General features: G+C 73.6%; 48 protein-coding genes and 2 riboswitches (2 of these 50 cut by a window edge). Of the genes, 23 read left to right on the top strand and 25 right to left on the bottom strand.

Translation table 11 applies throughout. The features are described from left to right. A protein-coding gene (locus tag ACN26Y_RS10185) for a S8 family serine peptidase (protein WP_422734645.1) crosses the window boundary here: on the top strand, positions 1 to 3,902 show its 3' portion. The gene continues 469 nt to the left of window position 1, outside the view; 3,902 of the gene's 4,371 nt are visible here — the last part of the coding sequence; its start codon lies off the left edge, out of view; its stop codon occupies positions 3,900 to 3,902. A gap of 494 nt (positions 3,903 to 4,396) precedes the next feature. Here the strand turns inward: ACN26Y_RS10185 and ACN26Y_RS10180 are convergent, their stop codons facing one another. The 5 genes from ACN26Y_RS10180 to ACN26Y_RS10160 form a co-directional block, all read right to left on the bottom strand. Further along, positions 4,397 to 4,720 (bottom strand): DUF1416 domain-containing protein, encoded by a 324-nt coding sequence (locus ACN26Y_RS10180; protein ID WP_366598127.1) that lies wholly within the window; start codon positions 4,718 to 4,720, stop codon positions 4,397 to 4,399. 3 nt (positions 4,721 to 4,723) lie between these two features. Next, entirely contained in the window at positions 4,724 to 5,572 is an 849-nt protein-coding gene (locus ACN26Y_RS10175; RefSeq protein ID WP_155330058.1) for a sulfurtransferase, read from the bottom strand. Between the two features lie 204 nt (positions 5,573 to 5,776). Further along, positions 5,777 to 5,854: an Ms5788A family Cys-rich leader peptide gene (locus ACN26Y_RS10170; protein WP_311202345.1), complete on the bottom strand. Its 78-nt coding sequence runs from the start codon at positions 5,852 to 5,854 to the stop codon at positions 5,777 to 5,779. Positions 5,855 to 5,925: 71 nt separating this feature from the next. After that, positions 5,926 to 6,711, bottom strand: a complete 786-nt coding sequence (locus ACN26Y_RS10165) for a DUF2993 domain-containing protein (RefSeq protein WP_422734644.1) — start codon at positions 6,709 to 6,711, stop codon at positions 5,926 to 5,928. A gap of 78 nt (positions 6,712 to 6,789) precedes the next feature. Continuing rightward, positions 6,790 to 7,809: a hypothetical protein gene (locus ACN26Y_RS10160; protein WP_155330056.1), complete on the bottom strand. Its 1,020-nt coding sequence runs from the start codon at positions 7,807 to 7,809 to the stop codon at positions 6,790 to 6,792. 243 nt (positions 7,810 to 8,052) lie between these two features. Between ACN26Y_RS10160 and ACN26Y_RS10155 the strand changes: the two genes are divergently transcribed. The 8 genes from ACN26Y_RS10155 (at position 8,053) to pstB (ending at position 16,359) form a co-directional block, all read left to right on the top strand. Continuing rightward, complete coding sequence (locus ACN26Y_RS10155) at positions 8,053 to 8,772, top strand: winged helix-turn-helix transcriptional regulator (protein ID WP_196255832.1); 720 nt, start codon at positions 8,053 to 8,055, stop codon at positions 8,770 to 8,772. Between the two features lie 133 nt (positions 8,773 to 8,905). Further along, on the top strand, positions 8,906 to 9,763 hold the full coding sequence (locus tag ACN26Y_RS10150) for a polysaccharide deacetylase family protein (protein WP_422734642.1): 858 nt from the start codon (positions 8,906 to 8,908) through the stop codon (positions 9,761 to 9,763). Positions 9,764 to 9,897: 134 nt separating this feature from the next. After that, positions 9,898 to 10,824 carry a mycothiol synthase gene (mshD, locus tag ACN26Y_RS10145; protein WP_155330054.1) on the top strand — a complete coding sequence of 309 codons (927 nt, stop codon included), beginning with the start codon at positions 9,898 to 9,900 and terminating at the stop codon, positions 10,822 to 10,824. 3 nt (positions 10,825 to 10,827) lie between these two features. Further along, positions 10,828 to 11,958, top strand: a complete 1,131-nt coding sequence (gene pstS / locus ACN26Y_RS10140) for a phosphate ABC transporter substrate-binding protein PstS (protein WP_155330053.1) — start codon at positions 10,828 to 10,830, stop codon at positions 11,956 to 11,958. A 294-nt stretch (positions 11,959 to 12,252) separates the two neighbouring features. Then, complete coding sequence (gene pstS / locus ACN26Y_RS10135; RefSeq protein WP_155330052.1) at positions 12,253 to 13,356, top strand: phosphate ABC transporter substrate-binding protein PstS; 1,104 nt, start codon at positions 12,253 to 12,255, stop codon at positions 13,354 to 13,356. Between the two features lie 44 nt (positions 13,357 to 13,400). Further along, positions 13,401 to 14,474 carry a phosphate ABC transporter permease subunit PstC gene (pstC, locus tag ACN26Y_RS10130; protein WP_155330051.1) on the top strand — a complete coding sequence of 358 codons (1,074 nt, stop codon included), beginning with the start codon at positions 13,401 to 13,403 and terminating at the stop codon, positions 14,472 to 14,474. Next, positions 14,471 to 15,562: a phosphate ABC transporter permease PstA gene (gene pstA, locus ACN26Y_RS10125; protein ID WP_155330050.1), complete on the top strand. Its 1,092-nt coding sequence runs from the start codon at positions 14,471 to 14,473 to the stop codon at positions 15,560 to 15,562. Before pstC ends, pstA begins: the two co-directional genes overlap by 4 nt. Before the next feature lie 20 nt (positions 15,563 to 15,582). Continuing rightward, the gene (gene pstB / locus ACN26Y_RS10120; protein ID WP_155334021.1) at positions 15,583 to 16,359 is read left to right on the top strand and encodes a phosphate ABC transporter ATP-binding protein PstB; all 777 of its coding nucleotides are present in this window, start codon (positions 15,583 to 15,585) and stop codon (positions 16,357 to 16,359) included. 95 nt (positions 16,360 to 16,454) lie between these two features. Here the strand turns inward: pstB and ACN26Y_RS10115 are convergent, their stop codons facing one another. Then, positions 16,455 to 17,288, bottom strand: a complete 834-nt coding sequence (locus tag ACN26Y_RS10115) for an NUDIX hydrolase (protein WP_155330049.1) — start codon at positions 17,286 to 17,288, stop codon at positions 16,455 to 16,457. Positions 17,289 to 17,434: 146 nt separating this feature from the next. Between ACN26Y_RS10115 and ACN26Y_RS10110 the strand changes: the two genes are divergently transcribed. Beyond that, positions 17,435 to 18,403 carry a Gfo/Idh/MocA family protein gene (locus ACN26Y_RS10110; RefSeq protein WP_155330048.1) on the top strand — a complete coding sequence of 323 codons (969 nt, stop codon included), beginning with the start codon at positions 17,435 to 17,437 and terminating at the stop codon, positions 18,401 to 18,403. Between the two features lie 61 nt (positions 18,404 to 18,464). Here ACN26Y_RS10110 and ACN26Y_RS10105 read toward each other — a convergent pair whose 3' ends face one another. The 3 genes from ACN26Y_RS10105 to ACN26Y_RS10095 all read right to left on the bottom strand — a co-directional run bounded on the left by ACN26Y_RS10105 (position 18,465) and on the right by ACN26Y_RS10095 (position 21,213). Next, a complete protein-coding gene (locus ACN26Y_RS10105; protein ID WP_155330047.1) occupies positions 18,465 to 19,469 on the bottom strand; it encodes an inorganic phosphate transporter in 1,005 nt (334 codons plus the stop codon). A gap of 4 nt (positions 19,470 to 19,473) precedes the next feature. Next, entirely contained in the window at positions 19,474 to 20,100 is a 627-nt protein-coding gene (locus ACN26Y_RS10100) for a DUF47 domain-containing protein (protein WP_155330046.1), read from the bottom strand. A gap of 117 nt (positions 20,101 to 20,217) precedes the next feature. After that, a complete protein-coding gene (locus ACN26Y_RS10095) occupies positions 20,218 to 21,213 on the bottom strand; it encodes a PPK2 family polyphosphate kinase (RefSeq protein WP_230688945.1) in 996 nt (331 codons plus the stop codon). Positions 21,214 to 21,346: 133 nt separating this feature from the next. Here ACN26Y_RS10095 and sigJ point away from each other — a divergent pair, with 133 nt between their 5' ends. After that, a complete protein-coding gene (gene sigJ / locus ACN26Y_RS10090; protein WP_155330045.1) occupies positions 21,347 to 22,312 on the top strand; it encodes an RNA polymerase sigma factor SigJ in 966 nt (321 codons plus the stop codon). 52 nt (positions 22,313 to 22,364) lie between these two features. Here the strand turns inward: sigJ and ACN26Y_RS10085 are convergent, their stop codons facing one another. After that, on the bottom strand, positions 22,365 to 22,871 hold the full coding sequence (locus ACN26Y_RS10085; RefSeq protein WP_155330044.1) for a DUF402 domain-containing protein: 507 nt from the start codon (positions 22,869 to 22,871) through the stop codon (positions 22,365 to 22,367). Positions 22,872 to 22,998: 127 nt separating this feature from the next. Here ACN26Y_RS10085 and ACN26Y_RS10080 point away from each other — a divergent pair, with 127 nt between their 5' ends. Next, the gene (locus tag ACN26Y_RS10080) at positions 22,999 to 25,110 is read left to right on the top strand and encodes an ATP-dependent DNA helicase (protein WP_155330043.1); all 2,112 of its coding nucleotides are present in this window, start codon (positions 22,999 to 23,001) and stop codon (positions 25,108 to 25,110) included. Between the two features lie 16 nt (positions 25,111 to 25,126). Here ACN26Y_RS10080 and ACN26Y_RS10075 read toward each other — a convergent pair whose 3' ends face one another. Beyond that, positions 25,127 to 26,422 (bottom strand): AI-2E family transporter, encoded by a 1,296-nt coding sequence (locus ACN26Y_RS10075; RefSeq protein ID WP_230689046.1) that lies wholly within the window; start codon positions 26,420 to 26,422, stop codon positions 25,127 to 25,129. Between the two features lie 178 nt (positions 26,423 to 26,600). Here ACN26Y_RS10075 and ACN26Y_RS10070 point away from each other — a divergent pair, with 178 nt between their 5' ends. Together ACN26Y_RS10070 and ACN26Y_RS10065 are read left to right on the top strand one after the other, a co-directional pair. Next, positions 26,601 to 26,939 (top strand): GroES family chaperonin, encoded by a 339-nt coding sequence (locus tag ACN26Y_RS10070; RefSeq protein ID WP_155330041.1) that lies wholly within the window; start codon positions 26,601 to 26,603, stop codon positions 26,937 to 26,939. A gap of 126 nt (positions 26,940 to 27,065) precedes the next feature. Further along, complete coding sequence (locus ACN26Y_RS10065) at positions 27,066 to 27,233, top strand: hypothetical protein (protein ID WP_196255831.1); 168 nt, start codon at positions 27,066 to 27,068, stop codon at positions 27,231 to 27,233. A 25-nt stretch (positions 27,234 to 27,258) separates the two neighbouring features. On the opposite strand, the gene ACN26Y_RS10060 is transcribed toward ACN26Y_RS10065, so the two are convergent. Then, positions 27,259 to 28,707, bottom strand: coding sequence for a PrsW family intramembrane metalloprotease (locus tag ACN26Y_RS10060; RefSeq protein WP_155330040.1), 1,449 nt, complete (start codon positions 28,705 to 28,707; stop codon positions 27,259 to 27,261). A 164-nt stretch (positions 28,708 to 28,871) separates the two neighbouring features. Beyond that, positions 28,872 to 28,993, top strand: a riboswitch (SAM riboswitch). 44 nt (positions 28,994 to 29,037) lie between these two features. On the opposite strand from ACN26Y_RS10060, the gene ACN26Y_RS10055 reads away from it, so the two are divergent. Beyond that, a complete protein-coding gene (locus tag ACN26Y_RS10055) occupies positions 29,038 to 30,300 on the top strand; it encodes an aminotransferase class V-fold PLP-dependent enzyme (RefSeq protein ID WP_422734641.1) in 1,263 nt (420 codons plus the stop codon). Positions 30,301 to 30,309: 9 nt separating this feature from the next. On the opposite strand, the gene ACN26Y_RS10050 is transcribed toward ACN26Y_RS10055, so the two are convergent. Then, on the bottom strand, positions 30,310 to 31,515 hold the full coding sequence (locus ACN26Y_RS10050; protein WP_196255896.1) for an FUSC family protein: 1,206 nt from the start codon (positions 31,513 to 31,515) through the stop codon (positions 30,310 to 30,312). A 261-nt stretch (positions 31,516 to 31,776) separates the two neighbouring features. On the opposite strand from ACN26Y_RS10050, the gene ACN26Y_RS10045 reads away from it, so the two are divergent. Further along, positions 31,777 to 33,171 carry an FAD-binding oxidoreductase gene (locus ACN26Y_RS10045; protein ID WP_155330037.1) on the top strand — a complete coding sequence of 465 codons (1,395 nt, stop codon included), beginning with the start codon at positions 31,777 to 31,779 and terminating at the stop codon, positions 33,169 to 33,171. A gap of 52 nt (positions 33,172 to 33,223) precedes the next feature. On the opposite strand, the gene ACN26Y_RS10040 is transcribed toward ACN26Y_RS10045, so the two are convergent. Further along, the gene (locus tag ACN26Y_RS10040; RefSeq protein ID WP_155330036.1) at positions 33,224 to 33,745 is read right to left on the bottom strand and encodes a hypothetical protein; all 522 of its coding nucleotides are present in this window, start codon (positions 33,743 to 33,745) and stop codon (positions 33,224 to 33,226) included. An 86-nt stretch (positions 33,746 to 33,831) separates the two neighbouring features. Further along, on the bottom strand, positions 33,832 to 35,664 hold the full coding sequence (locus ACN26Y_RS10035; RefSeq protein WP_155330035.1) for a glycerol-3-phosphate dehydrogenase/oxidase: 1,833 nt from the start codon (positions 35,662 to 35,664) through the stop codon (positions 33,832 to 33,834). Between the two features lie 272 nt (positions 35,665 to 35,936). On the opposite strand from ACN26Y_RS10035, the gene ACN26Y_RS10030 reads away from it, so the two are divergent. From ACN26Y_RS10030 to ACN26Y_RS10020, 3 genes are all read left to right on the top strand, one after another. Next, positions 35,937 to 38,405 carry a S8 family serine peptidase gene (locus tag ACN26Y_RS10030; protein ID WP_422734917.1) on the top strand — a complete coding sequence of 823 codons (2,469 nt, stop codon included), beginning with the start codon at positions 35,937 to 35,939 and terminating at the stop codon, positions 38,403 to 38,405. An 82-nt stretch (positions 38,406 to 38,487) separates the two neighbouring features. After that, entirely contained in the window at positions 38,488 to 39,417 is a 930-nt protein-coding gene (locus tag ACN26Y_RS10025; protein ID WP_155330034.1) for a GNAT family N-acetyltransferase, read from the top strand. Positions 39,418 to 39,502: 85 nt separating this feature from the next. Continuing rightward, positions 39,503 to 39,703 (top strand): hypothetical protein, encoded by a 201-nt coding sequence (locus ACN26Y_RS10020; RefSeq protein ID WP_155330033.1) that lies wholly within the window; start codon positions 39,503 to 39,505, stop codon positions 39,701 to 39,703. A 57-nt stretch (positions 39,704 to 39,760) separates the two neighbouring features. On the opposite strand, the gene groL is transcribed toward ACN26Y_RS10020, so the two are convergent. The 3 genes from groL to ACN26Y_RS10005 form a co-directional block, all read right to left on the bottom strand. Beyond that, positions 39,761 to 41,383 carry a chaperonin GroEL gene (gene groL, locus ACN26Y_RS10015; protein ID WP_155330032.1) on the bottom strand — a complete coding sequence of 541 codons (1,623 nt, stop codon included), beginning with the start codon at positions 41,381 to 41,383 and terminating at the stop codon, positions 39,761 to 39,763. A 276-nt stretch (positions 41,384 to 41,659) separates the two neighbouring features. Beyond that, a complete protein-coding gene (locus ACN26Y_RS10010; protein WP_422734640.1) occupies positions 41,660 to 42,538 on the bottom strand; it encodes a hypothetical protein in 879 nt (292 codons plus the stop codon). Between the two features lie 437 nt (positions 42,539 to 42,975). Continuing rightward, a complete protein-coding gene (locus ACN26Y_RS10005; RefSeq protein ID WP_067305333.1) occupies positions 42,976 to 43,179 on the bottom strand; it encodes a cold-shock protein in 204 nt (67 codons plus the stop codon). A 212-nt stretch (positions 43,180 to 43,391) separates the two neighbouring features. Between ACN26Y_RS10005 and ACN26Y_RS10000 the strand changes: the two genes are divergently transcribed. After that, positions 43,392 to 43,937, top strand: coding sequence for a GNAT family N-acetyltransferase (locus ACN26Y_RS10000; RefSeq protein WP_155330030.1), 546 nt, complete (start codon positions 43,392 to 43,394; stop codon positions 43,935 to 43,937). 65 nt (positions 43,938 to 44,002) lie between these two features. Here the strand turns inward: ACN26Y_RS10000 and paaN are convergent, their stop codons facing one another. The 4 genes from paaN to ACN26Y_RS09980 form a co-directional block, all read right to left on the bottom strand. After that, positions 44,003 to 45,676, bottom strand: a complete 1,674-nt coding sequence (gene paaN, locus ACN26Y_RS09995) for a phenylacetic acid degradation protein PaaN (RefSeq protein ID WP_196255830.1) — start codon at positions 45,674 to 45,676, stop codon at positions 44,003 to 44,005. Positions 45,677 to 45,728: 52 nt separating this feature from the next. Beyond that, positions 45,729 to 46,748: a GNAT family N-acetyltransferase gene (locus tag ACN26Y_RS09990; protein ID WP_155330028.1), complete on the bottom strand. Its 1,020-nt coding sequence runs from the start codon at positions 46,746 to 46,748 to the stop codon at positions 45,729 to 45,731. A 283-nt stretch (positions 46,749 to 47,031) separates the two neighbouring features. Further along, a complete protein-coding gene (gene thrC, locus ACN26Y_RS09985; RefSeq protein WP_155330027.1) occupies positions 47,032 to 48,318 on the bottom strand; it encodes a threonine synthase in 1,287 nt (428 codons plus the stop codon). 10 nt (positions 48,319 to 48,328) lie between these two features. After that, a riboswitch (SAM riboswitch) is annotated at positions 48,329 to 48,464 on the bottom strand. Between the two features lie 152 nt (positions 48,465 to 48,616). Continuing rightward, a complete protein-coding gene (locus ACN26Y_RS09980) occupies positions 48,617 to 48,844 on the bottom strand; it encodes a winged helix-turn-helix domain-containing protein (protein ID WP_155330026.1) in 228 nt (75 codons plus the stop codon). Positions 48,845 to 49,151: 307 nt separating this feature from the next. On the opposite strand from ACN26Y_RS09980, the gene ACN26Y_RS09975 reads away from it, so the two are divergent. Next, on the top strand, positions 49,152 to 49,397 hold the full coding sequence (locus ACN26Y_RS09975; protein ID WP_155330025.1) for a hypothetical protein: 246 nt from the start codon (positions 49,152 to 49,154) through the stop codon (positions 49,395 to 49,397). 124 nt (positions 49,398 to 49,521) lie between these two features. On the opposite strand, the gene ACN26Y_RS09970 is transcribed toward ACN26Y_RS09975, so the two are convergent. From ACN26Y_RS09970 to ACN26Y_RS09960, 3 genes are read right to left on the bottom strand one after another with little or no spacing between them, the layout of a single operon-like run. Further along, entirely contained in the window at positions 49,522 to 49,899 is a 378-nt protein-coding gene (locus tag ACN26Y_RS09970) for a hypothetical protein (protein ID WP_422734639.1), read from the bottom strand. Positions 49,900 to 49,945: 46 nt separating this feature from the next. Then, positions 49,946 to 50,839 carry an ABC transporter permease gene (locus tag ACN26Y_RS09965; RefSeq protein WP_155330023.1) on the bottom strand — a complete coding sequence of 298 codons (894 nt, stop codon included), beginning with the start codon at positions 50,837 to 50,839 and terminating at the stop codon, positions 49,946 to 49,948. Further along, positions 50,839 to 53,706 carry an alpha/beta fold hydrolase gene (locus ACN26Y_RS09960; RefSeq protein WP_155330022.1) on the bottom strand — a complete coding sequence of 956 codons (2,868 nt, stop codon included), beginning with the start codon at positions 53,704 to 53,706 and terminating at the stop codon, positions 50,839 to 50,841. Before ACN26Y_RS09960 ends, ACN26Y_RS09965 begins: the two co-directional genes overlap by 1 nt. A gap of 375 nt (positions 53,707 to 54,081) precedes the next feature. Here ACN26Y_RS09960 and ACN26Y_RS09955 point away from each other — a divergent pair, with 375 nt between their 5' ends. Together ACN26Y_RS09955 and ACN26Y_RS09950 are read left to right on the top strand one after the other, a co-directional pair. Further along, a complete protein-coding gene (locus ACN26Y_RS09955) occupies positions 54,082 to 55,248 on the top strand; it encodes a hypothetical protein (protein ID WP_422734638.1) in 1,167 nt (388 codons plus the stop codon). After that, a protein-coding gene (locus ACN26Y_RS09950; RefSeq protein ID WP_422734637.1) for a nitrate- and nitrite sensing domain-containing protein crosses the window boundary here: on the top strand, positions 55,235 to 56,919 show its 5' portion. The gene runs 1,045 nt beyond the window's last position; the window shows 1,685 of its 2,730 coding nt (coding positions 1-1,685); its start codon is at positions 55,235 to 55,237; its stop codon lies off the right edge, out of view. Before ACN26Y_RS09955 ends, ACN26Y_RS09950 begins: the two co-directional genes overlap by 14 nt.

The following is a 56,919-nucleotide window of genomic DNA, read 5'->3' as shown; positions in this document are numbered from 1 at the left end:
CGGTCGGCCGCGCCCGGACCGCCGCCGTCGAGTGGGGTCTCACCGACATCGGCGCGCCGCGGGTGTGGGACGAGTTCGGCGACCGCGGCGAGGGCGTCGTGGTGGCGAACATCGACAGCGGCGTGCAGTACGACCATCCCGCCCTGGTGCGTTCCTACCGGGGCAACCTCGGCGGCAGCTTCGACCACGCCTACAACTGGTACGACCCGACCGGGGTGTGCCCCGGCCCGGCGCCCTGCGACAACAACGACCACGGCACCCACGTGATGGGCACGATGGTCGGCGACGACGGGGCGGGCAACCAGATCGGCGTCGCCCCGGGCGCGCGGTGGATGGCCGCGAAGGGATGCGAGGCGAACACGTGTTCGGACGCCTCGCTGCTCGCCGCCGGCCAGTGGATCCTCGCCCCGACCGACCCGGACGGGCAGAACCCGCGACCTGACCTGCGTCCGGACATCGTGAACAACTCGTGGGGCGGCGACGGGGGCGATCCCTGGTACCAGCAGACCGTCGCCGCCTGGCGGGCCGCCGGCATCTTCCCGGTCTTCTCCGCCGGCAACGACGGTCCGGCCTGTGGCAGCGCCGGCTCGCCCGGCGACCACCCGACCGCGTACGCCGTCGGGGCGTACGCGTCGAACGGCGCCATCGCCGACTTCTCCGGTCGCGGCTCCGGCACCGACCCGCTGAAGCCGAACGTCGCCGCCCCCGGGGTGGCCGTCCGCTCCAGCGTGCCCGGCGGCGGTTACGCGGCCTTCAACGGCACGTCGATGGCGGCACCGCACGTCGCCGGAGCGGCGGCCCTGGTCTGGTCGGCCGCCCCCGGCCTGCGCGGGGACGTCGCCGCCACCGAGGCGTTGCTGGACCGCACCGCCCGGGACGTCGACGCCACCACCTGCGGCGGGTCCGCCGCCGACAACAACGTTTTCGGTGAAGGGCGCCTCGACGCGTACGAGGCGGTGCGCGGCGCCCCGCGCGGGGCGGTCGGCCGGATCACCGGCACGGTGACCTCGGCCGCTGACGGGGATCCGGTTGCCGGGGCGACCGTCGGCGACGGCACCCGCACCGTCACCACCGGCCCCGACGGCCGGTACGCCCTGACCGTGCCGGCCGGCGAGACGACCGTGACGGTCTCCGCGTACGGCTTCGCCACGCAGTCGGCCACGGTCACGGTCGCCGAGGGCGCTGCGGCCACCCGGGACTTCGCGCTGGCGGCGAGCCCGACAGTCACCCTGGGCGGCCGGGTCACCGACGGTTCCGGGCACGGCTGGCCGCTCTACGCTCGCGTCGACGTGGCCGGCCGTCCGGGCGGCCCGGTCTTCACCGACCCGGCGACCGGCCGCTGGTCGGCCACCGTGGCCGGGAACACCGGGTACCGGATCACCGTCACGGCCCGGTACCCGGGCTACCGCACCGTGACGCGGGACGTGCCGGTCGGCTACGGCTCCGCCACGGCGGACATCGCGCTGCCGGTCGACCCGGCCTGCACCGCCGCCGGCTACACCGGCAACTTCGGCCCGTCGCTGCTCACGCAGGGCTTCGACGGCACGACCGCACCGCAGGGGTGGTCGGTGGCCAACCGCACCGACAAGGGCGGCTGGGTCTTCGACGACCCCGGGGCTCGCGGCAACCTCACCGGCGGCAGCGGTGGCTTCGCGATCGTCGACAGTGACACGCTGGGCTCCGGCAACACCCAGGACACCGACCTGGTGACCCCGCCGGTGGACCTGTCCGGCGCGCCCGCGCCCGTCCTGCGCTTCCGCAGCGACTGGCGCGCGGTGGGGGTGAACGACGCCGCCGACGTGGACGTCTCCACCGACGGCGGCGCCAACTGGACCAACGTCTGGCACCAGACGTCCAGCCGGCGCGGGCCCCGCATCGAGGAGGTGCCGCTGACCGGGGCCGGGGGCGCGTCCGACGTCCGCGTGCGGTTCCGCTTCACGGGCACGTTCGCCTGGTGGTGGCAGGTCGACGACGTCACCCTCGTCAACCGGGACTGCACGCCGGTGCCCGGCGGCCTGGTGGTCGGCAGGACGACCGACCGCAACTCCGGCACGCCGGTGAACGGGGTCTCCGTGACCAGCGTGGACCGCCCCGCCGACCGGGGCGACTCGGCCGCCACACCCGAGGACCCGACCCAGCCGGACGGCTTCTACTGGCTCTTCTCCGGCCGCACCGGGACCCACCCTCTCACCGCGACGCTGAGGCCGTACGCACCGGCCACCCGCGACGTCACGGTCGTCGCCGGCGACGTGCGGCGGGTCGACTTCGCGCTGGCCGCCGGCCGACTCACGGTCACCCCGGGGCAGGTGGAGTCCCACCAGCGGTACGGCAGCACCCGGAGCACCCGGCTCACGGTGACGAACACCGGCACCGCCCCGGCGACGGTGGAGATGCTGGAGCGGGCCGGACGGTTCGACCTGCTCAACCGGGCGGGAGCCCCGCTGCGCGAGGTCACGGTGAAGGGGATCAGCAAGGCACGCACCGGGACCGCGTACGGCGGCGCGGCGCCGGAGGTCACCCCGTCGGCGGACGAAGCCTGGACCCGGATCGCCGACCTGCCGGCGGCGGTCTTCGACAACGCGGCCGCGTGGCTCGACGGACGGGTCTACTCGGTCGGCGGTGGCAGCGGAACCGGGACCGAGCGCCTGGCCTGGGCGTACGACCCGGGCACGGCGGCCTGGACGGCGCTGCCCGACCTGCCGACCGCCCGCGCCAAGCCGGCCGTCGCGGCGGTCGGCGGCAAACTCTACGTGTTCGGTGGCTGGGGTGCCGACGAGAACACCGTCGCGTCGGTCGACGTGTTCGATCCGGGCACCGGCACCTGGAGCACGCTGGCCGGGGCGGCCAACCCGACACCGGTCGCCGCCGCCGGGACGGCGGTCGCGGGCGGCAAGGTCTACCTCGTGGGCGGCTGCACGGACGGGGCGTGCGCCGAGACCGACCGGCTGCTGGCGTTCGACCCGAAGACCGGAACCTTCACCACCGGCGCACCCTACCCGCACCCGGTCGCCTGGCTGAGCTGCGGCGGAATCGGCGCCCAGGTGTACTGCGCCGGGGGCACCGGCAGTACCGAGTACACCGACGCGTACCGGTACGACCCGGCCTCGGACGGCTGGACCCGGATCGCCGACCTGCCGCTGGAGATGTGGGCCTCGCAGTACGCGGCGGCCGGCGGGATGCTCGTGCTGGCCGGCGGCGTGACCAGCGGGTCCAGCGTGGTGACGAACCGGACGGTCGGCTACGACCCGGCGACGGGCAGCTGGCGGGACCTGCCGAACACCGGGTTCGCCCGGTACCGGGGCGCCGCCGCGTGCGGGGCGTACCGGATCGGCGGCTCGCCCACCTCGTTCGTCGGGTCGGTGCAGAGCGAGCGGCTGGGTGGCCTGGAGCTGTGCGCGGAGGAGGCGGACCTGCCCTGGCTCGGCACTTCGCCCACCAGCTTCACGCTGGCGCCGGGAGCGTCCCGCACGGTGACCGTCACGCTCACCGCGACGGCCGCCGCCGGAGTCGCGCAGCCCGGACGGTACGCGGGTGAGCTGGCGTTCGCGGCCGACGTGCCGTACCCGGTGCCACCGGTGACGGTCGAGATGAACGTGTCGCCGCCGGCGAGCTGGGGCAAGCTCCTGGGCACGGTCACCGGGGTGACCTGCGGTGGCGTGACGGTCGGCGTACCGGCGACGGTCCGGGTGAACCTGGTCGGCGGCAGCGCCGGCTACACCCTGACCGCGGACGCGTCCGGCCGGTACGCGTGGTGGCTGCCCAAGGGCCGCTACGACGTGATCGTCGCCAAGGACGGCTGGGTCCCCGAGGTACGGCGCACCCGGGTCCGGGCCGGCTTCGTCGGCACGCTCGACTTCGCCCTCGATCCCTCCTCGCCCTGCACGAGAGCGACCGGCATCTGAGGTGAGCGCCTCGTTGTACCGAGGCTCCGGCCGACCCCAGCCGGAAGAACCACTCCGGTCGCTCCTTTGGAGCTGATGCCGTCAATGCATCAACTTCGGTGCCCCGTCGACCGTCTGCTGCTTGACGACACAGGTGGATCAGCTCCAAAGGGATCCAGGCGTGAGCCATGTCCTTCGAGGTGACGGTGCGTTGCGACCGACGGCCCGCGGCTACCGGTTCCAGTCGCTGACGCTGCGTCGCCCGCCCCCGACGGCGAGTGAGCCCCTCAGGGCTTTCGGAGCCACGTCTTCGGATCGGTCACAAGACGCCCTTGCCGTGGTGACGATCGGTCACCTCGGTCAAGCGGGCGCTGCGCGACTGGCGGTCCCGGCGCTTTGTCGTCCGCCTGACCCTCCGGGCGGCCGACTCGGCTGCGGCCCACGTTCTCGCAGGAACGGCTGCGGCCCGCCGCCCCGTACGGGGTGGCGGGCCGCGAGTCGATGCAGAGCGTGGGTCAGTTGGCGACCGTGACGGCCACCTCGTTGATGCCCCGGGCGGCGGTCACGGCGGTGTCGCCGTTGCCGTGACGGGAGAGCGCCCGCAGCGTCCACGTGCCGGGGGCGGCGAAGAAGCGGAACTGCCCGGCCGGTGAGGTGACCACCTCGGCGGTGAACTCACCGGTGGAGTCGAGCAGCCGGACGTACGCGCCCGGCACCGATTCGCCCTCGGTGGAGCGGACGACGCCGGTGATGACGGTCTCCTTCTCCAGGTCGAGGCTGGCGGGCAGCGGTGCGGCCTGGTCCGGTGCGGCGCAACCGGCGGCGGTGGGTGCGGTCATGACTCAGGCCTCCCCCGGCTCGTCACCGAGCGCGACCGGCACGCCGACCAGCGAGCCGTACTCGGTCCAGGAACCGTCGTAGTTCTTCACGTTGCGGTGGCCGAGCAGCTCCTGGAGCACGAACCAGGTGTGCGAGGAGCGCTCGCCGATCCGGCAGTACGCGATGGTCTCCCTGCTGTCGTCCAGCCCGGCCTCGGCGTAGATCCTGCGCAGCTCGTCGTCGGACTTGAAGGTGCCGTCCTCGTTGGCCGCCTTCGACCACGGAACGCTGATCGCGGTCGGGACGTGGCCGGCGCGCTGCGCCTGCTCCTGCGGCAGGTGCGCGGGGGCGAGGAGACGGCCCGCGTACTCGTCGGGGCTGCGCACGTCGACCAGGTTCTTGGCGCCGATGGCGGCGACCACCTCGTCGCGGAAGGCCCGGATGCTGTTGTCCGGCTCCTGGGCCGCGTACTGGGTCGCCGGACGGGTCACCGCGTCCTTGACCAGCGGGCGGGCGTCCAGCTCCCACTTCTTGCGGCCGCCGTCGAGCAGCTTGACGTCCCCGTGGCCGTAGAGCTTGAAGTACCAGTACGCGTACGCGGCGAACCAGTTGTTGTTGCCGCCGTAGAGGATGACGGTGTCGTCGTTGGCGATGCCCCGCTCCGAGAGGAGCGCCTCGAACTGGGACCTGTTGACGAAGTCCCGGCGGACCGGGTCCTGCAGGTCGGTCTTCCAGTCGAGCTTGATCGCGCCGGGCAGGTGGCCGGTGTCGTAGGCCGAGGTGTCCTCGTCGACCTCGACGAAGACGACGCCCGGGGCGTCGAGGTTCTTCTCGGCCCAGTCGGCCGAGACGAGTGCGGTGTCGCGACTCATCAGATCACTCCCTGGTGAAGATGGACGGTGAACCAGCACGAGGCATCGAAAGATGTGAGGATCGCACCGCGCGCGGAATCCACCGTATGGACGGATCACGGGTTCGTGCGACGGCGCCGCTGCCGGGCGTTGAAAGTGAGCACGGGAGAAGAAAGAAGCTCCTGCGTGCCGTTGGCCGCTAGGCAGCCGAGGACAGCCCCGCCGTCAGATGACGGGGCGACACAGGCAGGTGGCCACGCGGCACAGGTCGACCGCGCGCCGTTTGGTGAGGAGCGTCCCCATGGCCAGGGAGCCTACCAGCGATCCCCGGTGACGCCAGCGGACGGACCAGCATCCGGGACGCGCCCGGACGGTCAGCCCACCGCGTTGATCGGCACGTTGCTCGCGTCCGCGGTCACCTGGAGCCCCTCGGGCAGCGGACGGACCTCGCGGACCGCGAGCTGGAACGGCAACTCCGGCAGGGGCACGTCGATCGAGATGCTCTGCGCGTAGTTGTTGAGCAGCGTGCGCGCCAACGGCACGTTGGGCAGCCCCTCGGCGGTCAGGTTGTTGAACCGCAGGGCCACCGCTCCCTGCTCGCTGACCGTGATGTCGGCGGTGCCGGTGACGGTCAGCCGCTGCCCGAGGATGTCCACCGGGGCGGTCACCGCGAGCCGGCCGCCCTGCTCGCCCAGCCGCAGCCCGTCACGGTCGAGCAGCGCCGTCAGGCTGTCGTAGCTGATGATGCCGGTGCCGTTGACGGTCTCGGCGACCACGTCACCCTGCCCGGACCGGATAGTGTCCAGCGAGGCGGCCACGTTGCGGGCGTCCACGTCGAGCGTCGGCAGCGCGACCGCGTCGCCCTGCACCGAGCCGCGCACCTCGCGCAGCCCGATGGAGATGCGTTCGTACCGGCCGTCGAGCACCTGGGTGAGGAACGGGAAGCCGCCGATCTCGACCTCCGGCGGGGACGACTGGGCGTCCTGCTTGGCGATCTCCTGCCGCACCTGGTCGGCGATCGCGCGCTCGGCCACCCCGGCCGCCACCCGGTCGGCCACGACCAGCAGGCCGGCCAGGACCAGCAGCAGGACGAGGAGGACGACGAGTGCGCGGCGCCCCCGCCGCCGGGGCCGCTCCTGGTACGCGTACTCGTCGGTCACGCCGCCTCCTGTCGTCCTCACCGTTGCCGCGTCGCGGCGCCCCGGTGGTACCCGAACGGTCGAATTCTCAATCTCCGGTCAGAGCACGAGCTTGCACAGGGCGTACGCGGCCGGGGCGGCGAGGGCGAAGCCGGCGAGGGGGCCCTGCATGTGCCGGGCCACCCACATGGTGGGCTGCTCGCCGGCCATCAGGCGGCCCGCCTCCGCGTACCCGACCGCCAGGTCGGCGAGGACGGCCGCGACGGCCGCGACCAGGCCCATGATCGCGGCCCGGGTCGGGGTGAACGGGGTCACCAGGTAGCTGCCGAGGAGCGCGCTGACGAGCGTGCCGACCATGGCGCCGCCGACCACGCCGGCCGCGCCCCGGGGGACCTGGGGGGCCAGTCGGGGCCAGGCGGCGAACGCGTCGGTGGCCCGGGCGACGGTGAGCGCGACGCCGGCGGCGGTGAGGCAGACCGTGATGGCCTGGGTCCCCGCCGGGATCCGGCTGAGCACGATCAGCGTGCCGAACGCCACAACGCCGGCCACGATCAGCGCGGTACCCCGGAGCGAGTCGGTGACCCGCACCCGGTCGACACGGCGGACGAGCTGGCCGAGTACGGCGGCCACCAGCCCCGCCAGGAGGATCTGCACCAGGGGCATGAGCCGGGCGACGTCGGTCCGCACGGCAACCGTGTCGGCCGCGACCGCCGCGACGGCGCTGACCGCGGCGACCACCGCCAGCGCGGGCGGCCGCGCCGCCATCGTCCAGGCCAGCACCGAGAGCAGTTGGACGCTGAGGACGACGATCGTGAACGGCAGCCGGTGACCGGGCCCCGAGGTCTGCGCCGCCAGCACCAGACCGGCTCCGAGCAGGGCGGCGAAGCCGGCGACGCTCAGCGCGAGCGGCCGCCGCACCTCGACGGGCGGGGTGACCTCCTCGGCCTTCTCGTCCCCTGGTTCGATGGCGGGTCGGCGCGCCGGCTCCCCGTCGCGCCGGGCCCGGCGGGGGCCACCGCGTTCCGCCCGCTCCTGGTCGTCGCCCGCGCGCGGCGGGCCGCCCGGGGGCTGGTCGGGCCACGGGTCACGGCCGGTGTCCGGCGTGCTGGAGGGAAACACCCACCGATCGTGCCAGACCCGGCCCCGGCCACGGGGGTCACGGTTTCGGCGAGGTTAAAAGCTGTGGCGCGATCAAGGGCACATCGGGCAAACGGGAAATGGCGCGGAGGTCCAGCCGGGGCGATCGGTTACGCTCAAGCCGTTACCCCGCCCGTCAGCGACGCCGGGACCACGCAAGTTCTCAGCGCCACCCGCGAGGAGTGTGCCGCTGGTCGCGCGCGGCCGAGGGCCGCCGGGACGGAGGTGATCGTGGAGATCCTGCTGCTGGTGACCGCGCGAGCAGGCGAACCGTCCGCTGTGCTGCCGGCGCTCGACCTGCTGCCCCACTCGGTCCGCACCGCGCCGCGCGACGTCCGCACGCTGGTCGCCGGCCCCAGCCCCGACGCGGTGCTGGTCGACGCCCGCTCCGAGCTGAGCGAGGCCCGCGCCACCTGCCGGATGCTGCACGCCACCGGGCTCGGCGTGCCACTGGTCGCCGTGGTCACCGAGGCCGGGCTGATCGCCCTCAACGCGGACTGGGGCGTCGACGACGTCATCCTCGCCGCGGCGGGTCCGGCCGAGGTCGAGGCCCGGCTGCGCCTGGCGGTGGGCCGGCTGAGCAACGCGACCGCCGGCGCCGGTGGCTCGATCCGGGCGGGCGAGCTCACGATCGACCCCGACACGTACGCCGCGAAGCTGAAGGGCCGGCCGCTCGACCTCACGTACAAGGAGTTCGAGCTGCTGAAGTTCCTGGCGCAGCACCCGGGCCGGGTCTTCACGCGCGACCAGCTGCTGCGCGAGGTCTGGGGCTACGACTACTTCGGCGGCACCCGCACGGTGGACGTGCACGTCCGTCGGCTGCGGGCCAAGCTCGGCTCGGAGTACGAGTCGATGATCGGCACGGTCCGCCAGGTCGGTTACAAGTTCGTCGTCCCGCCGTCGCGGTCGCTGCCGGAGAGCGAGCACGCGCCACTGCCGGTCTGAGCCCCATTCGAGTATTCGCCCCTTTTGCGCGGATAGCTCACTTTATTCTGACTGCCAGGTTTGGCCAGTCAGAGGGGGCGGCGGTGCGCGAATTGACCACGGGGGCGACGGTTCGTCACAGGCGGGCTGACTGATGCGGCTCTCCCCGGCCGCCCGCAGCCTCGGCATCGTGCTGCTGGTGCTGACCGCGCTGCTCGGTTCGGCGTACGCGATCGCCCGCAGCCTCGTGCCGGACGGACTGCGATCCGGCGTCACCACCAGCGCCACCGGTCCGCACTACGGCGACCAGCCGCCCCCGTCCGGGGAGACCGGCACCCGCCCGTCGCGGTCGGGTGACCCCGCCGGCCCGCGGAAGGACACCGGCGAACCGGAGATCGTCGACGGCATCCGCACGTACGGCGCCCGCAGCACGACCGGCACGTCCACGGTGGCGCTGACCTTCGACGACGGGCCGGACCCCCGCTACACCCCGCAGGTCCTCGCGATCCTGCGGGACTTCAACGTCACCGCGACGTTCTGCGTGGTCGGCGAGAACGCAGGCAACCACCCCGACCTGATCCAGGCGATCGTGGCCGACGGCCACACGCTGTGCAACCACACCTGGAACCACGACGTCACGCTCGGTGCCCGGTCGCCGGATCGGATCCGGGCCGACCTGCTCCGGACGACCGAGGCGATCCGGGCGGCGGCGCCGGACGCGCCGATCGCCTACTACCGGCAGCCCGGCGGCGCCTGGACGTACCCGGTGGTCTCGGTGGCACAGGAACTCGGCATGATCCCGCTGCACTGGACGGTCGACCCGGCCGACTGGCGCGTGCCCGGCGCGGGCCACATCGCGTCGACGGTGACCACCGGCGTGGAGCCGGGTGCGGTCGTGCTGCTGCACGACGCCGGCGGCGACCGGCAGGGCACAGTGGACGCGCTGTACCGGATCCTGCCGGACCTCACCAGCCGGTTCCAGGTGGCGGCCCTGCCCCCCGACCCGACATGACGATGCTGCCCACGAGCGCGGGCGACGGTGCCGGGACCGCGTGGCCGGAATCGGCGGCCACCCCGGCGGCGCGACGGCTGCGGATGCCGCCCGGTCCACCGGAGCCGGCCCGGGGGACGGGCTACGGTGACCCGGTGAGCAGCCCCGAACCCGCCCGCGACCGGGTGTACCGGACCGACCGACTCGACCCGACGGAGATCGCCGACGTGCTGGCCCTCGCCCGCGCCGCCGGGGACGCCGACGGCGCGGACCCGCTCGACGAGCACGTCCTGCTCCGGCTCCGGGACGGGCGGGCGCCGGCCGCGCACCTCACGGCCCGCGCCGACGACGGCACCATCACCGGGTACGCACACCTGGACATCACCGACCCGGCGGCGGGCATCGGCGTGGAGATGGTGGTCCATCCCGCCCACCGCCGGCGTGGCACCGGACGTGCCCTGGCCCGCGGCGTGGTGACGGCGGCGACCGGGCCGCTGCGCGCCTGGGCGCACGGCGACCACCCCTCGGCCGCCGCCCTCGCGGTAGATCTGGGCTTCGCACGGGCCCGGGTGCTGTGGCAACTGCGCCGGCCGCTCACCGCCCCGGTTCCCGAGCCGCGCCTGCCCGACGGGGTGACGCTGCGCGCGTACCGGCCGGGCGCCGACGACGACGCCTGGCTGGCGCTCAACGCGCGGGCCTTCGCCGACCACCCCGAGCAGGGCCGTTGGACCGCCGCCGACCTGCGGGTACGCCTCGACGAGCCGTGGTTCGACCCGGCCGGTTTCCTGCTCGCCGTGGCCGAGCCGACGGGTGAGTTGCTCGGCTTCCACTGGACGAAGGTCCACGAGCGGCCCGGCTCGGCCCCGATCGGCGAGGTGTACGTGCTGGGTGTCGACCCGGGCGCCCACGGCGGCGGGCTCGGCAAGGCGCTGACCGCGGCCGGCCTCGCGTACCTGCGGGACCGGCGCGGCCTGGACCGGGTGATGCTCTACGTCGACGAGTCCAACACCGCGGCGGTGGCCCTGTACGAGCGGCTCGGCTTCGCCCGCTGGTCCGCGCACGTCAACTACCACCTGGGCTGAGTCGTGGGCGGCCGGCGGGCGAGTGGCTCCGGGGGCCGTCCGTCCACCGGCCGCCGACGCCGGTGGCGCCCGGCCCCGGCCGCAGCGGCCCTGGCCCAGGCCGGGGCGTGCCTCGCGCTGCTGCTCGCCGGGTGCGCGCCGGCCCGGCCGGACGGCCCGGTGCCCGAGGTGTTCTGCGCCGCCGGCACCCTCGACGCCCAGGGCTCCTCCGCGCAGCGCAACGCCATGGAGCGGTGGATCCGCGCGTACCAGCGGTCGTGTCCCGGCTCGACCATCAACTACGAGCCGTCCGGCTCGGGCGCGGGCATCAAGGCACTGGTCGCCGGCATGGCGGACTTCGCCGGCAGCGAGTCGTTGCTCGACGCGAAGGAGCAGGTCCAGGCCGACGCACAGTGTTCGGGCGGTCGGGTGGTCAGCCTGCCGATGGTGATCGGCCCGGTGGCCGTCGCCTACCGGGTCGGCGGCCTACCGGAGCTGCGGCTGAGTCCGGCTCTCCTCGCCCGGATCTTCGCGGGCGGGATCGAGCGGTGGGACGATCCGGCGATCCGCGCGGACAACCCGGGAGTGCAACTGCCCCCGACTCCGGTCCACGCCGTCCACCGGGCGGACGAGTCCGGCACCACGGAGACGTTCACCGCCTTCCTGTCGGAGGCGGCTCCGGCGGAGTGGACGCTCGGCTCCGACCGGGAGTGGCCGGCGTCGGGCGGTGTCGGCGCCGAGGGGTCGGAGCGGCTGGCCGAGGCGGTCCAGGACACCGACGGCGCGATCGGCTACCTGGAGTTGTCGTACGCCCGGACGGAGGGCCTGGCGGTGGCGCGGATCCGCAACGCGTCCGGCGGGTTCGTAGCCCCGTCGGCGCAGGCCGCCGTGCAGGCCGTCCCCGAGCCGGCCGGCGACCTGCGGGTCGACGTCGACACCGGAACGCGGGCCGCCGGGGCGTACCCGATCGTGCTGGTGACGTACGAGTTCGTCTGCGACCGCGGGCTGGCCGCCGACGAGGTGCCGCTGGTGCGTGGCTTCCTGGGGTGGGCGGCCAGCGCGGAGGGGCAGCGGCTCATCACGGAGCTGGGCTACGCGGCGCTGCCGGAGCCGCTGCGCCGACGGGTGGCCGCCGAGGTGGCCCGGATCTCGTGACCCGGGCCGTCACCCCGCATCACCGCCGGATAACGGCCACGACTCCGCGCGGTAACGGACTGCCGGAAAAATGCTCATACTTCCGACAGTGGCAGCCCAGTTCACTAAACGGACAACTCACCCTCAGCGACCGGCCACCACGAGGGTCGCACGTGTTCACCTTCCGTTCACTTGTGACCGGCGAACCAGTCACCTGGCACTCCTAGCTTTTGGGCCATGCCGGTCAGCGTGCCGGCTCCCCGGCCCCCAACCCGGGGCCGCCAAGCCAGTCAGACGTGAAGGGAAACCCCTCAGGTGAAGCTCCAGCGGCACGGCACTCTCGCCTGCCTCGCTCTTACCGCGACGCTCGCTCTCAGTGCATGCGGCTCGGACAACAACGAGCCTGCCAACCCGTCGGCCTCCGGGTCGTCCGCCGCGGCCGACTGCGCCACCGGCACGCTGAACGCCCAGGGCTCCTCGGCGCAGAAGAACGCCGTGTCCGAGTGGATCAAGGCGTACCAGCAGAAGTGCCAGGGCACCACGATCAACTACGAGCCCTCCGGCTCCGGCGCCGGGATCGAGGCCTTCATCGCCGGCACCGCCGACTTCGCCGGCTCGGACTCGGCGTTGAAGGAGGACCAGCAGCCCAAGGCCGACGCCCGCTGCGCCACCGGCAAGGCGATCAACCTGCCGATGGTGATCGGCCCGGTCGCCGTCGCCCACAACGTCAGCGGTGTGGACAACCTCCAGCTGAAGCCGGCCACCCTGGCCAAGATCTTCGCTGGCAAGATCACCAAGTGGGACGACGCGGCCATCAAGGCGGACAACCCGGACGCCAAGCTGCCGGCCACCACCATCCAGACCGTGCACCGGTCGGACTCGTCCGGCACCACCGACAACTTCACCGACTTCCTCTCCAAGACCGCCGAGGCCGACTGGACCTTCGGCAAGGCCAAGGAGTGGAAGGCCCCGGGCGGCACCGGCGCCAAGGGCTCGGACGGCGTGGCCAGCGCGGTCAAGCAGGCCGACGGCGCCATCGGCTACATGGAGTGGTCGTTCGCCGAGAACGCCAGCCTGGGCATCGCCAAGATCGGTAACGGCGCCGGCGAGTTCGCCGAGCTGACCGCGGAGGCGGCCGGCAAGACCATCCAGGGCGCCGCGGTCGAGGGCCAGGGCAACGACCTCAAGATGAAGATCGACTACAACACCAAGGAGGCCGGGGCGTACCCGATCGTCCTGGTGACGTACGAGATCGTCTGCGAGAAGGGCCACGCCGCCGACAAGCTCCCGCTGATCAAGGGCTTCCTCGGCTACGCGGCCAGCACCGAGGGCCAGTCGGAGCTGACCGAGCTGGGCTACGCCCCGCTGCCGGACAGCGTCCGCACCAAGGTCGAGACCGCGGTCAAGAGCCTCTCCTGACCTGACCGACACCACCACGTATCTCAATCGGAGCGAGCGAGCTGATGGGTGACATCCCTCCCCGCTCGGCCAACGCCGGCACCGGCGGAACCACTCACGGGTGGTCCGCCGGTGCCTCGGCGCGTGTGGCCGAGGCACCACTTCGCACCCCGGACGGGCCGGGGCTGGGTGGCGGCGGCGCCTTGCCGCGTGCCCGCAGGTTCGGCGCCGAGCGGGCCTTCCGCGGTCTCACCGTGGCCGCCGGGACCGCCGTGCTCGTCATCATCGCGGCGATCGCGGTCTTCCTGATCGCCAAGGCCGTGCCGGCCCTGCAGGCGAACACCGAGAACTTCTGGACGTTCGAGGGCTGGTTCCCCAACGACCCCGAGCCGAAGTTCGGCATCGGCGCGCTCGCCTTCGGCACCGTGCTCAGCTCCGCACTCGCACTGCTCATCGCGGTGCCGATCGCCCTGGGCATCGCGCTCTACCTCTCGCACTACGCGCCGCGCCGGGTGGGCACCACCCTCGGCTTCCTGATCGACCTGCTGGCGGCCGTGCCCAGCGTCGTCTTCGGCCTCTGGGGTCGCGAGGTGTTCATCAACCCGGTTCGCGACTTCTCGGTCTGGCTGAACGAATACTTCAGCTGGATCCCGCTCTTCGGGGGCGACGGGCCGTTCGGGCGGTCGATCCTGCTCGGCGCCCTGGTGCTGGCCATCATGGTGTTGCCGATCATCACGTCGCTCTCGCGCGAGGTGTTCCTTCAGACGCCGACGGCCAACGAGGAGGCCGCCCTCGCGCTGGGCGCCACCCGCTGGGAGATGCTGCGCACCGCAGTGCTCCCCTACGGCCGCCCCGGCATCATCGCCGCGGTGATGCTCGGCCTCGGCCGCGCGCTGGGCGAGACGATCGCCCTCGCGTTGACCCTCGGCATCACCTTCGGCATCTCGTTCAACCTGATCGAGAACGGCGGCAACACGATCGCCGCCAACATCGCCAACGCGTTCGGCGAGGCGAACGAGACGGGTCGGGGCGCGCTGATCGCCTCCGGTCTGGTCCTCTTCGCCATCACGCTGATCGTCAACATCACCGCGCGGGCGATCATCTACCGCCGCCGGGAGTTCACGGAGTCGGCCGCATGACCACCACCGTCACCTCGCACCGCACCCGCCCGCCGGCCCAGCCGCCGACGCTGCGCGCCCGCCGGCTGCCGAAGTACGCGGCACCGGTCATCGCACTCGCCGCGCTGCTGGTCTCGGCCGCGCTCGTGTACGGCACCGGCATCGGCGGCCCGGTCCTCGTGGTCGTGGTCGGCGCGCTGCTGTACCTGGCCGGGCTCTTCGCCGCGGCGAACGCCGTCGAGGGTCGCCGGTCGGCCCGCAACCGCGCCTGGAGCGCCCTGATCCACTCGGCGTTCGTGCTGGCGGTGCTGCCGCTGGCCTCGGTGGTCTGGACGCTGGTCAGCAAGGGTCTGGAGCGGTTCGACGCCAACTTCTTCCTCACCTCGATGAACAACATCGGGGCGCGGGACCCGGAGGGCGGCGCGTACCACGCCATCGTCGGCACCCTGATCCAGGTCGGTATCGCCACCCTGATCACCGTGCCGCTCGGCATCCTCTGCGCGATCTACGTGGTCGAGTACGGCCGTGGCAAGTTCGCCTTCGCGATCCGGTTCTTCGTCGACGTCATGACCGGCATCCCGTCCATCGTCGCCGGCCTGTTCATCCTGGCGTTCTGGGTGCTGATCGTCTCGCCGTACTTCAGCTCCACCGGGCGGCCGGGATTCTCCGGCTTCGCCGCCGCGCTGGCACTGAGCGTGCTGATGCTGCCGACCGTGGTCCGCTCCACGGAGGAGATGCTGCGCCTGGTCCCCGCGCCGCTGCGCGAGGGCGCGTACGCCCTGGGCGTACCGAAGTGGAAGACGATCCTGCGGATCGTCCTGCCGACCGCGCTGCCGGGCATCGTCACCGGCGTCATGCTCGCCATCGCCCGCGCGGCCGGCGAGACGGCCCCGGTGCTGCTCGTCGCCGGCGGCGGCGCGGCGATCAACTTCAACCCGTTCGAGAACAACCAGTCGTCGCTGGCCCTCTTCGTCTACCAGCAGGCCGGTGACGCGTCCCGGTACGCGCCGGCACGGGCGTGGACCGCGGCACTCACCCTGGTCGCCCTCGTGCTGATCCTGACGATCGCGGCGAAGTTGCTGGCCCGCCGTAACCGGCTCAGCCGATGAACCCCGGAGGTACCACCACCATGGCGAAGCGCATCGAAGCCTCGAAGGTCACCGCGTACTACGGCGGTTTCAAGGCGATCGAGGACATCAGCCTGACCGTCGAGCCGAAGACGGTCACCGCCCTCATCGGGCCGTCCGGCTGCGGCAAGTCCACCTTCCTGCGGTCCATCAACCGGATGCACGAGGTGCTCCCCGGCGCCCGCGTCGAGGGCAGCCTGACCATCGACGGCCAGGACGTCTACGACCGCGACGTGGACGTCACCGCCGTCCGCCGCATGATCGGCATGGTCTTCCAGCGCCCCAACCCGTTCCCGACCATGAGCATCTACGAGAACGTCGTGGCCGGCCTGCGCCTCAACGGCGTGCGCCGCAAGTCGATCCTGGACGAGGCGGCCGAGAGGGCGCTCCGCTCGGCGAACCTGTGGGACGAAGTGAAGGACCGGCTCGGCAAGCCCGGCGCCGGCCTCTCCGGCGGTCAGCAGCAGCGGCTCTGCATCGCCCGCACCATCGCGGTCGAGCCGCAGGTCGTGCTGATGGACGAGCCCTGCTCCGCGCTCGACCCGATCTCGACGCTGGCCATCGAGGACCTGATGTTCCAGCTCAAGGACAAGTTCACGATCATCATCGTCACGCACAACATGCAGCAGGCCGCGCGGGTGTCGGACCGGACCGCGTTCTTCTCCATCGAGAAGACCGGTGACCCGGGCCGCCTCATCGAGTACGACAACACGCAGAAGATCTTCAGCAATCCGAGCGTGAAGAAGACCGAGGACTACATCACCGGCCGCTTCGGCTGAGCCGCACTGCCGGTCACCACGACCCGCACGCAGATCCACGGAAAGAGTGGCCGTTCCCGCGAGGAACGGCCACTCTTTCGCCGTTCGAGGCCCGCTCAGCCGAGAACGAAGCGGGCCTCGCCGTCGGGGCGGACGTCGAGGTGGGGAGTGACCGGGGTGGCGGGGTCGCGGGTGGCCGAGGCCGCCACGACGCCGTCGAGGTCCCCGCACGCCGCGACCTGGCCGAGGGTGACCAGCGTGGGCGGGAGCATCGTCAACTCGCCGTCCCCGGCCCGGTCGCAGGCGTCCGCCGGTCGGATCCACAGCGTCCGGTCGGCCTCCCCGGAGACGTGCCGCGTCCGCTGCCCCGTTGGGAGCAGGGCGACGAAGAAGTACGTGTCGAAGCGGCGCGGCTCGAACTCGGGTGTGATCCACCGGCTCCACGGCAGCAGCAGGTCCGACCGGAGGGTGAGCCCGCGTTCGGCGAGCAGGTCGGCGAAGCCCACCTGCCGCCCCTCCAGGGCGACCCGGGCCGCCTCCCAGTCGTCCCCCGAGACGTCACCCACCACGGTGTCGCCGTCGGGGCCGGCGAGCAGGACGCCCGCCTCCTCGAAGACCTCCCGGGCGGCGGCGCACACCACCGCCTGCGCGGCCTCCGGGCTCAGGCCGAGCCGGGCTCCCCACTCGGCCGGGGCCGGCCCGGCCCAGCCCACGTGGGCCTGCGAGTCCGAGGGGTCGACCCCGCCGCCGGGGAAGGCGTACATGCCGCCGAAGGCCATCGCGGCGACCCGGCGGATCAGGTACACCTCGAAGCCGGCTGCGGCCGGCCGGAGCAGCAGCACGGTGGCCGCCACCCTGGGCACCGCCGGGGTGCCGCCCTCCGCGTGGAACCGGCGGGCGTGCTCCACGAGCGCCGGCGGTGCGGGGAAGCCGTCGGGGTCGATCGTCATGCGGCGAGCCTAGGGCATGTCCCGGAAGCGCTCACCGGCCTGCGTCGGGCCCGCCCGGCAGGGCCGGCACCGCCCCGGCACGACCTGGTTCCCGGCTGCCGGAACGGCCGTCAGCCGCTCGGCGGGTCTTCGCTAGCGTGGCCGCCATGACTCGATGGGGCATCCTCGCCACCGGCCACATCGCCGGGCGCTTCGCCGAAGACCTCCGGCTGGTACCGGGCGCCGAACTGGTCGCGGTCGGTTCACGGACGGCCGAGAGCGCGGAGCGGTTCGCGCGCCGGCACGGCGTACCCCGGGCGTACGCCTCCTGGTCGGAACTGGCGGCGGACCCCGACCTGGACGTGGTCTACGTGGCCACCCCCCACGCCGCCCACCACGAGGCCGCCCTGACCTGCCTGCGGGCCGGGCGCGCGGTGCTGCTGGAGAAGCCGTTCACGCTCGACCTGGCCACCAGCCGCGAGCTGGTGGAGACGGCGCGCGCGGCCGGTGTCTTCCTGATGGAGGCCATGTGGATGCGGACGAACCCGCTGATCCGGCGGGTGTGCGAGCTGGTCGCCGACGGGGCGATCGGCACGGTCACGAGCGTGCGGGCCGACTTCGGGGTGGGCGGCCCGTTCCCGCCGGAGCACCGGATGCGGGCCCGCGCCCTCGGCGGCGGCGCGCTGCTGGACCTCGGGGTGTACCCGATCAGCCTGGCCCACCTGCTGCTCGGTGTGCCGGACCACGTCCACGCCTGGGCGAAGATCAGCCCGGAAGGTGTGGACGAGAACACCGGGATCGTCCTCGGGTACGAGTCGGGGGCGGTCGCCACGCTCAGCTGCGGCATGGTCGGCGTGACGCCGCTGACCGCCTCGATCACCGGTACCGGCGGCCGGATGGACCTCCCGGAGCCGTTCTACCGGCCGGGGTTCGTGACCGTGCACCGGGCCGGCGCCGAACCGGAGACGATCGGCGCGGAGCTGGTGGGCAACGGCTACCAGGACGAGGCGGCCGAGGTGCAGCGCTGCCTCGCGGAGGGCCTGCTGGAGAGCCCGCTGGTCCCGCACTCGACGACGCTCGAGGTCATGGCCCTGCTGGACGGCATCCGCGCCCGGATCGGCGTCGAGTACGTGTGAACGTGTTAGGAAGGGCCCCTTGCACAACGCGAGGCGTTAACAAGGGGCCCTTCCTAACACCTCAGCTGAAGAGGGGGCGGGCCAGGAAGTACATCAGGGCGCCGATGGAGCCGGCGGCGGGGAAGGTCAGGACCCACGCGCCGATGATGTTGCCGGCGACGCCCCACCGGACGGCGGAGAGCCGCTTGGTGGCGCCCACACCCATGATCGCCGAGGTGATCGTGTGGGTGGTGGAGATCGGCGCGCCGAGCACCAGCGCGTTGAAGTACAGCACCGAGCTGGCGACGGTCTCCGCGGCGAAGCCCTCCGGCGGGCGCAGGTCGATGATCTTCCGCCCCAGCGTCCGGATGATCCGCCAGCCACCGGCGTACGTGCCGGCGGCGAGGACGGCGGCCGAGGTCCAGAACGCCCACTCCGGGATGAAGGTGGCGTCGTCCTGGTAGCCGCCGACGTAGAGGGCGAGCACCACGATGCCGATGGTCTTCGCGGCGTCCTGCATGCCGTGGCCGACGGACATGGCGGCGGCCGAGGCGGTCTGCGCCCAGCGGAAGCCCCGGTTGAGCTTGCCCGGGTGCCCCTTCCGGAAGATCCACTGCACGGCGATCATCACGATGTAGCCGAGCAGGAAGCCGACCATCGGCGACAGGATCATCGGGATGATGACGCTCTCGCCGATGCCGGTCCACAGCACCGTGCCGGACGCGGCGATGGTCGAGCCGACCAGGCCGCCGATGAGGGCGTGCGAGGAGGACGACGGCAGGCCGAAGTACCAGGTGATCAGGTTCCAGACGATGGCGCCGATCACACCGGCGAACACGATGCCGAGGCTGGCCTGGCCGGTGGGTAGCTTGACCAGCCCGCTGCCGACGGTCTTGGCCACCTCGGCGCCGAAGTGGGCGCCGATGAAGTTGCCGACCGCCGCCATGGCCAGGGCCACCCGGGGTGTCAGCGCCCGGGTGGAGATGCTGGTCGCGATCGCGTTGGCGGCGTCGTGGAAGCCGTTGGTGTAGTCGAACACCAGCGCCACCGCGATCACCGCCAGCACGGCGATGAGTTCGGGACTCACAGGATCAGGACTCCTTGACCGCGATGGTCTCGACGGTGTTCGCCACGTGCTCGAAGGCGTCGCAGGCGGCCTCCAGCTCGTCGGCGACCTCCTTCATCTTCAGCACGGTCAGCGCGTCGTACTCGCCGGAGAAGAGGCGGACCAGCAGCATCCGGTACGCCTGGTCGCCGTCGTTCTCGAGTCGGTTGCACTCGATCCAGTAGTCCTCGAGGGCCTTCATGGTCTTCAGCCGGGGCATCGCCTCGGCGGTCAGCTTCGCCTGCTGGTCGAGGACGTTGACCAGCTCGTGCATCTCCCGCGGCAGCGAGGGGAGCTTGGTCAGGCCGTAGAGGTAGAGCAGGTTGCCGACCGCCTCCAGGTGGTCCATCACGTCGTCCAGCTGGGAGCCCAACCGGTAGATGTCCTCCCGGTCGAACGGGGTGATGAAGGTGGAGTTGATCTTCTTGAACAGCTCGTGGGTGATCTGGTCGCTGTCGTGCTCGACCTCGGTCAGCCGCTCGCTCACCGACTGCACCTCCACACCGGGGAGAGCCAGCTCGTTGAGGAGCTCGGTGCCCCGCACCAGGTTGTGCGCGGCCCTGGTGAAGAGCTCGTAGAAGGCGCCCTCGTTCGGGCGGAAGGAAAACTTCACAGCCGGGACCTCGTCGTGTCGGTGGAAGGGTGGTGGCCGCCCCGGGGGCGCCCGCCTGGGAATGCTAGGTGTCCCCGGATCAAGGAATTCGCCGGCCTACCACTGGCCAGGCGGCATTCACTGCTCGTTCACCTTCCGTTCACCTTCATTCGTTTCCTCAAACCCCAACAGCCGCTCCCGTTCCCGCTGGACGTCGAAATCGGCAGCCGGATACCCGAGAGCGAGAGTGTCGAACGTCTCACGCAACAGGTGCGCGACCGCCCAGTCCCGGTACCACTTCCGGTCAGCGGGCACCACGTACCAGGGCGCCGCGTCCGTGCCGCACCGGCTCAGCGCCTCCGCGTACGCGCTCTGGTAGTCGTCCCAGCGGGCCCGGGCGTCGATGTCGGACGGGTCGTACTTCCAGTGCTTGCGGGGGTCGTCCAGGCGTTGCAGCAGCCGCCGGCCCTGTTCGTCGTACGAGATGTGCAGCAGCACCTTGACCAGGGCCATCCCGGCGCCGACCAGTTCCCGCTCGAAGGCGTTGATCTCGTCGTACCGGGCCCGCCAGGTCGCCTCCGGCACCAGCGACTCGACCCGGGCGACCAGCACGTCCTCGTAGTGCGACCGGTTGAAGACGCCCACGTACCCCGGCGGCGGCAGCGCCCGCCGGATGCGCCACAGGAAGTCGTGCCGCAGTTCCTCGGGCGTGGGCGGGCCGAACGACCGGATGTGGAGGCCGAGCGGGTTCATCGCGCCGGCCACCCGCTTCACCGTGCCGTCCTTGCCACCGCAGTCCATCGCCTGGAGCACGAGCAGCACCCGGGGCGCACCCGCCGCCCCGGCACTCGCACCCGCCACGGCCTCCGTACCACCCGAAGCTGCGGCCGCCGCGCCGGCCCGGGCCTTCGCGGTGGCGAACAGCATCTCCTGCCGGCGGGCCAGATCGTCACCGAGCAGCCGGACCTGCGCCCGGGCCCAGCCCTTGCGGTCCTCGCCCGTCACCGCACGCCCCGGCAGCCCGGGCGTCGACCCCGGATCGACCGCGCCCAGACCATCCGGGCCGACCCGCAGGAGGTCCCGCATCGGCCCGTCCACGGGCGGCACCACGTCGACCTCGTCGATCCCACTCATCCCCGGATCATCACCCAGCTCACCCCGGAGCGCTCGACGAGCGTTCCGCTCGGCGGAACACGTGTCACGATCGGGTCGGCCGGATCGTCCTGGGGGCGGGAGAATCGATGTCCGCGGGGAGAGAGGCGGGCGCGTGACGGATCTGGTGACCGAGTTCGAGGCCGAGCGGGGGCGACTGACCGCGGTCGCGTACCGGATGCTCGGCAGCCGCAGCGAGGCCGAGGACGCGGTGCAGGAGACCTGGCTCCGGTACGCGGCCGTCCTCGCCGACCCGGCGGCCCGCGCCGAGATCCGCCAGCTCGGCGCCTGGCTGACCACCACCTGCGCGCGGATCTGCCTCGACGTGCTGCGCTCCGCCCGGGTACGCCGGGAGGCGTACCCCGGTCAGTGGTTGCCGGAGCCGGTGGTGACGCCGCTCGACGCGCCTCCCCGCAGCGACGGATTCGCCCCCGACCCGGCCGAGCGGGCGGTCCGCACCGACCAGGTCGGCACCGCCCTGATGGTCGTACTGGAACGGCTCAGCCCCGAGCAGCGGGTCGCGTTCGTGCTGCACGACGTCTTCGCCGTCCCGTTCGCCCGGGTCGCCGAGGTGCTCGGCACCACGGACGCCGCCGCCCGCCAGTTGGCGTCCCGGGCCCGCCGGGCCGTCAGCGCTCCCGAGGCGCCCCGGCAGACCGCGGACGCGGCCGAGCAGCGCCGCGTCGTCGAGGCGTTCGCCGCCGCCGCCGAGTCCGGGAAGCTGGACGCGCTGCTGAAGGTCCTCGCGCCGGACGTGGTGCTGATCGGCGACGGCGGCGGGCACTTCCCGGCCGGCACCAGGCCCGTGTACGGCGCCGACAAGGTCGGCCGCTTCGTCCTGGGCGTGTTCGGCCAGGCCGGCCGTTACGGCGCCACCCTGCGGACCCGTCCGGTGCTGGTCGACGGGGTGCTCGGGCTCCAGTCGGAGACCGTCTTCCGGGACGGGCGACCGCTGCGCATCGTCAGTGCCCTCGCCGTGGAGGACGGCCGGGTCACCGGCATCTTCAACCAGCTCAACCCGGACAAGCTCCGCGACCTGGCGCCGCTCGGGCCCGAGGACACCTGGCCGCCACGCTGGTGACGCCGCCGCGGGCCGGCACGGTCCTGGCCGGCCGGCACCCGCCCCGGCCGGCTCACACGACCAGGGCGAGCCACTTCCGGTACGAGGTGGCGAACGGCTCGGTGCCGTCGCCGAGCGCGCCGAACAGCCAGCGGGCCGCCGCCTGCGCCTCGACGACCACCTCGTCCGGGTAGCCGAACCGCTCGCGGTGCTCGGCGAACTCGTCCTCGTCCCGCAACTCGACCAGGCCGGTGCCGCGCCGACGCACCACGTCGAGGTCGAGGTCGATCAGGTGGACGGTGTCGTCGTCCTCCCAGCGGGCCGGGCTGGCGATGTCGCAGTAGACCTCACTGGTGCGCGGCGGCGGGTTGAACATGCCCGTCCACCAGGCGTGGTGCGGCACCAGGAGCACGAACGGGATCTGCTCGACGGAGGGGCGGCCGTGGTAGACCGAGGGGGTGCCGGCCGTCACCCCGAGCCAGACGCCGAGGTCGTCCTCGGTCAGCCGGCGGGCCGGGTAGTCACGGTGAGCGCTGCCGTCGTACTTGCGGTAGATCACGCGGACCACGTCGCTCGGCATGTCTGGCACCCTAGCCGATTCGGCTCAACGGACGCGGGAGGGAAGTAACCGGGCACGGCCGTACCGTGACGACGCCACGCCGCCCCGGCGGACGCCGCCTGTCGGCGGCGACGGGTACCGTCGCACGGTGACCCCGCCCCGCACCGCCACCGGCCCCGCCAGCCCCTCGTCCCGTTCCGGTGGCCGGCGGTCGGGTGCCCGGGCGACCGCTGCGGAGCTGCTCGCGGCGGCGGTCGGCGCGGTCCCCGGCGGCGCCGCGCGACCCGGCCAGCAGGAGATGACCACGGCGATCGAGGCGGCCGTGGCGGCCCGCGAGCACCTCCTGGTGCAGGCCGGCACCGGCACCGGCAAGTCGCTGGCGTACCTGGCGCCCGCGCTGACGGTCGACGGCCCGGTGGTCATCTCGACCGCGACCCTGGCGCTCCAGTCCCAACTCGTCGACCACGACCTGCCCCGGCTGGCCGACGCGGTCGAGCCGCTGCTGGGCCGGCGCCCCACCTTCGCCGTGCTGAAGGGGCGCCACCACTACCTCTGCCTGGCCCGCCTGGACAGCTCCACCGAGGAGGACCCCGGCGACACCCTCTTCGACGCGCCCCGGCCCGCCGGGGGCACCAAGTGGCTCGGCGAGGCGGGCCGGCTCGGCAAGCAGGTCCAGCGGCTGCGCGACTGGGCCGAGAAGACCGACACCGGTGACCGCGACGAGCTGGATCCGGGCGTCGACGACCAGGCCTGGCGGCTGGTGTCGATGCCGGCGCGGGAGTGCGTGGGCGCCGCCCGCTGTCCGTTCGGCGCCGAGTGCTTCGCCGAGGCGTCCCGGGCCCGGGCCCGGGAGGCCGACGTCGTGGTGACCAACCACAGCCTGCTCGCGGTGGACATGCTGGCCGGGCGGCAGATCGTGCCGCCGCACAAGCTGCTCGTCGTGGACGAGGCGCACGAGCTGGCCGACCGGGTCTCCTCCGCCGCCCAGGCGGAGCTGGTGCCCGAGCTGATCGACCGGTCCACCCGGCGGGCGCGGCCGCTGTTGCGGCCGGAGACCGCCGACGCGCTCACCGCCGCCGGCGACGCGCTGGCGGTCGGGCTGGCCGAGGCGCCGGCCGGGCGGCTCACCGCCGGGCTGCCGGGCCCGCTGCGGGAGGCGTGCACGCTGCTCGACGCCGCCACCCGGGCCGCGCTCGACGCGATCGGGGACGTCAAGGCCGACGACTCGGACCCGGTCCGCAAGCAGCAGGCCAAGGCGGCGCTCGACGAGCTGTCGACCACGGCGCAGCGGCTGCTGGAGGAGGCCGACCACGACGTGGCGTGGGTGGAGCGGAACGACGCCAGCGGGCGGCGGGCGCTGGTGGTCGCCCCGCTCTCGGTGGCCGGCACCCTCGCCACCCACCTGTACGAGGAGCGCACCGTCGTCGCCACCTCCGCGACGCTGACCCTGGGCGGGCGCTTCGACACCGTGGCCCGGGCACTCGGCCTGGACGTTCCCACCACACCGCCCTCACCGGCCGCCGGCGCGCTCGCCACCGCCGCCCGCGGGGGACGCGCCGCCGAGCCGGCCGCGCCGGTCACCTCCGGGCCCGGCTGGCGGTCGCTCGACGTGGGCTCCCCGTTCGACTACGCCCGGCAGGGCATCCTGTACGTCGCGGCACACCTGCCCCGGCCCAGCGCCTCCGGGCTGCCGGACGCCGCCGGCGAGGAGCTGCTCGGGCTGGTCGAGGCGCTCGGTGGGCGTACGCTCGGGCTCTTCTCCTCCCGGCGGGCCGCCCAGCAGGCGGCGGAGCTGCTGCGCGCGCGCACCGACCTGCCGGTGCTGCTCCAGGGCGAGGAGGCGCTGCCGCTGCTGGTCCGCCGGTTCCGCGAGGAGCGGGCGAGCTGCCTGTTCGGGGTGATGTCGCTCTGGCAGGGGGTGGACGTGCCCGGCGACTCCTGCCAGCTGGTGGTCATCGACCGGCTGCCCTTCCCCCGGCCGGACGAGCCGCTCGCCGCCGCCCGCGCCGCGGCGGTGGACGCGACCGGCGGGTCGGGGTTCGCGGCGGTGAGCGTGCCGATCGCCGCCGTCCGGCTCGCGCAGGGGGTCGGCCGGCTCATCCGGGCCACCGCCGACCGGGGCGTCGTCGCGGTGCTCGACTCCCGGCTGGAGACCGCCCGGGGGTACGGCCCGTTCCTGCGCCGGTCCCTGCCCCCGTTCTGGTACACGACCCGCCCCGACGTGGCCCGCGGCGCCCTGGAACGCCTCGCGAGGTCCTGACCGGCCCCGCCCCCGGTCAGGGGGCCTGGCTCGCCACCACGACGGCGTCGGGTGGGGTGTCCGGGACGGTACGGGCGGCGAGCCGGCGGACGGCCGTGTTCAGCACGGCGATCAGCGGAACGGCGACCAGCGCCCCGGTGATCCCGGCCAGCACCACACCGGCGGCGATGCCGACGATCACCGCGAGGGGGTGGATGGCCACCGCCCGTCCCATGATCAGCGGCTGGAGCACGTGCCCCTCGAGCTGCTGCACGCCGATCACCGCGCCGAGGATGATCAACGCGGTGATCAGGCCGCTGTCCACCAGGGCGACGAGCACCGCGACGCCGCCCGACAGCGTGGCGCCGACGATCGGGATGAACGAGGCGAGGAAGACCAGCGCGGCGAGCGGGAACGCGAACGGGATGTCGAAGACGACCAGGAAGATCCCGATGCCGACCGCGTCGATGAAGGCGACCAGCACGGTGGCGCGGACGTACGCGCCGAGCGTCTGCCAGGACGCGCGGCCGGCGTCGTCGACCTTCCAGCGGGCACCCACCGGCAGCAGCCGCACCAGGAAGCGCCAGATCCGGTTGCCGTCGCGGAGGAAGAAGAACGTCGCGAAGAGGACCAGCACGGTGCCGGTCAGCACCTCGGCGAGGGTGGCGGCGGTGGAGAGCGCCCCGCTGGTGAAGGTCTGGGTGTTGCTCTCGACCCAGGCCTCGGCCTCGTCGATGTAGGCGTCCAACTGGCCGTCCGAGAGGTGCAGCGGCCCGGTCTTCAGCCAGTCCTGGATCTGCCGTACGCCCTGGGAGGACTTCTCGCTCAGCTTCGGCACGCCCTGGATGAACTCGTTGACCACCAGGGTCAGCGTGCCGATCACCCCGGCGAGCCCGCCCACCAGCACCACGGCGGTCGCCAGGGACCTCGGCAGTCGCGCCCGCAGCAGCCAGCCCACCGCCGGCGCGAGCAGCGCCGACAGGAGCAGGGCGATGGCCAGCGGAATGATGACGATCCGGATCTGGCCGACGATCCTCAGCAGTGCCCACGCGACGATGCCGATCACGATCAGCCGCCACGACCAGGCGGCGGCGATGCGCAGCCCGTGCGGTACGTCCGCGTCGTCGCGGCTGGTCGTCGAGTTGTGCAGCGCGGCCGGCTGTTCGGCACCGACGACGGTCGCCGCCGGAGGCGCCACCGGGCCCGGCGAGGCCGGCGAGGCGGTGCCGGCCGGCTCGGGCACGTCCTGCGTACGGCGGGCCTCGGCTGCCGCGCGCCGGGTGCGCACCGACTCCCGGCCCGACTGGTACGCGCGGCGGAGCTGTCCGCGCATCCGCTCGAAGCGGCTCAAGCGCACCTCCTGGGGAGAAGCCGTCACCGGCCGGGGCGTCAGGTCGGACAGGATACGTCCGACCCTGCCACCGTAGGGCAGATCCGCCACACATTGCCCCCACCCACCGCCGCGTAACCACGCCGGAGCCGGCCGGGCGGCACACGGTAGCGTCTGCGACGTGACCGCCGACAAGGATCTCGACTCCGGCCTGCCGATCCGGCTGCTGCACGATCGCGTGCTGGTGCGCATGGAGGGCGGCGAGGGCGAGCGCCGCTCGACCGCCGGCATCGTGATCCCGGCGACCGCCGCGGTCGGCAAGCGCCTGGCCTGGGCCACCGCCGTCGGCGTGGGGCCGAACGTCCGTTCGATCGTCTCCGGTGACCGGGTGCTCTTCGACCCGGACGACCGCTCGGAGGTCGAGCTGCACGGCCGCGGTTACGTGCTGCTCCGCGAGCGGGACGTGCACGCCGTCGCCGCCGAACGCGTCGAACCGGACTCGACCGGCCTCTACCTCTGAAGCCTGCGTCGAGGTCCCCGGTCGAGCCGGTCCCGCGGGCCGGCCGGGACGCCGACCCGGCCCCGGGGCCGTTTGCGCTGCTCCTTCCCGGGAAGCCAGCCGCACCAGCGGCCCTGGGGAGGGACGATGCCGGAGTTGATCAAGAAATTGCTGTTCTGGGGCTTCATCGCGTTCTTGATCTATTTCATGGCGTTCCGGCCCGAGGGCGCGGCGGAGATGTTCAAGGCGATCGGCGCCGGCCTGGTAGCGATCTTCCAGGGTTTCGGGGACTTCCTCACCAGCCTGATGACCTGAGCGCCGGCGCTCCGCCCCGGGCGGCTCAGTGACCGGCGTGCGGCCACGGAGCCGGCGGGCGGACGCCGTACCAGCCGGGCGGCGGGCCGTAGCCGGGCGGGAAAGCGGGGGGTGGCGGGGCCAGTACGACGGGAATCGGGACGACCGGCTCGTCCGGGGCGTCCACGGGTCGCTGGGAGCCGTCCGGGAAGCGCAGGTGGTACCGGTGCCCGTCCCAGACGCCGACCGGCGCCTGCGGATCCCGGCCCACGAAGTACGCCCGGTAGCCGGCGATCGTCTGGAGCAGGTGCCGTTCCTCCGCGGCCGCCCGCTCCCGGTCGACGGGCCGGCGGTCCAGACCGCGCCGCATCTCGTCGCGGAGCAGCGCGAGCCGGGTCGCCGCGAACTGGTACCCGCGCATCGCCTTCAGGCCCGCGTCGCCGCTTACCCGCTTGGCCCACACCCGGGCCGCGTGCCGGCGCCCGAGGCTGCTGAGCGCCGCCACCTCCGGCGGGGTGAGCCAGCCGGCCCGGACGTAGTCCGGCAGGGTGCGCTCGGTGAGCCGCCCCTCCCAGGACCGTAGCCAGACGGCGAGCCCCACCATGCCGAAGAAGATCGGCACCATCACGCCGATGAAGCCGTACAGCAGGATCAGCGGCTGGCCGGTGGCCTGGGTGAGGGTGGGCAGCAGGTTCCAGGCGCCGTGCAGCATCATCGCCAGCAGCAGGCCGGCGACCGGTGCGAGCACCCGTACCCGCCGGTCGGCCGCACGGGCGGCGATGCCGAGGCCCACGCCGGTCATCGACGTGAAGAGCGGGTGGGCGAACCCGAAGAGCAGGATCCGCACGATGAAGATCGCGATGACCTGCTGCGTCCCGGTCGCCGGGCCGTACCGTTCCACACCGGTCGCGTACCCGTAGCCGCCGAGGTACAGGATGTTCTCCACCATGGCGAAGCCGATCGCGGAGAGCCCGCAGTAGACCAGGGCGTCGGTGATGCCGGAGAACTCCCGGCGCCGGAAGATCAGCAGGAGGATCGGCCCGAGCGCCTTGGTCAACTCCTCGATGAACGGCGCGACCAGCACCGCGGTGAGCGTGGTCGGGAGGTTCAGCCGCTCGAACGAGTCGGCGGCGAAGTTGTTCACCGTCAGGGAGGCGGCGGTGGAGACGAACGCCCCCCAGGCGAAGCAGAAGATCAGGTACTTCAGTGGCTCCGGCTCGTACCGGTCGAGCCAGAGGAAGCAGGACACCAGCACCGGAACCGGCAGGACCGCCGCGATGACCCCGATCAGCAGCGCCTCGCCGCCGAGGCTCTCGCCGAGGGTCCAGACCATGAAGACCGCACAGCCGGCGATGAAGAGGATCACCACGGCCAGCACCAGGGCGCGTACCCAGCTGACCCGACGCCGGGGGGCCTTCGTCAGGCCCTCGGCCGGCGGGGGGACAGGGGCGGCGGTCGGCGGCGGCGGGGCCGCGCCGGGCGGGGTGTCGGCCATGCCGTCAGCGTAGTCACCGCCGGCCCGCCGGCCCGCCGGACCGGCCGCACCGCCGGCCCGCCGGACCGGCCGCACCGCCGGCCCGCCGGACCGGCCGCACCGCCGGCCGGCCGGACCGCCGGCCGGCCGGACCGGCCGCACCGGGGACCGCTATGCTGCCGGCAGGTCACGAGCGCCAGCGTCAAGCCCCGGCTTGCTGGCCGGCAACCCTCGTCGAGGTTCGCGGTGGGGTGCCCCGGGTGATGACCGGGCCCGGCCCGATCCGTGTGCTGGGCAAGCGCGGACCCCGCCCGTGTGCCCACCCGGGGTCCCTGGACCCGGAGGTGCCGCATGACCCTCACTCTCGTACCCCCGCCGGTGCCGTCGCGGGCGGCGGCCGGGCCGCTCGACGTGCTCGGCGTACCCGGTCAGATCAACCTCGACTACGCGGCCACCGCGCCCTGCGCGCGGGCCGCGGCCGACGCGGTGGCGGAGCTGCTGCCCTGGTACGCGAGCGTGCACCGGGGCGCCGGGGCGCTGTCGCGGCGCTGCACGCTGGCCTACGAGCGGGCCCGGCAGACGGTCGGCGACTTCGTCGGCGCCCGGGCGGACGACCACGTGGTCTTCACCCGGAACACCACGGACGCGCTCAACCTGCTGGCCCGGGCGCTGCCGCCCGGGGCCACGGTGGTGACGTTCGGCGGGGAACACCACGCCAACCTGCTGCCCTGGCCGCGCGGCTCGGTACGGCTGCCGGTGCCGGAGGACCCGGCCGGGGCGGTCCGCGCGCTCGACGCCGCCCTCGGCGAGCTGCGCCGGGGCACCACCCCCGACCGGGACCTGCCGGTGCTGGTCGCGGTGACCGGGGCGAGCAACGTGACCGGCGAGCGGTGGCCGGTCGCCGAGCTGGCCCGGGTGGCCCGCCGGCATTGGGCCCGGATCGCGGTGGACGCCGCCCAGCTCGCCCCGCACGCCCCCGTCGACCTCCACGTTCTCGACGTCGACTACCTGGCCGTCTCCGGCCACAAGCTGTACGCGCCGTTCGGCGCGGGCGTCCTCGTCGGGCGGGCCGACTGGCTGGACGCGGCACCGCCGTACCTGGCGGGTGGCGGGGCGACCAGCCACGTCGGGGCGGCCACCCACGACGTCCGGTGGGCGACCGGGCCGGCCCGGCACGAGGCCGGCACCCCGAACCTCCTCGGCGCGGTGGCCCTCGCCGCGGTGTGCGGCGCGCTCAGCGGAGCCGACCGCGCCGCGCTCCACGACGCCGAGCAGGCGCTGCTGGCCCGGCTGCGCGACGGCATCGCGGCGCTGCCGCACGTGGTGGAGCTGCGCACCTTCGGCCCGGACGCGCCGCGGGTGGGGATCGCCTCGTTCGTGGTGGCCGGCCGGGACTCGGCCGAGGTCGCGGCCCACCTCGCCGCGCATCACGACATCGGGGTACGCGACGGCCTGTTCTGCGCCCACCCGCTCGCCCGCCGCCTGCTCACCGAGGCGGCCGGGCGCAGCGGCCGGCGTGACCTGCCGCCGACGGCGCTCCGGGCCAGCATCGGCCTGGGCAGCACCGAGGAGCACGTGGACGCGCTGCTCGCCGCGCTCGCCACGCTGGGCTGAACCCTCCGGTCAGCCGATCGGCGGGGCGGTGGGCGGCTTCGGGCCGCCCTCCGCCGGTTCGGCCGGCCGCCCCGGCGACTGCTCCAGCTCGCCGAAGGACCGACGGATCCAGCGGTTCGCCTCCTCCTGGCTGATGCCGGAGGCGACCAGCAGGTCGCTCGCGGTGGTACGCACCTGCGCGACCACCACGCTGCCGGAGAAGCCCACGCCCTCCGCGTACGCGCGGCCGGCCTCGCTGACCGCGCGCAGTGACCGCTCGCGGGCCTTCTCGGCCTCCTCCCCGACGGCGAACTCGTGCTTGAGCAGCCGCACCGACTCGGCGAGGTGGGCAACCGCGTCCGGCATCGGGTCGGGGATCGGCTCCTCGTCCTCGATGAGCGTGACGGCGCGCCGGATCAGGGTGCCGCTGTTGCGCATCGCGCGGTCGATCGGGTCGGCCGCCTCCGAGTAGTGCGCGAGTTCGTTGCGCCGGTGCCAGCGCGCCGGCGACAGCATCGCGGTCTCCTTGGCGCCCTCGATCGCCTCGCCGAACGCGGCCAGCTCCTCCTTGTTGTCGCGCAGCCGTTCCAACGCCCGCTGGACCTTGTCCCGGTCCCGTTCGCGCAGCCCGTCGGCGGCGCCGTCGAGCTGCGCGGCGAGCAGGTCCAGCGCGGGGCGGGCGGCCCGGTTGAGCACCCGCAGCGGGTTGAGCGGCAGCAGCAACGCGGTGACCAGCAGGGCGATGCCACCGCCGACGAACGCGTCGACGAACCGGGGTATCTCCAGGTTCTCCGTCTGCGGGCTGAGCGTCACGATCAGCACGGCGGTGGCCGCCGCCTGGATGACGATGGCCACGCTGGCCCCGGCGAAGACGGTCAGGATGATCGCCGAGGTCACGACGAGGCCGAGCTGCCAGGCGCCGGTGCCCAGCAGGTAGATGAGGAGGTCGCCGAGGGCCACCCCGACCGCCACCCCGACGATCAGCTCGACCGTCCGCCGGAACCGCTGGCCCACCGAGACGGCCAGGGTGCCGACCGCCGAGATCGGCGCGAAGACGGGCTGCGGGTTGCCGAGCAGCTCGTGCGCCGCGAGCCAGGACAGCCCGGCGGCGAGTCCGGCCTGGACGGCGAGGCCCATCGCCATGCGGACGCGGTGCAGGCGGTCGTGCAGGGTCGCCTTCCCACGGTGGTGCAGCTGGTTCACCGCCTCGGCGATCCGCGCGCCGTCGACGTCCACGCCGCCGCCGCGCAACCCGAACCGTTGCGCCATCGAGGGTCGGTCGTTCCGGGCCACGGCGGGTACTACCCGTGCCGAGCCGTCCCAATCCCTGCGGTATCCGAAGCGTCCCCGCTCAGGGTACGCGGCGGACTCGCCGGCGGGACCGGTCTCCTCGACCGCTGGCGAGGTCGTCAGAGGGGATCCGGGGGCCGGAAGTACAAGATCGTGAGGGCGGGGAGCGGGTTGATGATCAGTTGGCCCGGGTCGTAGCCTCGGCGCATGGGTCCCCTCCTCGACGAACTGCGTGCCGCGCTCGGCGCCGACGCGGTGCTGACCGATCCGGACCTGCTCCGGATGCACGAACGGGACGAGGCGGACCTCTGCGCCTCCGGCACGCCCCTCGTGGTCACCCGTCCGCGTGACACCGCCCAGGTGGCGGCTGTCGTCCGGACGGCGGCCCGGCACGGCGTACCCGTGGTGCCGCAGGGAGCTCGCACCGGGCTGGCCGGCGCGGCGAACGCGGTCGACGGCGCCGTGGTGATCAGCACGGCGGCGCTGGACGCGATCCTGGAGATCGACCCGGTCAGCCGGATCGCCGTGGTGCAGCCCGGGGTGGTCAACGCGACGCTCGCCGCCGCCGTCGCCAAGCACGGCCTGTGGTACCCGCCCGACCCCGGCTCCTGGGAGTCATCGACCATCGGCGGGAACGTCGCCACCAACGCCGGCGGCATGTGCTGCGTCAAGTACGGCGTGACCACCGAGTACGTGCTCGGCCTGGAGGTGGTGCTCGCCTCCGGCGAGGTGCTGCGCACCGGCCGGCGGACCGCCAAGGGCGTGGCCGGGTACGACCTGACCCGGCTCTTCGTCGGCTCCGAGGGCACCCTCGGCGTGATCACCGAGGTGACCGTCGCGCTGCGTCCCGCCCCGGCGGAGTCGCTGACCATGGTCGCGGTCTTCCCCTCCACCACCGCCGCCGGCGCCGCCGTGGCGGAGATCGCCGCCCAGGGGCTCTCCCCCAGCCTGCTGGAGCTGCTCGACCAGACGCACCTGCGGGCGATCGAGGCGTACCGCCCGATGGGGCTGCGGACGGACGCGCAGGCGCTCCTGCTGGCCGCCGTGGACACCGGCTCGCGGGCCACCGAGGACCTGGCCGGCCTCGCGGCGGTCTGCGAGGCGGCCGGCGCCGACGAGGTGTACGCGGCCACCGACGCGGTGGAGGCGGCGGCGCTGCTCCAGGCGCGGCGGCTGGCGCACCCGGCGATGGAGAAGTTCGCCGCCGACACGTACCCGGCCGGCAACGGCGGGCTGGTCATCGACGACGTGGCGGTGCCCCGCGGGGCGCTGGCCGCCATGCTCGACGGGGTGGCGCGGATCGCCGCCGAGTGCGACGTGCCGATCGGCGTCGTGGGTCACGCCGGCGACGGCAACCTGCACCCCAACATCGTGGTGGACCGGGCGGATCCGGCCAGCCTGGAACGCGGCCGCCGGGCCTTCGACGAGATCATGCGGCTGGGGCTCGACCTGGGCGGCACCTGCACCGGCGAGCACGGGGTCGGCCTGCTCAAGCGGGACTGGCTGGCCCGCGAGATCGGCCCGGTGGGCGTACGGGTGCACCAGGCGATCAAGGCCGCGCTCGACCCGACCGGCCTGCTCAACCCCGGCAAGGTCCTCTGACCCGCCGGCCCGCGCGTCGGACGCGCCACCCGGGTACCGCCCAGCGCCGGCTTCAGGAGGTCGGCTCGGCCGGGGTGGCCTGGGTCAGCAGCAGCAGGATCTCGTGGGCGATCGGCGGCTTCTCCTCGCCCGGGCAGTCCTGGGAGGTGATCAGGCCGGACGCGGTGAGCAGGCTGGAGGTCAACGCGTCGATGCAGGTGACCCGGTACTGACGGGCCTGATCGGTCTCCTTCGCCAGACCCGGGTCGGCGAGCAACCTCTGGAGGCGTGCGAGCTGCTCCGCGGTGAGCGCGCCCGCCGACGTCACCCCGTCGCCGGCGCAGTCCACGCACTCCCACCGGCCGTCGACCTCCACATTGAGTGTCCGCAGCGGCCCCGACTCGCCCAGCTTCTGGAGCAGGCTGACCCGGCCCTCGCTGATGGTGGCCGCGTTACCGAGTTGCTGCTGGGGCGGCGCCGACGGGTCCGGGCTCGGCGAGCCTCCCGCATCGGCTCCGGAGCAGCCGGCGAGCACGACTGCCAGCAGCGTGGCGACGGAGAGCTGAACCGGACGCGACCAGGATGCGGAAAGCACGCGCCGAAACTTACCCCACCGTAGGTAGCGCACGTAACCCGCCGACCGGTCGGGCATCGATGATGGACGTTCCCCGGGTGGATCGGTCAGCGGGACGAGGACGGAAGTTCAACCGAGTCGCCGTCCCCGCCGCGGTCCGCGGCGAAGCCCCGGACGTCCGGCGCGCCGAGCCGGGCCGCGTCGGCGGTCGCGTCGTCCGGCATGAGCTGGGAGTTCCGCTCGGCCTCCACCCGCGCCCGGTAGTGCGCGATCTCCCGCGCCCGCACCTCGGCGTCCCAGCCGAGCACCGCACCCATCAGCTCCGCGGCGTGCTCGGCGGACTCCAGGCCGCGGTGGGCGGTCTCGATGGAGATCCGGGTACGCCGGGTCAGCACGTCCTCCAGGTGCAGCGCTCCCTCGGCGCGGGCCGCGTAGGTCACCTCGGCGGCCAGGTACTCGGGCGCGCCGGCCAGCGGTGAGGCGAGCAGCGGGTCCGCGTCGACCAGGGCGAGCAGTTCCAGGGTGAGCGTGCCGTACCGCTCCAGCAGGTGCTCCACCACGCCGACCGGAACAGCGTGCCGGCGGGCCAGGTCGGCCCGGTCCCGCCACATCGCCGCGTACCCGTCGGCGCCGAGCAGCGGAAGGTCGGCGGTGCGCGACGGACGCACCGACCCCATCCGGTGGGCGGCCCGGTCGACCACGTCCGAGGCCATCACCCGGTAGGTCGTGTACTTCCCGCCGGCCACCAGCAGCAGGCCGAGCATCGGCTCGAACACCGCGTGTTCCCGGGACAGCTTCGACGTGGAGTCCGCCTCGCCGGCCAGCAGCGGTCGCAGGCCCGCGTACACGCCCTCGATGTCGGCGGTGGTGAGGGGCCGGTCCAGGACGGTGTTGACCTGCGTCAGCAGGTACTCGATGTCGCGCGCGGAGGCGGCCGGGTGGGACCGGTCGAGCCGCCAGTCGGTGTCGGTGGTCCCGATGATCCAGTGCCCGCCCCACGGGATGACGAAGAGCACGCTCGTCGCGGTACGCAGGATCAGCCCGGTCTCGCCGGTGATCGCCGACCGGGGCACCACCAGGTGTACGCCCTTGGAGGCACGGACCCGGAGGCCGGGGCGCAGCCCGACGTCGTTGAGCATCCGCGACATGTCGTCGCTCCACACGCCGGTGGCGGCGATGACGGTCCGGGCGCGTACCTCGAACTCGGCGTCCGGGGAGCCGGCCGGCGCCTCCAGGTCGCGGACACGGACCCCGGTGACCTCCCGGGCCTGCCGGATGAGACCGACGGCGCGGGCACTGGTCACCACGGTCGCGCCGAGGCTGGCGGCGGTCCGGGCGAGGGTGACCACCAGGCGGGCGTCGTCGACCTGGCCGTCGTAGTACCGGATGGCGCCGGCCAGGCCCTCCGCCTTGAGGCTGGGGAAGGTCCGGCGGGCGCCCTCCCGGGTCAGGTGCCGGTGCAGGGGCATCCCCCGGCCGCCGCCGAAGATCCCGGCGAAAATGTCGTACGTCGCCACTCCGGCCCCGTAGTAGGAGCGACGGAAGACGCGGGCAGGCAGGTCGCGCAGGCCCTGCCCGGCCGGGAGCGGCACCAGGAACGGCACCGGCCGGACCAGATGCGGCGCGAGGCGGGTGGCGAGCAGCCCCCGTTCGGTGAGCGCCTCGTGGACCAGGTGGAACTCGAGCTGCTCCAGGTAGCGCAGGCCGCCGTGGATCAGCTTGCTGGACCGGCTGGACGTGCCGGCGGCGTAGTCGCGCGCCTCGACCAGGGCGACCTTGAGGCCGCGCGAGGCGGCGTCCAGCGCGGCGCCCGCGCCGGTCGCCCCGCCGCCGATCACCAGGACGTCGAAGCGCTCCGCGGCCAGGCGGCGCAGGTCGGCGGCCCGCCGCTGCGGGGAGAGCTGGCCGGCGGCCGCTCGGGAGACGTTGGGGTCGCGCACGCCTCCACCGTAACCGCTCGGCCCACGCCGGCGGCGTCCACGACGCCCGCCCGGAGACGCTTCGGGATCTTGCAAGTTTTTCGGCCCGTCGCGGGGCCGTTCCTTTCCACGATCCCGTCCCGGGCACGGATCGGGCCGCCACTCCTGCCGACTTTGTGACGGCGACGTACTGTTTGCCCGTGCAGCCTGAACGCCCGGGACATCTCGCCCCGACTCCGCACGGCGCAGAGCCGGGAAGCCCCTGGGCGGTGGTGGCCGCCGTGGCCACCGGGCTGTGGATCGTCGGGCTCGTCGTGCTGTCCCAGTTCGGTGGCTGGCTGGCCGACCAGATCCTGCTGGCCTCCGGGCTGGACCGGGCGGTCTGGCTCTGGCCCGTGGTGGCCGTCGCCGTCGTGCTCCTGGCCGGTACACCCGCCCTGGCCCTGGCCCTGGCGCCCCGCTCCGCCGCCGTCCGCACCACCGGTCGCGTCTGGCTGGGCGGGCTGCTCGCGTTCGGCGCGTTCGTCCTGCTCCGGGCGCTACCGCCGGTGCACCACGAGGCGTACCTGGCCGCACTGGCCGCCACCGCCGCGCTGGCCGCACTCGTCGTGCGGCGGCTGCGCCGGCGGGCGGCGGTCACCCCCGTCGCCGCGCCGCCGGGCGGACCCACCGCGGCTGCCCCGGGCCGGCCGGCCGCACCGGGCGTCGCGACCGGACCCCCGACCGCGCCGAACGCCCCGGACGGACCCCCGCCGGCACCGGAGCCGGCGGCCGGCAGCGACGGCGGGGCGGACGAGCACCGGCCCTGGGCCCAGGGAAGGGTGTCGCGTCCCGCTCCGGTGACGCTGCTCGGGTTCGCGGGCGGCCTCGCGCTGCTGCTGCCCTGGGTGTGGATCGGTGCGCTCGGCGGGCTGCTGGAGACGCTGCTCGCCGGGCTCGCCGCCGCGGCGGTCGGCGTACTGGCCGCCGCGTTGCTCGGCGACGCCTTCTGGTCCCGGTTCGCCGTCGGCACGCCGCCGCGACCGGCCCGCCTGGTCCTGGTCGGCGGCCTGGTCGCCGGCGTCGCACTGCTGCCGCTCGGCGCGGGCGTCGGGCAGTCCGGCGCGCAACTGCCGCTCCTGCTGACCCTCCCCCCGGCCGGATTCGCGCTGGCGGCCCTGGCCGCGGCGGGGCGGCGCACGGCGGCCGGCGGCGGGGCCGCGACCGCCTGGCTGGTCGGGCTCGCCGTGTTCGGCCCACTCGCCTGGACCGACGACGAGGAGATCAGCGTCGTCCTGGCGGCCACCCGCGACGTGCCGTTCTGGGTGTCGGTCGCCGCCGGCGCCGGGCTCGCCGTCGCGGTCCTGCTCGCCGTCGGGTACGGCGTGCTGCTCGCCCGGCGGCACGCCGCCACGCCCCGGCGGGCCGTGGCCGCGGTGGCCGCCGCCGTCCTGCTGCTCACGACGGGGCTCGTGGCCGTGGGGCCGGGACAGCCCGGCCTGCACGGCGAGCGGCTCTTCGTGGTGCTGCGGGAGCAGGCCGACCTGAGCGACGTACCGACCACGACCGGCCGCGCCGGCCGCGACGCCCGGGCCCGGGAGGTCTACCGGCGGCTCGTCGAGACGGCCGAGCGTACGCAGGCCGACCTGCGCCGCGACCTGCGCCGCGTCCGGCTGGACCACACCCCGTACTACCTGGTCAACGCGATCGAGGTCGACGGGGGGCCGGCGGTGCGGGCCTGGCTCGCCAGCCGCTCCGAGGTGGACCGGGTCCTGGTCAGCCAGCGGATCCGTCCGCTGCCCGCGCCGGCCGCCCCCGCCCGCGGCGGCGCCCCCGCACCCGGCGGTCCCACCTGGAACGTCCGGCTGATCGGCGCCGACCGGGTCTGGTCCGAGCTGGGCGTCACCGGTGCGGGCGTGACGGTGGGCAGCTCCGACTCCGGGGTGGACGGCGCGCACCCGGCGCTCGCCGGCGGCTTCCGGGGCGGCGGCGATTCCTGGTACGACCCCTGGGACGCCACCGCCACCCCGACCGACCAGGGCGGGCACGGGACCCACACGCTGGGCAGCGCCGTCGGCCGCAACGGCGTCGGAGTGGCTCCCGGCGCCTCCTGGACCGGCTGCGTCAACCTGGACCGCAACCTCGGCAACCCCGCCTACTACCTGGGCTGCCTCCAGTTCATGCTGGCGCCCTTCCCGGCCGGCGGGGACCCGTTCACCGACGGCCGCCCGGACCGCGCTCCCGACATCCTGACCAACTCGTGGGGCTGCCCGGCGATCGAGGGCTGCGACCCGCGTGCGCTGCGGCCGGCCACCGCCGCTCTGGACGCCGCCGGCATCCTGACGGTCGCCGCCGCCGGCAACACCGGGCCGCACTGCCGCTCGGTCGACGACCCGCCGGCCCCGTACGACGACGTGCTGACCGTCGGTGCGGTCGACCGGCAACGGCGGGTGGCGCAGTTCTCCTCGCGCGGCCCGGCTCCCGGCGGAGCGGCCAAGCCCGACCTGGTGGCGCCCGGCGACAAGGTGCTCTCGGCGATGCCCGGTGGCGGGTACGCCGAACTGAGCGGCACGTCCATGGCGACCCCGCAGGTGGCGGGTGTGGCGGCGCTGATGTGGTCGGCGAACCCGGCGCTGGTCGGTGACCTCCCCCGGACCCGGCGGATCCTGACCGAGACCGCGGCTCCGGCCGTGCCCGGCAACGACACGTGCGGCGACCAGCGGAACGTGACCGGCGCCGGCCTCGTCGACGCGTACGCCGCCGTCCGCGCCGCCCAGCGGTAAGGAAGGGCCCCTTCCTAACGCCTCGCGTAGTAAAAGGGCCCCTTCTTAACAGAAGCGCTCGGGTGACCTAGGGTCGGCGTCCATGGAGGTCGACATCGTCGAGTTGGGCCCGGACCGGCGGGCCGCCGTGGTGGAGTTGTGCGGCCGGTCGCTGGACCTGCCGGAGGACGCCGCCGAGGCACCGGCCATCGTGGACGTACTCTGGCCCCGGGCCACCGCCGACCGGCCGGTGGTCGCGCTCGGCGCGTACCGGGACGGCCGCCTGACCGGCGCGCTCATCGGCTCGCTCTCCGGACGGGACGGCACGCAGGGACACGTCGACCTGGTGGCGGTGGACCCCGGGCACCGGCGGCGCGGCGTCGGGCGGGCGCTGCTGTCGTACGCCGAGGAGAAGCTCGCCGGGCTCGGCGCGGTGGAGGTGCTGCTGGCCGGCAACCCGCCGTACTACGCATGGCCGGGCATCGACGTGCGCTACACACCGGCGGTCTGCGCGGCCCAGGCGCTCGGCTACACCCAGGATCGCACGGCCTGGAACATGACCGCCGACCTGTCGTACGACGGCAGCCCCGCCCTGCGCACGACGGTGCCGGCGGAGGAGCGGCTGGCCGGCCAGGGCGTCACCGTGCGGCGCGCGGAGCCGGCGGACCTGCCGGCGCTGGCGGCCTTCGCCCGGTCGGTGTTCGGCGGCACCTGGGACGCGGAGCTGGCCGGCTCGGTCGGCCGGTCGCTGGCGGGCTGTCACCTGGCGGAGCGCGACGGCGAGGTGCTCGGCTTCGCCGCGTGGGGGTCGTCCCGGCCGAGCTGGTTCGGGCCGATGGGCACGGCGCCGGCGGCCGAGGGGACCGGCATCGGCGGGGTGCTGCTGCGCCGCTGCCTGGCCGACCAGCGGGCGGCGGGGTTCACGGCGGCGCAGATCGGCTGGGTGGGGCCGGTCCGGTTCTACTCGGGCAGCGCGGGTGCCCGGATCGAGCGGGTCTTCTTCCTGTACCGGAGGACACTCGCGGATCGATAACGGGCGAATAGGATAGATCACCTGATAGCGTCATTCGCCCCCGTCGCCCATCGATGCCCCCTACCGTTTCGGTAGAGGAGGCGCCATGACCACGGACGACGAACGCCCCGGCCCACTGCCCTTCGACCGCCTCGACTACGGCGACGCGGAACAGCGGGCGGAGATGGAGGGCATCGACGACTCCCCGGCGGACGAGCCGGCGACGGTGGTGGACGAGCCGGTCCAGGTGCCACAGCCGTACGACCGGGCGCAGAAGCGGCGCAACCAACGGCCGTTGCCGACATGACGAAGAGGGGCGGACCGCTGACGCGGCCCGCCCCTCCCGGTCTCGTGGAGCCTGGACTCAGAAGTCCATGTCCCCGCCGCCCGGGCCGGCCGGGGCAGCCGGGGTCTTCTCCGGCTTGTCCGCCACGACGGCCTCGGTGGTGAGGAAGAGCGCCGCGATCGACGACGCGTTCTGCAGCGCCGACCGGGTGACCTTGGCCGGGTCGATGATGCCCGCGGCCAGCAGGTCCACGTACTCGCCGGTCGCGGCGTTGAGGCCGTGGCCCGCCTCGATGTTGCGGACGTGCTCGACGACGACGCCACCCTCGAGGCCGGCGTTGACGGCGATCTGCCGCAGCGGGGCGTCCAGCGCGATCTTGACGATCTGGGCGCCGGTCGCCTCGTCACCGGTCAGGTCCAGCTTGTCGAAGGCGGTCTTGCCGGCCTGCACCAGCGCGACGCCACCACCCGGGACGATGCCCTCCTCGACGGCGGCCTTCGCGTTGCGGACGGCGTCCTCGATGCGGTGCTTGCGCTCCTTCAGCTCGACCTCGGTGGCCGCGCCGACCTTGATCACCGCGACACCGCCGGCCAGCTTGGCCAGGCGCTCCTGCAGCTTCTCGCGGTCGTAGTCGGAGTCGCTCTTCTCGATCTCGGCCCGGATCTGGTTGACCCGGCCCTGGATCTGCTCGGCGTCGCCGGCACCGTCGACGATGGTGGTCTCGTCCTTGGTCACCACGACCTTACGGGCGCGGCCCAGCATGTCGAGGCCGACGGCGTCGAGCTTGAGGCCGACCTCCTCGCTGATGACCTGGCCACCGGTGAGGATGGCGATGTCGGCGAGCATGGCCTTGCGGCGGTCACCGAAGCCCGGCGCCTTGACGGCGACCGACTTGAAGGTGCCGCGGACCTTGTTGACGACCAGGGTCGCCAGGGCCTCGCCCTCGATGTCCTCGGCGATGATCAGCAGCGGCTTGCCCGACTGCATGACCTTCTCCAGGATCGGGAGCAGGTCCTTCACCGAGGAGATCTTGCTGTTGACGATCAGGATGTAGGGGTCGTCGAAGACGGCCTCCATCCGCTCCGGGTCGGTCATGAAGTAGGCCGACACGTAGCCCTTGTCGAAGCGCATACCCTCGGTGAGCTCCAGCTCCAGGCCGAAGGTGTTGCTCTCCTCGACGGTGATGACGCCTTCCTTGCCGACCTTGTCCATCGCCTCGGCGATGATCTCGCCGACGCTGGTGTCACCAGCGGAGATGGAGGCGGTGGAGGCGATCTGCTCCTTGGTCTCGACGTCCTTGGCGAGCTTCAGCAGCTCCTCCGAGACGCTCGCGACCGCGGCCTCGATGCCCCGCTTCAGGGCCATCGGGTTGGCACCGGCGGCCACGTTGCGCAGGCCCTCGCGGACCAGGGCCTGGGCCAGGACGGTCGCCGTCGTCGTGCCGTCACCGGCGACGTCGTCGGTCTTCTTCGCGACCTCCTTGACCAGCTCGGCGCCGATCTTCTCGTACGGGTCCTCGAGCTCGATCTCCTTGGCGATGCTCACACCATCGTTGGTGATGGTGGGAGCGCCCCACTTCTTCTCGAGCACGACGTTGCGGCCCTTGGGGCCGAGGGTCACCTTCACGGCGTCGGCGAGCTGGTTCATGCCCCGCTCGAGGCCGCGGCGAGCTTCCTCGTCGAACGCGATCATCTTGGCCATACGGCGTTGTCCTCCTGGACACTCACGGGCCACCCGAGTGTGTGCCCCGGATGGGCCGTCTGGTGTACGCACCTTGGGACGTCGCCACCTGGCGACGACGACGTCCGCCGGCCGGGCCGGATAGCCCGCGACGACCGGCCATGTGCCGCACCCGGTGCCTCGCGACTCCGCGTGCGGCCGTGGCCCTACCGCCCCGACCATTGGCACTCACGGTCTGCGAGTGCCAATGACCTGTTTAGCACTCTCCCTTGCCGAGTGCAAGCACGACCGCCCCGATCAGCCGAGTTCGGCGGCCAGGCGCCCGGCGTTCACCGGCGCCTCATGAGCACGCTGCTCGGCGTACGTCACGACGAGCCCGACCTGCTGGGCGAGGTGGGCCGGAAGGGACAGCAGCGCGGTGATAGTCACCACGGCGAAGATGCCCAGCGCCGTGCCCGGCGACCCCAGCGGGGCGGTGCCCAGCGGCGCCGCGGCCACGGCCTCGATCACGCCCGCCGCCACCGTCACCATCAGCACCACGGCCGCGATCAGCACCACCCGGCCGAGCACCAGCCCGAGGCGGTCGTGGAACATCCGGAACGAGCGGCCGATCGGCGCCTGACGCTCGAAGAGGTACACCGGCCCGGCCAGGCTCAGGGCGAAGGCGAGGTAGACACCGGGCAGCACACAGAAGCACACGCCGATGCCGATGAGCAGCCCCATCAGCAGGCTCCAGCCCCAGAGGCCGAGGGCGCGACGCAGGCCGTAGCGGAGCGCACCGGCGAGGCCGACTCCCTCGCCGGCCGCTTGACGGGTGATCACCCAGGTGCCCGCCGCCCAACCCAGGCTCTGCACCAGGCCGAAGACCACCACTGCCCCGAGGGTGACGGCGAACAGGGTGGCCACGTCCGCCCCGAAGCCGTCGGGCAGCGCCGCCGGGTCGTCGGTACCGGCGGCCGCCCACTCGGCACTCGGGTCGGTCGCGTACGTGACGATCGCGATCACCACGGCCGGCAGCACCTGGGTCAGCAGCACGATCGGCAGGAGGAGGCGCCAGCCGCGCCGGACGGCCCCGAGGCAGCGGTTGAACCACCCCTCCAGGCCTCCGCCGGGCGGGGTTACCAGTGGATCGGCCGGGTCGTACCCGTGCAGGACGCCACCCGGGTACGGCGGCACGGGCCAGGCCGGGGCACCCGGATAGCCGGGCGGGCCCCACGGCTGCCCGGCAGCGGGACCCCACGGGTACGGGGACGCCTTCGGACTGCCGGGGTACGGCGGCGACGCGGCCGGGTCCCCGTACTGCGGTTGCGGCGCGGCCGGGCCCCACGGGTTCGTTGGCGGCGCGGCCGGGGCCCACGGATCGGATGGTGGCGCGGATGGCACCGTCGGATCCGAGGCCGGCGGCACCGATGTGGCACCGGACGCAGGGTCGGGATCGCCGGGCGCTGGCGACGGCACGGTCGGGGGTGGCTGGTCGGACAAATGAACCCTCCTCAGCGAGCGCTGGAACGGTTCATGATCTTCCCTGGTGTGCTGCCGGCACCGTACCCCCCGACCGGCCGCGGTCTCGGCGGATCACGGCCGGCGGTCCGCCCCGTCGGGCCGGAGGCCGCTCAGGCGATGACGCGCACCCGCTCGGCCTGCGGCCCCTTCTGGCCCTGGGCGATCTCGAACTCCACCCGCTGGCCGTCGTCCAGCGCCTTGTAGCCGTCCATCTCGATGGCGGAGAAGTGGACGAACACGTCCTGCCCGCCGTCGACGGCGATGAAGCCGTAGCCCTTTTCGGAGTTGAACCACTTCACGGTGCCCTGTGCCACGGTGCACTTCCTCACTCTGCGCGGCGTTCCCACTCACCCCGGGACCGGGCGCGCCGGACCGCGAGGCGGCACCGGTTCGGCGAGCGGCGACGGCCGCTGAATCGGTGACCGAAATCGCACGCTACACGAGGCGTGACGGCGGCGCACGACCACAAATCGGGCATATTCCGAGCGTTCCACATTGCCGTTCTTCGCTGTGGTAGGCATTCGGCATGACGAGCACTCCGGGCGGGCGCGGCCCGGGGCAGGTGGCGATGGCACGGGCGCGGGTGCGCCGGGTCCGGCCGCGCGACGCCGCCCGGATGCGGGCACTGCGGCTGGAGATGCTCGCCGACGCGCCGCTCGCCTTCCTGGAGACGATCGCCGACGCGGCCGCCCGCCCGCACGCCGAGTACGCGGCGCGGATCGCGTACACGTCCACGGGCACGGACACCGCCCAGTTCGTGGCCGACCCGGGCGGCCGTCTGGTCGGGCACGCGGGCGGCACGGTCGCACCCGAGGAGCCCGGGCTCACCGTCGTCTACGCCGTGTACGTCACCCCCTCCTGGCGGGGCACCGGCCTGCTCGCCGACCTGATCGACGCGGTCGCCGGCTGGTCACGGGCCTGCGGTCGCCGCGAGCTGATGCTGGAGGTCGTGGTCGGCAACGACCGGGCCTACCGGGCGTACCAGCGGCTGGGCTTCGTCGACACCGGCGTACGCGTCCCGCACCCGACGATCCCGACCCTGACCGAACTCCAGATGCGCCGCCCGGCGTGAGCGCGCGCGTTAAGAAGGGCCCCTTCCACTACCTGAGGCGTTAAGAAGGGGCCCTTCCTTGCACCTCAGGCGTGGCGGCGGCTCTGCACGACGCGGAACCGGTTGGCCACGTACGCGCCGTCCGTCAGCGCGGCGTTGGCCGCCGCGTTGGCGCCGCTGCCGTGGAAGTCGGAGAACGCCGCCGACTGGTTCACGAACACGCCGCCGGTCAGGTTGGCCGACAGGTGCACCCCGACCTCGATCGCCGCCGCCTCGGCCGCGTCCAGCACGGCCTCGTCCCGGGAGTAGACCGCCGCGGTCAGCGCGCCCTTCTCACCGACGGTGGACCGCAGGACCTCCAGGCTGTGGGCGGTGGAGTCGGTGGCGATGGCGAAGGAGATCGGCCCGAACCACTCCCGCGCGTAGGTCGCGGTGTCGCCCGCGTCCAGCTTGACGATGGTCGGCGTCCGCACGACCGCGCCGGGGAAGGCGGGGTGTTCGACCGTACGCGACTCCAGCACCGGCTCGCCGACCTTGGTCACCTCGTCGAGGCGCTCCAGCACCCCGTCGTTGACGATCGCGCCGGTCAGCTCGACGCCGCGCGCCGGGTCCGCGGTGAGCTTGCCGACCGCCGCCGCGATGCCGCCGGCCACCTCGTCGAAGCTCTTGTGCCCCTGGTCGGTCTCGATGCCGTCCCGGGGGATCAGGATGTTCTGCGAGGTGGTGCACATCTGGCCGCTGTACAGGGTCAGCGTGAACCCTAGGTTGCGGCACATCCCGGCGAAGTCGTCGGTGGAGTCGACCACCACCGTGTTCAGGCCGGCCTTCTCCGTGTAGACCTGCGCCTGCCGGGCGTTGGCCTCCAGCCAGTCGCCGTACTCGGTGGAGCCGGTGAAGTCGACGAGCTTCACGGACGGGTGGAGGGCCAGCGTCGACGCGAGCTTCTCGCCGGACGCCTCGGTGGCCAGCAGCACCAGGTTGGGGTCGAACCCGGCCTCGGCGAGCACCTCCCGGGCGTACTTCACGGTGACGGCGAGCGGCAGCACCGCCCGCGGGTGCGGCTTGACGATGACGGGGTTGCCGGTGACCAGCGAGGCGAAGAGCCCGGGGTACGAGTTCCACGTGGGGAACGTGTTGCATCCGATCACCAGCGCCACGCCGCGCGGCACGACGTGGAACGTCTTGGTCATCCGCAGCGGGTCGCCCTTGCCGGCCGCCTTCTCCCAGCCCGCCGTCCCCGGGTGCCGGGTCATCTCCGCGTACGCGTACGCGACGGCCTCCAGCGCGCGGTCCAGGGCGTGCGCGCCGCCGGCCTGGAAGGCCATCACGAACGCCTGGCCGCTGGTGAACTGCACGGCGTTGGCCAGCTCGAACACGTTCTTGTGCAGCCGGTCGAGGATCTCCAGGCACACGCCCGCCCGGGCCTGCGGGCCGGCGTCGCGCCACGCGGGCAGCGCGGCGGTGGCCGCGGCGACGAGTTGGTCGCCCGCCGCGTGCGGGTAGCGGACGCCCAGGTCGACACCGAACGGGCTGGCCTCGGTGGCGACCGTGCTCCCGTCGCCGGGCTGGTCGAGGGGGAAGTCGCGACCGAGGTACGCCTCGAAGGCGGCCTTGCCGTCGGCGGCGGCGGTCTCGCCGTACACCCGCGGGCTGGGTGACTCCGGGTAGGCGGACCAGTACCCGCGTTCCGAGATGGCGGTCAGCGCACGGGTGAGGGTGTCGGCGTGCCGGTCGTACAGGGGGTGCGGGGTCTCCGTCATGCCCGCCATCATGCAACAGAAACCCGCACGATCAGTAGTGGCGTGTCACAACTCAGATCGTCAACTGCCAGTCCGTCCAGCCGTCGACCGGCCGGAAGCCGATCTGCTCGTTGATCCGGATCATGTGCTGGTTGACCGCCGCGTTCCAGGTGTCGACGGCGCGGAGCTGTGGTTCGTTCGCAAGCGCGAACCGGAGATTCTCGATCTTGACGAGGAGGCCCAGGCGGTGGCCCCGGTGGTCGGGGTCGACGATGGTGGTCTGCTGCCAGGCGTGCCACGGCGAGCCGGGGCTGACGTCGACCATGGTCCAGGCGACCAGCCGGCCGCTCGCCTCGTCCACCGCGCCGTAGTGGTAGGTGCGCCGTCCCCGGGCCGACAGCGCCGCCTCGGTCGCCCGGATCCGCCCGGCGTCGATGTTCTCCGCCTCCAGCGTCAGGTCGCCGATCGGCGCGTCGGTGTTCATCCGGCTCTCCAGCCGGGCGACGTCGGCGACGTACTCCTCCGGAACCGGACCGTGCCAGCCCACCGCGCGGTAGCCGGCGGAGCGGGCGCGTGCGCCGGCCAGCAGCGCGTCCAGGGCGGCGTGGTCGAGCGCCGTGACGTCCAGCCGGCGCCGAACCTCGGCCAGGGCGGCGTGGGCCCCGGCGGCCGCGGCGAAGGCCGCGCCGGCCTCCGGGCGCGCCGGCCCGTCCGGCAGCGCCACCACGGTGTCGCAGTAGAGCCGCTTGCGGCCGTGCTCCCGGGCCACCTCGACGGCGTACGCGAGCAGCGCCCGACCCACACCCCGGCGCCGGTGCTCCGGGTGGACGACCAGGTCCACGCTGGCGTTGTCCGTGTTGTCGAGTTGCGGGAACCGCACTTCGAGGTGCCCGGCCGCCACGCCGTCGAGCCGGGCCAGCGCGCGGGTCACGACGTAGCCCGGCATCGGGTGGCGGGCGTACGCGGCGAACTCGTCCCGGGTCTGGACCGGGAAGTCGGGCAGGTCGACGGTGGCGACCGCGGCGGTGATGCGGTGCGCCTCGTCGATCGCGGCCGGGTCGGCGGCGTCGTACGGGGTGACGGCGATGCTCATGGGAGCGAGCGTGCGCCGAAAACGCGATCGGGGCCAGCGGTTTTCCGCCGGCCCCGATCGGACGTGGTCGGGAGGGACGATCGCACAACGCCTCCGGCGCTGGGTCGTAAGAACTTCGCAAAGTCTCCGGCGAAACGCCCTCCCGCACGGAGCATCTTGCGCCGCCCGGTTGCTGTCGTCAAGTCCTGGACGGTGCGTTTCCTGCACTCAGTGCGAAAAGCCGATTACTGCGCGGATCGCCCGATCCCCCGTTCGGGTGATTCGCGCCCACGTCGGTGATCGGTCAGCCGAGGAGGCCGGCGTCGCGGGCGGCGCGGAGGGACGGTTTGATCCGGTGGGTGGGGCCGACCTGGCCGGCGACGGCGTCGAGCGTCTTCAGGCCCTCGCCGGTGTTGAAGACGACCGTCTCGGCGGCCGGGTCGAGGCGGCCGGACTCGACGAGCTTGCGCAGCACGGCCACGGTCACCCCGCCGGCCGTCTCGGCGAAGACGCCGGTGGTCCGGGCGAGCTGTTGGATGCCGGCGCGGATCTCGTCGTCGTCGACGTACTCCATCCAGCCCCCGGTGCGCCGGACCGCTTCGAGGGCGTACAGGCCGGCGGCCGGGTCGCCGATGTTCAGCGACTTCGCGATGCCGGTCGGCTTGACCGGGGTGATGGTGTCGCTGCCGGCGTGCAGCGCGGTGGCGATCGGGTTGCAGCCGGCCGACTGCGCGCCGAACACCTTCCAGCCGCCGGCCGGGGCCTCCACCAGCCCGATCTCGACGAGTTCGCTGAACGCCTTGTCGATCTTCGTCAGCAGCTCGCCCGAGGCCATCGGGATCACCACCTGGGCGGGGATCCGCCAGCCGAGCTGTTCGGCCACCTCGTACCCGAGCGTCTTCGACCCCTCGGCGTAGTAGGGGCGCACGTTCACGTTGACGAACGCCGTGTCCTCGAACTCGTCGGTCTCCACCAGCTCGCCGCAGAGCCGGTTCACGTCGTCGTACGACCCGTCGATGGCGACCAGGTCACCCCCGTACACGGCGGTGGTGATCACCTTGCCCTGCTCCAGGTCGCTGGGGATGAAGACCACCGACGGCGCGCCGGCGCGGGCCGCGTGCGCGGCGACCGAGTTGGCCAGGTTGCCGGTGGAGGCGCAGGCGAACCGGCTGAAGCCGAGCGCCCGCGCGGCGGTCAGCGCCACCGAGACCACCCGGTCCTTGAAGGAGTGCGTCGGGTTGGCGCTGTCGTCCTTGACCCACAGCGGCGCGGTGATGCCCAGCTCGGCGGCGAGGTGCGGCGCGGCCACCAGGGGGGTCAGCCCGGGGTCGAGGGTGACCCGGGTGGCCGGGTCCTGACCGGCGGGGAGCAGCGCGGCGTACCGCCAGATGTTCTGCGGGCCCGCCTCGATCCGCTCGCGGGTGACGGCGGCGAGGGCGGCCGCGTCGTAGTCGACCTCCAGCGGGCCGAAACACTCGTAGCAGGCGTGCTGGGCGACGAGCGGGTAGCGGGCCGAACAGGCGCGGCAGACCAGGGCGCGGGCGGGGCCGGCGGCGGTGTCGATGCCGGAGGCGGCGAGCGTCGACGTCATGTCGAGATTCCTCTCATCTTCCCCCGCGTCGCGCTCTGCGGCGGGGACGGAATTGGCACCTGCCCCGCCGGTCGCTCTGCGATGAGCACGCGGGGTGGTTGCCGGGGCGTCGTCGGGCCGTATCCCTCAGCCCCTCTGGATGAGGTATGCAGTTGTGTCGCCGAGTCTAAGCATCGCCAGCCGGCTGTCCACCGCTCGTTCCCACGCTGTGGCCAGATGTGACCTACTCCGCAGGGACGAAGACCGCGGTTGGCGCGCTTTGGAGCTGATCCATCTGTGCGATCGGTCGAGCGGGAAGCTACTCGGCGCGCTCGCGAACATAGACGCCGCGCCCGGGCGACCCGATGACGACGCCGCGATCGCGGAGTAGCGCCACGGCCCGGGCCGCGGTCGAGAACGACACCGAGTACAGGTCGGCGAGCTTCGAGTACGAGGGCAGCTTGTCGCCGGGCCGGTACTCACCGGCCTGGATGCGCGCCGTGATGTCGGCGGCGATATCGACGTAGCTGAGCGGGATGGCGGGCATGAATCCTCCGGGTTGGCACCTCCATCTGATCACCCGACCGCGACGAACCTCAAGAACATCGTTGACCTATGTCACTAGGTTGAATAGCATCGAGCCGAGTCGTCCGGGTTGGCACCAGGGCGGATTCACCCGGGTGGACGCCCGGGTTGCCGGGGCGGCACGGCCGGTCGCCCCGGCGCTCAAGAACGTCGGTCAGCACCCATGAGCCGGCCCGGGGCGGGTGCCGGGCTCCGGACGGCAGCCACCCGGGCGGTTGCCGTCCGCCCCCGCCCGCCTCGATGCCCCCCGACCAGCGAAGAGGAGTGCGATGGACGCGCCACGCTGGATCATCCACCTGCCCACGACGCTGACCAGCCAGGACGCGGCGATCACGCTGGCCGAGGCGCTACGCGACTCGCTCGGGCACGTCACCGTCCTCGACTTCGGCGAGGCAACGCTGAGCGAGGAGGATCGCCAGTTTCTGCGTACCCGCGTCTGGTGCGACCACCGCCTGCCCGGCGGTCTCCGCTGCACCCGCCGCGCCGACCACCACGGCGACTGCTCGGCGGCCTGATGACGTATCCGGCTCAGCTCCAAAGCAGCCAGTCTGGCGGGCCGCCTGCGTGGGTTACATCAGGGTCTTGGAAAGCAGGGGCCCCGCCAGGGCCGAGCCATCCGAGGTCTCTAACGGCGATTGGTCACCGCCGCGTAGGCGAGGCTGCCACCAGCATGCCGAGGCCGGAGGGGAGGAGTTCCGACCAGGGAAGCGGCAGATGCCGGACCACCAACCGGGTCGTCACGGCGGCGGCTAGACCGGCAACGACCAGCGCGGTCAGCGCCCACCGCCACCGGCGATGCTGCCGGCTGACCGACACGCCCAGCGCTGCCCACCCGAGGATGAGACCGAACTCCGCGAACCACGGGACAAGGGCGGCTAAGGACGCGACAGCGAGGCCGACGACGGACACATGAAGTGCCGACCGGATCGAGACGGTCTGGTCCGATGCAGGGACGTACGTGAGCTGGTCGTCACTTCCGCGGGCCCAGCGTCCGAACGTTTCCGCTTCCTCGGCCACGCCTCATCGTCGCAGCCTCCAGGGCCCAAGCGCCTCCCCGTGCCGGCTAGGACACGACGTCCTTGCGGGTGAAGCGCCAGAAGGCCAGACCCCAGAAGAGGGTCGCGTAGCTGATCGCGGAGATACAGCCGCGCACCACGTCGTCGGTCTGCACGGGCGTCGACAGCAGTCCCAGCCAGGCGGTGCTGTAGTGCGTCGGAAGGAAGGTGCGCAGCACGCCGAGGGCGGTGATCTGGTCGAGGATGCTGGACAGGATCCACAGCAGCACCGCGCCGCCGACCGCGCCGAGCGCGGCGTCCGTCGACACCGACAGCAGGAACGCCAGGCCGGCCACCACGAGGAGTACGACGGCCAGGTACCCGAGCACCGCCAGCAGCCGCAGCAGCCCCTCGCCCGGCTCCAGCTGGGCGGCGACGGTGCTGCGCAGCGGCTCCCACCCGTAGCGCAGGGTGCCCAGCAGCAGGGCGGTGCCGGCGAGCAGCAGCAGGGCCAGGGCCGAGTACGCGAGCGCGACCAGCAGCTTCACCGCGAGCAGCCGGGCCCGCGGCACCGGCACGGCGAGCAGGTAGCGCAGGCTTCCCCAGCTCGCCTCGCTCGCCACGGTGTCACCGCAGAACAGCGCCACCACGACCACCAGCAGGAACGACGCCGAGACGAAGATGGTGAACAGGGTGAAGTTCAGCCCTCCGGTGGTGGCGAACTCGATCAGGCTGCCGAACTCGCCGCGCCCGTTGTCGTCGTCGTCGCCCGAGTCGAACTGGAACGCGATCAGGATGATCAGCGGCAGCAGCACCATGAAGCCGAGCGCGAGCTGCGTACGCCGCCGCGACGCCTGCCGCCGGAACTCGGCGACGAACGGCAGGGTGGCCGACGGACGGTAGCCCGCCGCCGCGCCGGACGCCGCCCCGCCGGCACCACTCCTGGACGACGTACCGACCATCACCGGTCCCCGCTTCCCCGAGAGTTCTCGCCGACCAGGGCGAGGAACGCGTCCTCCAGGCGGCGCCGGGGCACCACCCGGTCCACCCCGATGCCGGCCCGGACCAGCTCGGCTACCACCTCGCTGCGGGCGGTGCCGTTGGTGTCCACGACGAGCTGGCCGTCACCGTCGGGAAGCACCCGGACGCCCGCCAGGCGGTCCAGTACGGCCCGCGCGGCGTCCGGGTCGGTCACCTCGACGAGGACGCTCGGCGACTCGCCGACGATCTCCTCGACCGGACCGGACGCGACGATCCGGCCCTTGTTCACCACGACGGCGTGGGTGCAGGTCTGCTCCACCTCGGCGAGCAGATGGCTGGAGACCAGCACCGCGCGCCCGCCGGTGGCGTACCGCTGGAGGACCCGGCGCATCTCGGCGATCTGCGGCGGATCGAGCCCGTCGGTCGGCTCGTCGAGGACCAGCAGCTCCGGCAGGCCGAGCATGGCCTGCGCGATGGCGAGGCGCTGCTTCATGCCGTGGCTGTACGTCTTGATCTTCCGGTGCACGGACGCGCCCAGCCCGGCGATCTCCAGCGCCTCGTCGAAGTGCGCGTCGTCCCAGGGCCGGCCGGTCGCCCGCCAGTACGCCTTCAGGTTGTCCAGGCCGGACAGGTGCGGCAGGAAGCCGGGCCCCTCGACCAGCGCGCCGATCCGGGACAGCACCGGCGAGCCGGGCACCAGCCGGTGCCCGAACACGTAGATCTCCCCGGCGGTGGGCTGGGTCAGCCCCATCAGCACCCGCAGGGTGGTGGTCTTGCCGGCGCCGTTCGGGCCGAGGAGGCCCACGACCTGCCCCGGGTGCACCTCGAAGTCCACGTTGGAGACCGCGACGAAGCCGTCCGCGTACTCCTTGCGGAGTTCCCGGACGACCAGCGGCGTGTCCGCGTACGCCGGGTGGACGCTGCTCTCCTGGCGGCGGTGCCGGCGGCGGAGGACGGCGACGAGCACGACGAGCCCGACCGCGATCGCGGCGAGCAGGCCGGCGAGGACCCAGCGCCAGACGGTGGCCGTGGTGGGGATCGGCTCGCCGGTGACCGTGGGCAGCGCGACCGCGCCCCCGCCGAGGGCCACGGTGTGCACGGTGGGCTCGACCGGCGTGGCGTACGCCTGGTCGGAGGTCGCCACCACCAGCCGCAGCCGGTGCCCGGCCTCGATCCGGCGGACGATCGCCGGCAGGGTGACGGTGACCGGCGCGGCGTCCTCGACGGCCGGCGGGAGCCCGGTGAGCCGGACCGGCGCGACCAGCCCGTTGGGCAGGGTGGCCGCGCCGCTGGGGTCGACGTCGTAGAGCTTGACGAAGAGCACCGCCTCGCCGGTCGGGGACGCGGCGCGGACCGACACGGTCGGCGCGCCCACCACGTCCACCGCCTCGGGCAGCGGGGCGGACTCGAAGCGGGCGTGCTGGCCGGGGATGTCACCGGCGACCCCGCCCAGCAGCGAGGAGAGTTCGCCGGCGAACGGCACCGAGGAGATCGCGGCCGGGTTGCCCGCCGGCGGGTTGGCGATCCGCTGCGGCGGGCCGGCCACCACCACCTCACGCCGGCCGGTGCCGGTGATCCCGGGGTAGTCGGTCGTGCGGTAGCCGCTGGCGACCAGCCCCCGGTCGAGGGCGTCGAACCCGGCGATCCGGGAGAAGGTGAAGTCGTCGCCCGGCGCCGGGCCGGTGCCCTCGACGTAGTGGTCGAGCCACTGCACGGTCAGGAACTTCACCCGGTCCGAGTCGGTGGTCGGACCCGCCCCGCCGTCGTGGCCGCCGGTGTACCAGGCGACCCGCACCGGGGTGCCGTTCGCGGCGATCCCCCGCGCGTTGGCGTCGGCCTCGGCGAGCGGGAAGAGGCTGTCCGCCGCGCCCTGCACCAGCAGGGTCGGCGCGTCGATCCGGTCGAGGACGCCGGCGGGACTGGACCGGCGCAGCAGGTCCACGCCCGCCTGGTCGGCCCGCCCGGTGGTGGCGATCCGCAGGTACGCGGCGCAGACGTCGGGGGCGAACCGCCCGCACGCCGGGTCGGCGGCGCGGGCCGGGGCGCGACCCGGGCCGGTCCCGGGGCCGGCCGTCGGGCCGGGGCTGGGCGGCCCGGCCGAGGCGGGCGCGCCCTCCGGCTGGGCAGCGGTCGTCCCGGAGATGCCGGCCGGCCCGGAGCCGACGTTCCCGCCGCCGCCGAAGAACAGTCCCGCCCAGCTCTTCTTGAACACGCCCTCGACCGGCTCCCGGCCGGTGCTCTCCGGCAGGAACGCGCGGGAGAGGTCGTTCCAGGTGATCATTGGGACGATCGCGTCGACCCGCCGGTCCTGGGCGGCGAGCAGCAGCGCCAGGCCGCCGCCGTACGAGCCGCCCACCACGCCGACCCTCGGGTCGCCGGTGGCGTCGGTGCGGATCTCCGGTCGGGCGGCGAGCCAGTCCAGCAGCCGCTGCGCGTCGCGTACCTCGTAGTCGGGGTGGTCCAGGTGGATCTGCCCGCCGCTGCGTCCGAAGCCGCGGGCCGTCCAGGCGAGCACGGCGTACCCCCGGCCGGCGATCTCCTCGGCGTCGGCGCGTACCGACTCCTTCGTGCCGCCGAAGCCGTGCGCGAGCAGCACCGCCGGCACCTTCGCGCCGGCGGACGCCCCCTCCGGCAGGTAGAGCGTGGTGTCCAGATCGACCGGCTCGTCGCCGGACGGTCCGGACCGGACGGTGAGCAGCGCCGACTCGGTGCGCAGGTCCGGCCCCTGCGGCCGGACGGCCCAGGCCACGCCTGCGGCGAGCAGGACGACGACCGCCGCGGCGGCCACCGCGCGCCGGCGGGTGGGGCGGGCACGCCGGATCCGCGCGGCCGAGAACGGCGATCTCATGCGGCACACGGTACGGCCCGGATCCTGAGCGTTGCCTGAGATCCTCCGTACGTTCGTCCGGTTGGCCCGATCGGCGTGACGGGCTCGGGGCGACCGCGTCGGGGCCGGTCCATCCAGCGAGATGAATTCGGATCACGTGAATTCGGATCTTCAGCCGAAAAAGCGCTGATCATGTCAGATCGCTCCGGTAGATCACACGGAGGGTGCCGGTACGGCCAACCGCACGTCACTTTGCGCTAGGTGACGCGAAACTGACTGATTGACGACGGGAAGGGTGCGCGGAGCGTCGGTTAGTTTCCGGGTCCGGTGCATGGGACTAGGACGTCGATCCCGGCGCCAGCCCTCGCCCCTCGCCTCCGCCGGAGGAACAGGACCATGACCGTCCCCGCGCCGCGGGCCCGTCGGCGCCCCTCCCCCGCCGGCCGCCTGCTGCCGATGCTGCTGGTGCTGACGCTGCTCGCACCGCTGGCCGTCCTCTTCGGCCAGTCCTGGCGCTCCACCGACGACGACCGGCGCCTGGTCGTCACCGAGCGCCTCGGCGTCGAGTACCTGCGGGCGCTCGCCCCGGTGACCGACGCGCTGGTGGACGCCCAGACGGCCACCGTCACCGGCCGGCCGGTGTCCGGCGACGCACTCACCCGCGCGGTCGGGACCGCCGCAGCGGTGGACGCGCGCATCGGCGACGACCTCCGCAGCCGCGAACGCTGGGCCGGCCTGCGGGCCAAGATCGAGGCACTCCGGGACCGGCGACCGGCCGACCCGGAGGCCGCGTACGCCGCGTACGGAGAGGTCACCGACCTGCTGCTGGCCCTGCACCGCAAGGTCCGCGAAACCTCCGGCCTGGTACGCGACCCGGCGTCGGACTCCTTCTTCCTCCAGGCCGGCGTCGGCGAAAAACTGCCCGAGGCCGTCGTCGCGGCCGGACGCCTCGCCGACCTGACCGTGCTCGCCGCCCGCCGGCCGGCCGACCAGCAGGCCCCGACCGTGGCCGAACTCGCGGCCGTCCGGGTCGCCGCGCTCGCGCCCGCCGGCGCCCTGGTGGCTGACCTGCGGGCGGCCGTGGACAGCTCGGAGAGCACCGACCTCGGCGCCAACGTGCTCACTCCACTGGACACCTACCAGCGGTCGGTGGAGGCGCTCGCCGCGTACTCCACGCCCACCGGCGCCGTGGACGGTCCGCGGCTCGCCGCCGCCCGGTCCGCGGCCCAGGCCGCCGCCGGCCAACTGCAACCGGTCATCCTCGACGAACTCGACGCGCTGCTCGCCGACCGGCTCGACGCGCTCGACCACGACCGCTGGCTCGCGGTGGCCGCCGCCACGGCCGGTGTCGTCCTGCTGGTCGTGCTGGCGCTGGTGCTGCTCGCCGCGTACCGCCGGGCCGCCGACGCCCGGCGCGCGACGGACCGACCGGCCGCCCCGCCGGCCGCCGACGGCTGGCAGCCGCCGGCCGGGCGGCCCGACGAGGTCCGCCCGTTCCAGCCGGCCGGCCCGGCCCGCGAGCCGCAACCCGCGCAGTGGGGGCCGTTCGATGCTGCTCGGTAGGCTCCGGATCCGGGGCAGGCTCGCCCTGCTGGTGGTCATTCCGCTGCTCACCGTGGTGGGCCTGGCGGTCCCGGTGGTGCTCGACCGGGTCGCCGCCGCCCAGCGGGCCGCCGACATCGCCGACCGGGTACGCGTGGCCAGTCGGATCGGCAGCCTCGTGCAGGACCTGCAACAGGAGCGGATCCTCTCGGTCGGTCTGCTGCTCGGCCGGGTACCCCGCGCGGAACTGGTGCAGAAGTCGGCCGCCGTCGACGACCGGGTCGCCGACCTGCGGTCCACCCGGGGCGACGCGCTGCCGCCCCGGGTCGCCGCCGCGCTCGACGGCGTCCGTACGCTCACCGACCTGCGGGCCGCGGTACTCGCCGGGACCGCCACCCCCGGCCGGGTCATGGACACGTACGGCCCGGTCAACCGGGCCCTCATCGACGCGCTGCGCCTCCCCTTCACCGTGGACACGAACACCTCCGCCGGCCGGCAGGTGCTGGCCCTGGACGGGCTGCTCCGCGCCGACGAAGGGCTCGGCGCCTGCGCCACGCTGATCGTGCTGGTGAAGGCGACCAACGATCCGGCGGCGATCACCGGCTACGTGGCCTGCATGGCCGCCCTCCAGGTGGACAACCGGCGGTTCCGCAGCCTCATCACCCCGGAGCAGTACCAGCTGGCGATGCTCAACGACGCGGCGGTGGCCGCCCGGACCAGCCCCGACTTCCTCACCGCGAGCCCGCTCGACCCGGCCGGTGCGGTGCAGGACGTACCGCTGGACGCGCTCTTCCCCTCGGCCCGCTCGATGATCACCCTTGGGCAGTTCGTGGAGAAGAAGATCGTCGCGGACGTCATCGCCCAGGTGACCGACGAGCAGCGCCGGGCGCTGACCGCCGCGTACCTGGTCGGCGGCGGGGCGGTGCTGGTGCTCACCCTGGTGGTGCTGCTCAGCGTGGCGGTCGCGCGGACGGTCGCCCGGCCACTGAGTCGGCTCACCCGCTCGGCGGACCGGGTCGCCCGGGTCGCCGAGGCCGAGCTGACCCGGGTCGCCGACGACGAGTCCGAGAGCGTCCAGGCGGTCCGGCTCGACCCGGTGGACGTCCGGGCCCGCGACGAGATCGGCGACCTGGCCCGCGCCTTCGAGCGGGTGCAGACCACCGCCGCCCGGCTGGTGGAGCGCCAGGTTGCCGGCCGACGCAACGTGGCGCAGATGTTCGGGCACGTCGGGCGCCGTACGCAGAACCTCGTCGGCCGGCAGATCGCCCTGATCGACCGGCTCGAACGGCAGGAGACCGACCCGGAACGGCTGGAGCACCTGTACCGGCTCGACCACATCTCCAGCCGCCTGCGCCGCAACGCGGGCAGCCTGGTCGTGCTCTCCGGCTCCACCGGCGACGACCGGCACGTCGCGCCGGTGCCGCTGGCCGACGTGGTCCGGCTGGCGCTCGGCGAGATCGAGGACTACACCCGGGTGGACGTCCAGGTCCCGGACGGGGTCTCGGTGTCGCCGGGCACGGTCGGGGACCTCGTCCTGGCCCTCGCCGAACTGATGGAGAACGCCACCGTCTTCTCCCCGCCGCACACCCGGGTGGTCGTCGCCGGTGAACGCGCCGGCGTCGGGGTCCGGCTCAGCGTGGTGGACCGGGGCATCGGGATGACCGAGGAGCGGCTCCTCGAGGAGAACGCCCG

The sequence above is a fragment of the Micromonospora sp. WMMD558 genome, from assembly GCF_049315255.1.
GTDB lineage: Bacteria > Actinomycetota > Actinomycetes > Mycobacteriales > Micromonosporaceae > Micromonospora.
Note: the sequence above shows the minus strand (reverse complement) of the source record. Positions and strands in the feature narration are given on the sequence as shown.

What these genes read in the sequence shown, in the direction of transcription:
- ACN26Y_RS10180 (WP_366598127.1), bottom strand. Translation starts at nt 4,720, where the DNA reads ATGACCGCACCCACCGCCGCCGGTTGCGCCGCACCGGACCAGGCCGCA.
- ACN26Y_RS10175 (WP_155330058.1), bottom strand. Translation starts at nt 5,572, where the DNA reads ATGAGTCGCGACACCGCACTCGTCTCGGCCGACTGGGCCGAGAAGAAC.
- ACN26Y_RS10170 (WP_311202345.1), bottom strand. Translation starts at nt 5,854, where the DNA reads ATGGGGACGCTCCTCACCAAACGGCGCGCGGTCGACCTGTGCCGCGTG.
- ACN26Y_RS10150 (WP_422734642.1), top strand. Translation starts at nt 8,906, where the DNA reads ATGCGGCTCTCCCCGGCCGCCCGCAGCCTCGGCATCGTGCTGCTGGTG.
- pstC (WP_155330051.1), top strand. Translation starts at nt 13,401, where the DNA reads ATGGGTGACATCCCTCCCCGCTCGGCCAACGCCGGCACCGGCGGAACC.
- pstA (WP_155330050.1), top strand. Translation starts at nt 14,471, where the DNA reads ATGACCACCACCGTCACCTCGCACCGCACCCGCCCGCCGGCCCAGCCG.
- pstB (WP_155334021.1), top strand. Translation starts at nt 15,583, where the DNA reads ATGGCGAAGCGCATCGAAGCCTCGAAGGTCACCGCGTACTACGGCGGT.
- ACN26Y_RS10115 (WP_155330049.1), bottom strand. Translation starts at nt 17,288, where the DNA reads ATGACGATCGACCCCGACGGCTTCCCCGCACCGCCGGCGCTCGTGGAG.
- ACN26Y_RS10110 (WP_155330048.1), top strand. Translation starts at nt 17,435, where the DNA reads ATGACTCGATGGGGCATCCTCGCCACCGGCCACATCGCCGGGCGCTTC.
- ACN26Y_RS10095 (WP_230688945.1), bottom strand. Translation starts at nt 21,213, where the DNA reads ATGAGTGGGATCGACGAGGTCGACGTGGTGCCGCCCGTGGACGGGCCG.
- ACN26Y_RS10085 (WP_155330044.1), bottom strand. Translation starts at nt 22,871, where the DNA reads ATGCCGAGCGACGTGGTCCGCGTGATCTACCGCAAGTACGACGGCAGC.
- ACN26Y_RS10075 (WP_230689046.1), bottom strand. Translation starts at nt 26,422, where the DNA reads ATGCGCGGACAGCTCCGCCGCGCGTACCAGTCGGGCCGGGAGTCGGTG.
- ACN26Y_RS10065 (WP_196255831.1), top strand. Translation starts at nt 27,066, where the DNA reads ATGCCGGAGTTGATCAAGAAATTGCTGTTCTGGGGCTTCATCGCGTTC.
- ACN26Y_RS10060 (WP_155330040.1), bottom strand. Translation starts at nt 28,707, where the DNA reads ATGGCCGACACCCCGCCCGGCGCGGCCCCGCCGCCGCCGACCGCCGCC.
- ACN26Y_RS10055 (WP_422734641.1), top strand. Translation starts at nt 29,038, where the DNA reads ATGACCCTCACTCTCGTACCCCCGCCGGTGCCGTCGCGGGCGGCGGCC.
- ACN26Y_RS10045 (WP_155330037.1), top strand. Translation starts at nt 31,777, where the DNA reads ATGGGTCCCCTCCTCGACGAACTGCGTGCCGCGCTCGGCGCCGACGCG.
- ACN26Y_RS10025 (WP_155330034.1), top strand. Translation starts at nt 38,488, where the DNA reads ATGGAGGTCGACATCGTCGAGTTGGGCCCGGACCGGCGGGCCGCCGTG.
- ACN26Y_RS10020 (WP_155330033.1), top strand. Translation starts at nt 39,503, where the DNA reads ATGACCACGGACGACGAACGCCCCGGCCCACTGCCCTTCGACCGCCTC.
- groL (WP_155330032.1), bottom strand. Translation starts at nt 41,383, where the DNA reads ATGGCCAAGATGATCGCGTTCGACGAGGAAGCTCGCCGCGGCCTCGAG.
- ACN26Y_RS10000 (WP_155330030.1), top strand. Translation starts at nt 43,392, where the DNA reads ATGACGAGCACTCCGGGCGGGCGCGGCCCGGGGCAGGTGGCGATGGCA.
- paaN (WP_196255830.1), bottom strand. Translation starts at nt 45,676, where the DNA reads ATGACGGAGACCCCGCACCCCCTGTACGACCGGCACGCCGACACCCTC.
- ACN26Y_RS09990 (WP_155330028.1), bottom strand. Translation starts at nt 46,748, where the DNA reads ATGAGCATCGCCGTCACCCCGTACGACGCCGCCGACCCGGCCGCGATC.
- thrC (WP_155330027.1), bottom strand. Translation starts at nt 48,318, where the DNA reads ATGACGTCGACGCTCGCCGCCTCCGGCATCGACACCGCCGCCGGCCCC.
- ACN26Y_RS09980 (WP_155330026.1), bottom strand. Translation starts at nt 48,844, where the DNA reads ATGCCCGCCATCCCGCTCAGCTACGTCGATATCGCCGCCGACATCACG.
- ACN26Y_RS09975 (WP_155330025.1), top strand. Translation starts at nt 49,152, where the DNA reads ATGGACGCGCCACGCTGGATCATCCACCTGCCCACGACGCTGACCAGC.
- ACN26Y_RS09965 (WP_155330023.1), bottom strand. Translation starts at nt 50,839, where the DNA reads ATGGTCGGTACGTCGTCCAGGAGTGGTGCCGGCGGGGCGGCGTCCGGC.
- ACN26Y_RS09960 (WP_155330022.1), bottom strand. Translation starts at nt 53,706, where the DNA reads ATGAGATCGCCGTTCTCGGCCGCGCGGATCCGGCGTGCCCGCCCCACC.
- ACN26Y_RS09955 (WP_422734638.1), top strand. Translation starts at nt 54,082, where the DNA reads ATGACCGTCCCCGCGCCGCGGGCCCGTCGGCGCCCCTCCCCCGCCGGC.